Genomic DNA, 57,671 nt, shown 5'->3' with positions numbered 1-57,671 from the left:
AAACCGGAAGAAAAAATCACGTGAATTTTCTTTCTGCAGAAAACAGAACCGGAAAATCCGGTGCAATTTTTCACGTGATTTAAAAAAAAATGTGTAAGAAACTAAAACGATTCGGAGAAATTATACTTGAAATAGTCAAGGTTTTTCGGGAGGTTTATCCTTATCCATTCCTCAAACACAAAACCCTTTTGAATATTGGACATATTATAGGAAAGTACCGAAAAATCGAAGTTATTTAAGCCGTCAAGCTTTTTAATGATTGCGCCCGCATCTGGAACGGGTTGTTTGGTCATTTCAAAAAGTTCCTTTGAAAGCCTTTCACTTTCTTCCATCGTAATGGTATTATAATTGTTACCATACATAGGTTTTACAAAGCCCTTTGACTTTTTTCGGAAGAAAAAATACCAAATGACAGCAATAATAAGAATTATTTGCATATTTGTTAAAATTTTAAAAATTAAAAAAATGGGAGAATTAGGATTAACAGAAATACTAATATTTCTTATACCCGTATTATTAGTATTCTTTCTCGGCTATTTCGTAGGGAAAAGCAGAAGAAAATAAAAATTAACCTGCTTAAAATTAAGCAGGTTAATTTAAAAAATACTAGGAAACATTTTTCTCAATTGAGCGATAGAACTTTCTGAAAGTTCCTTAATAATCCACTCAGTTAAATCAATATTATAACCTAAAATTGAAGAACCAGTAGGAAAAACAGGATCATGTTTTTTTACACCAAATTGGTTATATATTGCCAAATAATCAGCTTCATTGTAACCTTTTAATAAGGATATAATTTTAGCATCAGAGGTTAAATACCTATCCAACTCTTCATATAAAGCAGAAGCAATACTTTTTGCTTTACCAACTGAAATAGTAGGCTTAATTTCTTCTTTAGTACCAGCCGGAATATAACCGGACGGGGCTTCCTGATAAGGATTCCCTTTATTACCACTAAAAAAAAACCATAAAGCCCCAAGAATTAAAAGAGGATTCATTTATCTATATTTTTTTTTAGATTTAGAAACAGAAGCCTTTACACTTCGTGCAACAGCCCTAGCAATTTTACTTTCAGAAGAAGTCATTTTCTTAGAACTTCTTTTTTTCTTACGCTTACGCTGTGGCTTGGATAAACCCAACATTTGAGCAGTCGGGTCATTTTTTAATAAATTTCCGAATAATGCCATAATAATAAAATTTAAAAGTTATTAATCTTCTTTTTGAGCATCACGCACATGCTTATCAATTAAGCTTTGCAAGTACTCGTTATTTGTGTATTTCATTGCCTGAAATTTCAACCAACTATAAAAGATTGGAGAAACAAGACCGAAACCGTTCGATTTGAATATCTTAGCATACCAAGATTCAAAAGGCTTTTCAGATTCAGGCAAACAGCTTGCATGCCATTTTTCCAAATCATTAAAAATCCTATCCATATCGTTCTCATTATCAAAAAACCCCGAAAACATTTCGGCGTAAAGCATTTTGAGCATTTTAATTAAATTCATAAAATTTCGTGTTTTAAAAGAAACGCACCTAATTAGGTGCGTTTCTTAAATTAATTATCAGACCAACCCCATTTTTTACCAACCTTGTCATGATAGAGACTAACAACTTGTGAAGCTTTTTTACCATACAAAGAATAAGTAATAGACTTCTTTGTATAACGGACAACTTTTGGTTTAATAAAAAAGGAATTACAAAGCCTAAGAAAAAGCTGTTTTTCTAAGGCTGAATAAACAGTCAATTGTTTTTTCATATAAAATAAAGCTACTTAAGGAAGCCAAGCAAAGGAAGAAGCCAAAGCGGGTTAAAACCGCCGCTATCTTGTGTGCTAGGCGGCTTATTACCGGTAGCAACAACATTACCTTCATCGTCCTTTACAACAATTGGAGAAGTGGCAGGCTGCTGCGTCTGCTTTGCAGTAAGCTTATAAACCATATACTCGCCAGAAATTTCCACTTTCCAAGTGTCGTTAGGCTTATAGCATGGCTGTTTACCTACTTCCTGAATGTTATAGTACTTGCCCAATTCGGTAAGAACATTTTTTAAGTTCTGTTCCGCATACGTTACGCAGTAACGCCAACCATCCTTAGTACATTTGGCGTACTTGCTCTGACCTATCCTATTGTTCCACATCGAAACAGCAAGACTTACACGGTTAGAGAAATAAGACAATGCCTCAGAACTCGGATTTGTAAGAACTCCCGACTCATTAAGCCAAATCTTTACAAACTGTGGCATTTCCGTTTTAGCTTCGCTAGGGCTATAAGACGAATTCCAACAAGAAAGGTCTAAGCCATTTGCAAAGACAGAACCAAAAGTGCTGTTAAAAGTCCCCGTAAGATTGCCTAAAATTGTTTCCTGCAAACCGCTAATAACGCTACCTGCTGTCTGCTGCAAACCTTGGTCAATCTGAGAATTACCCGTATTGAAACCAAGGGATGCACCGCCAGAGCCTACGCCGAGGATGTTTGCTACTGCCAATACACTCATAATAATAAATATTAAATTATGATTTAGCAGTTGCGCACAAACAACCCTCAGCTGTAAGGCCGGACTTTACAGCCATAAGATTTTCTTGTGCATGCGCAGCTTGTTTCGTGATATATTTATTAATCACTTCTGGAGTCTGAACTTTACGCACAATGATAAGCCTGCGATTTGAAAGAGCACTTAAAAAATCCAACTTTACATTTAACTTATGCAAAGGTTCAAGCGAATTAAGCAAATAGATTGGAGTTCCGGCATAATCTTGGTCAGGTTCTACAGTATTCGAAAGCTGAGCGTAAAGGTTATTTGCAGAAAGTTCCTCGTTAAGCTTATCGGACTTGTATTTAAGCCTAGCAACATCAAATTCGCCAGATTTTCCATCAGGTGCTAAATAAATAACCTGATGAACAGAAGAGCCAAGATTCAAATCATGCTTTTCAAGAGTTCCCTCTAAAGCCCTACTTTCAAAAAGAGGAATAAAAGACTTTAAACCAATAGACGGGATTGTCTCTACAACTAGAGTATTGTCAACGAACGTACCAGCCTTATCCTTTAACTTCTTATTGGTACATTCTACAAAAAGTTCGTTTCCGTCTTTAAGATTGTAGTTTGTCCCAAATGAAAAAGGAAGTTGAAAAGTTCTGTTTCCTCCAATTTCCCTAGCCTTAAAAAAAGTCTTATTTGCCATAGGGAAATTATTCGCATAACCAACAGCATAAATTTCCAACATAGTTCCGTCAAAAACAATATTGGTTTCTTTTCCGTCCAATCTTTCTGCAATCCTTACACGGAAATCGTCAAGATTAGGCATAATATCCTCAGAACTTTCAGCGATAGTACTGACGAAATTAAACATCACGCCGTTAGTGGTTTCATTATTAACCACCATATGACGGCGTGTTTCCGAAGGTGCTAAAATCATTTCCATTATAAAGGATTTCCATCAGATGTTATTGTCGATGGCTCAACTGCGTTAGCCAAACTTGGTGCTTTAGCTCGAAGCGTACTCATAATTTTAGGGTAAAACTTCAAAACAAGGAAAACGACAAGAATAATCGTTAACCACGGTAATCTTTTCAAAAAATTCATAAGCGAAAAATTTTAAATTATTATTGATTAAAACCGAAATATAATAGCGGATTTTTTTTTCATTGAAAATGCATGCATTTAATTTTGACTTTAATACTTTTCACGGAAAAAATGTTTTTCCAGGCGCAGCTGCCGGTTCTTTTTTCACGTTATAATTTTTCTTCAGGAAACCGGAACCGGAAGCGCCGGAAAATTTTTTCACGTAATTAAGCCAACATAGGCGCAAAAGTCGTATCAAAGGAGACCATAAAAGGATTAGGGAATAATTTCCTATGATATTGCCTATCTGTATAGAATTTAAGGTAATAGGCATGGAAATCGGTTTTTATCAGGGAATGGTTAAAACGACTTTTTACAGTACCTTTGAAAATATTAAACATCTTCAAATCTTTTTGAAGTTCATATTTTGAAGATTTAGCCAATCCGATTTCATCGCAAATCTGCTCAATGCTTTTGCCTTCATCCATTTTGTCAAGAACTATCTTAAGACGGGGCTTGTTAAGCTGCATAAGGTTCTTTTTCCTTTTTTCAGTACGCTTAATTTTCTTAAAGGAATTTTCGCCAAACAGTTTTTTATATTGGAGTATATTATTTTGAGCCTTTTCATTGTAATTGTCGATTGTCTCCAATATGTTTTTTACATCGTCAAATTTTTTGACCTGAAATGCTTCGATTTCGTCATAAAACTTGCCTATCAAAATCAAAAGTAAATCCTTTGAAAAAGTAGCTTCCTTGCGTTCGGGAATGCGTTTATAATTTAACGATAGAATTTTATAAGCATCCTGATGCGCACTTTTCTCATGGAGTTTCAAATCCCTATCTGTTTCCAAATAGAACTCATGCTTTTTATGCAGGGATTTATCATAAAGGTCATGAAATAAAAAATCAGGCTTTGTTATAAGGTTTTTCAATAAAAAGGATTTAGCCTGATTGATAGAACCCTGAGACAAAAGCGTATTATAACGCTGTACCTTATTATGCGCCCTTTCCAATTCTTTCCAGTTGGAATCTGTTTTCCTGAAAATATGCTTTTTATACAGCGTTGACATATATGTACGGGTAAAACTCATTTCATACCGGAGTATCTTCATTGCCTCATCACGCAGGAACGAAATCTTATATTTCAAATGACTCTCTATCTCATCAATAAATTTTCGGTTTTCCGCCGTCTTTACGTAAGTTTTATAATACTGAAAAATCATATCCTCTACCTTGCCTTTTTTGTCTAAATAGGTACTTTCAAAATGCTTTTTGAAAATGTCCTTAAACAACGGCAAAAGCCTATCCTGATTATTATTAAACTGGGCTTCGTTTTCCTTTACCAATCGTGGCAAATCAACGGCTTCAAACTCCTCACCTTTTGAATAAATTTTGAAGAAAAAACCATCCGTAGCATGACGGTAATAAAAAGAACTGCCGCAATCACGGTCAATAAGTGTATTTTTCCTTACTCTAGTTTTATAAAATTTTCGTTGAGCATCGAGATAATCCAATACCGAAGCATGACACGGGAAAACCTGATTGTAACAGAAATCCAGTCTTTTTATCTCAATATTTGAAAGGTTCAAAGATGTAATCGTAACGGGCATATCAAACATGATACACAACTCATTAAAAAAAGTAAGGATAAACTCCCCTATCCTATCGTGAAGTGCTTTTTTCTGTCCATACCAGTCACGAAAACCGAAAGGATTGCTTTTGAAACGTTTACTATCAATATTAGGCACAAACTGTGCAATATTGTTATTGTACAAAAATTTCGGTATCGACAACTCAAAGGTTATCGAATCCGAATTTTCTGAAACGGAAAATTTCGTGCGATATTCGCTCGATGCGCTTTGAAAGTCTCCACGAACCGGATAAAAATAAAATTCGCTCTTGCTCATACTTTCCTTTATTGCTCCATGACGAGTAACAAGACCGACCTTTTTAACGGTCTTGCTTAAAAAATACTTATCGTCAGGGTTAATAAGATGCTGCTCATTATAGTACTTTGTCGTACGCTCTATATACTGGCTCTCATATTCGCAAAGGCGTTCATAAAGCAGGCGATTAAAACCAGACTTATAAATAAGTCCGTCTTTTACTCCCGCATTTAATGAAATTTCCTTTTGATTGATATGGTGCAGTACGAATGTTATCGTATCAACCATAATTCACGACATTTAAGCCGTGAGGGTTCAAAGGCGACAAAATTCTATTTTCGGCATATTCGGCATCAATAAGGCTTATAAATTTTATATAGATTTCGTACGCATTGCAAACCTGAAAACTGCAATCGGCAAGGTTAGTTTTTCCTGATAAAACTCTTTTGTCTAGGTCTCGCATCAAATCCAATGCGTTAAGGCTTGAAACGTTCAAAATAGAAACAATACAGCTTCTAATGACCTGCTTATTAAATTCAATATCCATCATGGCTTATAATTTTGTAAAACAATAAAAAGGATTTGCGCTAGGGTCGTCTAAAAGTTGTTCCAGCGTTTTCTTTCGTTCAAATAATTCTAAAATTTCTGCGTGAGTATATAATTGAGGAAAAACAAAAAAATCAACGATAAGTTCCTTTACGCCCTGCAACTCAATTTGGAGCTGCTCACGCTGTAAAGCCTCTTCTTTTTTATTATCACCGCCCCTACTCATAACAATTCGTGTTTAAAAATTTTCATCATAAACTCCTTATTGTTTGCAACGTTGAGCGTAAAAGGTTTGTCAGGATACTTTGCAGAGTGAACCTCAATAGCCGTAATACCGTCTAATGTTTCGCCTATATAACAAAAAAAACCGCCTTGAGATTTTTTAATTTTCATACCAAGACGCTGACCGATTAACCATGTCTTGCAATGTTTTGAAACGGTTCGTCTCAAATTCAATACATCGAATTCGCCTCTAAAATGCATTTTTAAGATTCTGTGACGCAAGAAGATTCTGTGTGCGTCAGATAACGGGGGATGCTGTTTTGTCATACACTTGTTTGTTGAACAAGTATATATTTAAGACATTAACGATTATTATCTTAAAAAGTTGTCGATTCTATAAAACATTCTGTAGATTATAGTTCAAAAAATTTACATTTTTTAAACTATGAATGTACACAGCATTATGTTAAGATAGCTTTGGTATTTGATTTTTGAGTGCTATCATTAGAACAAGTAAAATCCTAATCTATTTAGAAACTTAGTTTTAAGTTAATTTATATTGATCAGATTATTTCATAAATTTTTAGTTTAGAAAAAATACTAATCAGTCTGGTCTGGTTTTCTTTTAAAATTTTCCAGGCTGAGGATTACAAAATTAGTTATGCATATAAATTTGCGTGATATTAAAAGAACCAAAAATTAAATCTGTGTATTCTTTAATTTTGCTGTTAGTGATTGATAAACAATTTGCTAAAATGAACTAGCGCTATGCTATTTATATCTTATGTGCTTTTATTAAGAAAGTTATGGATACTTTGTTTAGCACTCATTCATTATGCTAGAATGGGTTCTTTAAATGAATTTCTATTTGACATAATATAAAAGATTTTACTTTATATTTTAATTGTATTTATCATAAAATCAATAATTTATAAATAAAATTATAAGTGAAACAATTTACTTTTTCATTGTAATTTCTCCGTTTTTAAAGCTTAGTCGCTTGAATACATCCGGACTTACAAGCTGTTTGATTCTCTCTTTAAGAAATTTTTCGCTTGCTTTTTGTTCACGTGCCAATAGTTTGGTGTCTATCGTGCCGGGCTTTTCTTTTTCTATGACTATCCTACCCTTATATACGCTTATTGTCAGCCTGTCGTCGGGCTCGAATCCGCAGTTGCGAACCCATTTGCCCATTAGGAGGATTTTGGAACTGTAATCGTGTGGGTAGGTATTTGGCCCTACCAGGATTTCTTTATAGACTTTTATTCTGCGGGTGTCCAATAGTTTGGTTTCGTCGTCTCGGTCTGATAATTTTACGTTGCACATAATCAAGGTGTTTTATGGTTAATATCATAGAATACGGTTTCCCGTAATTTGGCGTATTTCGATTGACTTATATTTGTTTCCGTCAGTGTTTTTTATATCATTGTGCAATGATGTTGTGAAGTAAGACAAGGTTTATGGGATAATCAATTCCGTTTCAGGATGTTTTATTCCGAGAAAAGCATAATTTAGAAACTTCATTTGCCAATAGTTGTTAATTATTTTAACTAAAAACAGTATATTTGAGATTTATGATACATACCGATATGCCAAACAAGAAAATACACCAAGGTCGAAACATAAAGCGTTTCCGTGAAATGCTGGGCATCAAGCAAGACGCCCTAGCCTACGAATTGGGCGAAGACTGGAACCAAAAGAAAATCTCTCTCCTGGAACAAAAAGAATCCGTAGAAAAGGATATTTTAGAACAAGTGGCTAAAATCCTGAAAGTGCCTACCGAGGCTATTGAGAATTTTGATGAAGAACAGGCAGTAAATATTATCTCAAATACATTTACAAGTAACGACACATCGACTTTAAATGCTATAAATATTCAGCCGACTTTCAATCCTCTTGATAAGATGGTAGAGCTTTATGAGCGTATGCTTGAACAGCAAAAGGAAATGATTGAGAAGTTGGAGAAGTTGATTGAGAGGAAGTAAGTAGATAATATAACTATTTAACATGTATAGAGGTTTCAATCTTTCAATACCATTATCTGATATAAACATGAATGATAATGTAAATGAGCTGATTAAAATAGGTAAAGAAATCTTTCAAGATACCCAAAAAAAGGTAAAAAGTACCCTAGACGATTACTTATTAGATAATAAACGCCTAGATGGTAATAAAATTATCAATGAATGGTTTCCTGAAGTAAAAGCACATATATTTTTATCTCATTCTCATAAAGATGAGGAACTAGCTTTTCTACTTGCAGGTTTTTTTCATGAAGCATTCAATATATATACTTTTATTGATTCAGCTGTTTGGGGATATTCGGATGATTTATTAAGACAACTTGATGATAAATATTGTAAGAATAGTGATGGTAATTATAACTACTTAAAAAGAAATTATTCTACAACGCATGTACATATGATGCTTTCTAACTCTTTAAATAGAATGATTGACAATTGTGAGTGTATTATGTTTTTAAATACTCCAAATTCTATCGTAACTTCTAATGAAATTAATAATAAGACTAATTCACCTTGGATTTTTTCAGAAATCAGCACTTCAATGATTGTTCAAAAAAGAACTCCTATACGTGTACAACAAAAAATTATAGTATTCTCGTCAAAAAAAATGTCATCATTAAATGAAAATGAACAACAACAATTATTAATAGATTATAATGTAGAACTTTCGCATTTAATTAACCTAAATGAAGAAGACTTAGAGAATTGGCTTGAAACATCAAAAAACACCAATGCAGAAAAGGCTTTAGATGATTTATATGCACAACATCCATTAGATAAAAGGTTTATTATAAATTAGATTTAAAACAACTTAATAAAAAATTGCAAATATTATTAAGAATCAGAAAATTAAATATTCAAATAAATAAGATAATGGCAGAAGAGAAACGACAACACTTGGAGTTTATACAAAATATTATAAATAGATTAAGTACAAATTCTATACAATTAAAAGCGATTACAATTACTTTAACAGCTGGTCTTCTAGCTGTTTATTCTACATCGCCAAAAATATTCTTAATTTACTTAGCCTCAATTCAAGTAATATTTTTTTGGCTTTTGGATAGTTATTATTTACAGCAAGAAAGAAAATTTAGAGGTGTCTATAATGATGTTAGTGGGATAACTAGCAATTTTACAATAAAAGATTACGAAATGCCTATTGAAAAATATAAAAAGGGTAAATATAGTTTTTTCAGATGTGTATTTTCATTCTCTAAATTACTGTTTTTTGGTTCAATTTTCTCGATTTTAATACTGACTATTTTTGGATTGAAGTATAATTGTATCAATTAACAAAATGGAGAGTACCAAGCCTGAAATTATAATTAGTATTGAAGAGAGATATAATTTAAAACTTGAAAAATTATATGGTTTTCAAAATATTACAGATCACCCACAATCATATAAAATTGATGAAAACAATAATATAACAGAGATAAATCTTAATAATTGTAGATTGATATCTCTACATCGATTGAGATATCTTAAGTCATTAAAAAAAATATGCTTAGCTGGAAATAGTATCCGGAATATAGAAACTTTAGAGCAATTAACAGAGCTCGAATATCTAGATGTTAGTAATAATAAAATCGAAGATATTTCAATTCTTAAGCAGTTAATATCACTACGATATTTAAATATATCAAATAATAGGGTTTACGACATTAGTCCTATATATGACCATTTAAAAAATGATTTGTACTTAATCGCCGAAGACAACCCAACCTTGTACCCTTCAGAAAAGATTTCGATAAATAGAAATGGAGATGTTATTGAGTGGTTTAATTATCTATGGAGATATGTAAATAATAGAATTGAAGATAACCTACAAACAAAGGAAGAAATTTTAGATCTTGGTAATTGTGGAATTACTGATCTATCAAGATTTCCTTTATTATATAAATGTACCCATTTAAAGGTATTAATATTGAGTAATGAATGGGCTATTTATGATGGAACATGGTATAGAAGAACGAGCCTAAATGAAGGTTTACCAAATAATATATTTCATGTTCCATCTGAATTTTCTAATCTTCAAAATTTAGAGCATCTTATTGTTGGAGGTGATTGGAACAGCAAGAAAAATAATTTTTGGAATAGATGGAGAATAAAAAATTTTTCAATATTTAATAAACTAAGTAATTTAAAATATCTTAATCTGAGTAATAATTTAATTACTGGAAATATTAATCTGAATAAACTTAAACAAATAGAAATATTACATTTAAATAACAATAAAATTACTTCGATAACTACATCATCATATTTTGAAAAAACAAAAGAACTTTATCTTAGTAATAATTATATTTTCGACACCTCCTTTCTTAATAAATTTCCCAGAATTGAGACTATTGATCTTCACTCAAATAGAATAAAAACTTTATTGCCTATTCAGGAACTTATTGAAAGAATTTTTATTAATGATTCAAAATGGCAAAAACACTCAATCAATCTAAGCCAAAACCCTTTAGCAAACCCTCCCTTGGAAGTTGTTTCGCAAGGAAATGAATATGTGTTAGCATATTTTAAACAATATCAAGCAGAAAAAGACATCAAAATAAGGCCATATATAAATCGTGATATTAAATTAGTTTTAGTAGGCAATAGTGATGTAGGTAAATCTACTCTTACAGAATATTTCTTAACTGAAAATTGGAATACTACTATTTCTAGTACGCATTGGATGGCAGTAAAGCCCTGGTCAATAAAATATAAAAACCAAAAATATAACATCAGAATATTTGATTTTGGAGGTCAGGAATATTATCATGACACCCATTATTTATTCTTCACAGACCAAACTGCCTATCTATTGCTTTGGAATGAGCAATCCAATAAATATGGAGAAGTGTTAATAGAGCAAAGACAAGATAATGGTAGTTTGAAAATGAATAAAGTACAATGCTTTCCTTTGGAATATTGGCTTAATTCTATTGAATATCATACAAAGAATAAAAGGATTTCTACTGATGAAAAAAGAATTAGAGAAATCCTAAAAGAGCGTGACATTGATATTCAAAATAATATACGTTTTGCGGAAAATTGGACTGAAAAAGTGATTCAATCTACAGAAGATATTGATAGAGAATTAGAGGATGTTCCAAATATCCTTATAACACAAAATAAAATTGATAATGTACACGATTTAAAATTTCTCAATGAACGGAGTTTAAAAAAATCTTATCCAAAAATTTTTGAATATGCTTCTCTTTCTGTAAAAACAGAAAGGGGTATGGATAACTTTAAAGAGATATTGTTTGAATTACTAGATAAAATTCCTCTAACTAATAAACAGTTTTTGGGAACTTGGGGGATCGTAAAAAAAGAGATTGAAATTGGAAATTGCCCTTCTAAAAAAATTAGTATTACTGAATTCAAAAAATACTGTAATGATATAATCAAATCTATTCGTCAGTTTGAAATTGTTAGAAGTGAATTAGCAAGAGGAGTACTTTTTAGCACTACAGATGTTATTAGTTTTGCTCAATACTTAAATAATATAGGGCTAATTTTATACTTTCCTGAAAATGAGAAATTAAAAAACTATGTATTTCTGAATCAAAAAGACATTCTTCAGAAAATATATGATATTCTTCTTGACTTACATAAAATGAACGGCAAGTTTAATAAAGATTATGTTAAAAACACTTTAGGGAAAAGTAATTTTGATAGCGAATGTGAAATGATTATTAATATCATGAGTCATTTCAAAATGATTTTTGAACACCCATCAGATGTTGATTATTATATTGCTCCGTTATATTTGCCATCAGAACCTCCAAAGAGCGTAAAAATCTTTCTTAGTACCTTTCAAAAACCAATTTGTAAGTTTATTTTCAACAGTTTTATACATAAACACATTATTTTGGAGTTTTTCCAAAAACATGGAAAGGCTGTTTTGAAAGACACAAACAACGGTGAATCATATCTATATTGGAAAAATGGAGTTGTACTAAAAGATATTGAAACTCATGAAATTGTACTTGTAAAATTTTGTAATGTTGATAAGGCTAATAAAAAGGCTTATATAGATGTCTATAAATTAGAAAATTCAGGAAATTCTCTATTTTCTGATGATGTGATAAAAACACTAGAAGAAATATGTATTGATAAGGACGTAACTAAAACAGTTACAGTTGATGGTGAAAATTTCATCCCAATTTCAGTTATTCATAAAGCAGAAGATAATAAAAACTGGATTTTCCATCATGAGGAAAAATACTACGATTTGAAGCAATTCAAACAATATCTAAAACAAGATTTAAAAATGAAAAAAATATTTATCTCGTATTCAAAAGAAGATACACCCTATCTGGTTAAATTGGAAAATCATTTGAGTGTCTTAAAAAGAAACGGAACTATTGATACCTGGAACTGTAGACAATTATTACCCGGAGAAAAATGGGATGGTAAAATCAAACATGAATTAGAAGAAGCTGATATTATATTGTTTTTAGTAAGTGATGACTTTTTAGCTACTGATTATATTTGGGATATAGAGATAAAGAGAGCTATTGAGAGAGAGAATGAAAATCCTGAAAAAGTAAAAGTCGTTCCAATTATTGTAAGGGACTGTTATTGGGAAGGGTCTCCATTAGGAGCTTATAATTCAACACCTGGTAAAGCTCAAGTTTTAACAGCTTCATCCAATATTGATTTAGCATTTAAAGACGCCGTACTGGGAATCATGGATATAATATAAACAATTTCTTTGAGGCTATCCTCTATTTGTCATGATATTTCAATACTCATATTTGTTTATATACCCTACTCTATTTGATGCCGAAATTGCGTGAGGGATAGTCCGACCCTATGAGATCGATTACGATTGGAACCAGCAAAAAGTTTCTCTTTTAGAACAAAAAGAATCCATCGAAACTCCCCTGCTCCAATAGATTTCTACCTTTCTGAAAATTCTTGCAGAAAGGTAATGGCTTTGGTAGTGCTTCATTATCATGATATTTGTCGGCTGTGTAATTTTATGCCCTTTTTATGATGGCTACAATTTTAAGAGATGTTTAAAATTATAATCTTATCGGTTCAATTACAGATACTTTACGACATTTATGTTCGATAGCATAATTCGAATTTATTTTTTTCATTTCTTCTTTTAATCTTTATATTGCTTTATCAGTAAGGATTTCCTCTATTTATTTTTTGATTGTTCTAAATTTTGATTTTGATTACGGGAAACCGTAATCAAAAAGCATTTTGTTTTTAGTATATTTGGTTGAATAAACTTGTTAATTTATTTAAACTAATTAACCAACATAGAGTAATTTAACCATGCTTATATTGAAATTAACTAAATTTCATGAGCTATATCTATTAACCTAAAAAAGTTATATGTTATTTTCAGATTATCAAAACCTAGCAAAAAAAACTATCCAAGATTATGTCAAGGGTAAGGAAGTTAATAATATCGTTCCTTTTTTAGGATTAATTGGAGAGGCTGGTTCTGTTATTACGGAATTAAAGAAAAATTTAAGAGATGGAACCGCTTATGTAAATTATAAAAATAAATTAAAAGAAGAATTGGGTGATGTACTCTGGTATATTTCCACAATAGCAACTGAGAATGATTTAAGTTTAGAGGAGGTGGCTACAGAAAACCTAAAAAAAATAAAAGACCGTTTTGATTCAGAACAACCAGAGAATTTTATAGTTTATGATGAAGAATATCCAAAATCTGAGCAATTTCCTAGAGAGTTTGAAGTTGAATTTAAAATTATAAAAGAGGGCGGAAAAGAAAAAGTAAGAATCATCAATAAGACTTCTAATAAGCAATTAGGAAATGACATCACGGATAACTCCCATAAAGAGGACGGATATAGGTTTCATGACATATTTCATTTAGGTTATGTTGCTTATCTTGGATGGTCTCCTGTGATAAGAAAATTAATGGGAATAAAACGAAAAAGTGTTAACGCCACTGATGAAGTTGAAGACGGTGCGAGAGCAGCTATTACTGAAGAACTAGTAAGCTTATATATTTATAATTATGCTATTGACCATCAATTATTTAAATACAGTAATAATGTTGATACTGAGGTTTTAAAAACGATTAAAAAGTTAGTTAGTGGTATTGAAGTTGAAAATTGTACGCAGAAACAATGGGAAACAGCAATTATAAATTCATATAAGGTTTTTGATGAATTAAAGAATAATAATGGTGGGCGGGTTATGGTTAGTATTAAAAATAAAAAGCTAACCTACTTAGGCAAAAACTAATTTTGAGTAAAAATAATAATGGCAGAAACAATAAATAATCCTAAAAATATTTCAATCTTAGTAAAAAAGACGAAACCGAAGCCAAGCATTGTGTATAATACATATTGGGAATTTATCTCAAAAAGGCAAGATGTTTTTTTTAAAAGATTTAATAATATCAGTTATCCTTGGACAGACGATGAGATCCTGAACAATTATAAATTTACAAATGTATATCGTGCTACTGATAGAGTAAGTCAATTCTTGATAAAAAATATTATATATGATGGAAGTCAAGAACCCGAGGAATTATTTTTCCGAACAATTTTATTCAAAATCTTTAATAGAATTTCAACATGGGAATTCCTCCAAGAAGAGTTAGGAGAAATCTCTCTTAAAAATTATTCCTTTAAAGCTTATGATAAATTATTGCTAGAGGTTCTGAAGAACAATGAGCCCATCTATTCCCCTGCTTACATAATGGCATCTGGAAAATCTATTTTTGGAAAAGATAGGAAACATCAAAACCATTTATTACTAATTGAAAGAATGATAAAGGATAAGCTCCCATATATTCTTCAAAAAAGTACGTCCATGAAAGATGTATATGAGCTGTTATTATCCTATCCAACAATTGGAGAGTTTTTAGCCTATCAGTATACCACTGATCTCAATTATAGTAATCTTATTAATTTCAGTGAAATGGAATTTGTAAAAGCCGGTCCAGGAGCAAAAGATGGTATTGCCAAATGCTTTACAAGTTTAGGAGATTATAGTTATGAAGATGTTATAAAAATGATGGCAGATAATCAAGAAATGGAATTTGAAAAAAGAGGAATAATGTTTCAAAATCTATGGGGTAGAAACCTACAATTAATTGATTGCCAAAACGTATTTTGTGAAGTTGATAAATATTCAAGAATGTTTCATCCGGAGATTATGGGGGTTTCAAATAGAATACGTATAAAACAGAAATTTAAAGTACAAAATAAAGAACATATTGATTATTTCTTTCCTCCTAAATGGGGGATTAATAACCTCATTTAAAAACACATAAATTATGAGTACATCAAAAAATGTTTTTATAAGTCATCATCACAAAGATGATGAAGCTGTTACAAGTTTTACAAAATTATTAGCTGGTAAAGAATACGGGATTAGAAATAGTTCAATAAGAGCTAATCCCAAAAACCAAGAGAGGTTAGATAAAAAACTAATTCCTGAACAAACTTTGAAACGGCTCTTAAGAATGAAGATGCGTTGGGCAGGAACTGTCGTAGTGCTAATTGGTTCACAAACTCATTCAAGAAAATGGGTCAATTGGGAAATTGAAGAAGCTGCTAAACTAGGAAAAAGAATTGTTGGTGTGTTTATGCATGGCGGAAAAGACTCAGATATACCTGAAAATCTGGAAAAATTTGGTGATGGATTAGTTGGATGGAATTCTGAAAAAATAATTGATGCGCTTGACGGTAAAGATGTTGGATGGTGTAGTTCAAGTGGTTCTCCAAGAACCCCTGTAAATAATGTTAAGAGAATCAACTGTCAGTAATGAGTGTTTATGCATATAAAATAACTCGTGATTATGGTTTTGCTCCAAATCCATTTGGAGAGTATTGTACTTTAGCTTGCTGTAAGCCTCATATAAGAAAAAAAGCAGTAGTTGGAGATTGGATTATAGGCACTGGTGCAGTAGCGAATGGGTTATTAAATCATTTAATTTTTCTAATGAAAGTAACAGAAAAATTAACTTTTCAAGAATACTGGGAAGATGAGAGGTTTAGCTATAAAAAGCCAGTATTAAATGGAAGTTTAAAACAGATACATGGTGATAATATTTACCATAATGAAAGTAACGAATGGCTACAATCAGATTCTCACCATAGTTTATATGACGGGCAAATAAATACAGGAAATCTTAAACAGGATTTGAGTGGTGAATATGTCTTAGTATCTAATCATTTTTTGTATTTCGGAAAAAATGCATGGAAAGTTCCAGACGAATATCTAGAAATTTGCCCAGGAACTCGTCATAGAGATTATATAACAATTGAAAATGAACTCTTAGCTAAAGAACTGATAACGATGATAACAAATAAATATGAATTAGGACTAAATGGTATACCTATTCATTGGAAAGAGTATGAACAAAAAACACTATATTAATTAAATGGCTTTAAACCGATATCATAATGTAACAAAGTATGACTCCAGAAATAAGATTTTGTCTTCTGGGATAGAATGCATATTTATATCACACCAACAGAGAGATAAAGATGCGGCAAAGAAGATTGCAGATTATTTATTAGGGGCTGGTATAGATGTTTATTTTGATGCTTATGATGGGGATTTAAAGATTCATCATCAATCTAACAATGCAAAAGCTGTTACTGATTCAATTAGAAAAGGGATAAATAATAGTTCTCACATGCTCGTACTGGTTTCTCCTAATACATTATATTCAACTTGGGTACCTTTTGAAATAGGCTATGGTTATGATAAAACCGACTTATTTGTGTTATGTCTTAAAGGAATTCCTAAAGGAGGATTGCCTGAATATGTAAGATCTGCTACTATTATTAGAGATATTTATGATCTAAATAATCTGGTTAGTAGAATCTCAAAAATCGATAAAGAAATTTTACTTGAAACAAAAATGATGAGTGATTATGGAAGCCCTACAAATCCACTTTCGAGTGTAATGGACACCTTAATAAATGACAGATACTAACAGAATTTTTATATGGAATATTTTATTTCAAAACTATCTTTCCGATCAGGAGAAAAAATGATTGACAGTGTATTTGCATATCAGTATGATGGGAATAATTTAGTGTCTTTAGATACGAAAGATAGAAATTGGTTGTTAAATAGGCATAGCAATGGCTACCAAATATCTACATTAAGAAAAAGCCTAGATGGGCAATGGCAGAGAGGAGCTCCTGTAGACTATATAAACAACTTATTTAGCTGGGATAGACAACTACCCTTAAATATAACTAAGAGAAAGACATTTATAAGCTATTATCATTATGAAGACCAATATTACAAGGAGAGGTTCAAGAATTTATTGGGGGATTTAGTAACTCACAAATCTGTTGAAAATGGCGATATAGATTCGGATAATTCAGATGGATATATAAAACAGTTAATTCAAAAAGGTTATTTAGCAGACACAACTGTTTTGGTAGTTTTGATTGGGCCAAATACAAAACATCGGAAACATATTGATTGGGAAATATCCGGCGCATTGAATTATAAAGTTGGAGATAAATATTCTGGATTGCTTGGCTTATTATTGCCTAATCATCCTGATTTTGGAACAACTAAGGCTACTTATAACTTAATGCCAACTAGATTAGCAGATAATTTTAAATCAGAATATGCAGTCATAATAGACTGGACAGATGATAGAGCAAAAATGCAAGAATATATAGAATTGGCATTTGAAAGAAGAAATACTCATTTAGATAATATAGATAATACATTCAAACAAATGACAGAAAATACCAATGAATAATATTATATATCCACTAAACATTTATGTAGTTTGGCATCCAAATTTTGGATTTGGAAAAACAATTGCAGAAGAATTATATTCTACATTTTGCAGAGATTATCAAAATCCGTTATCTAGAGGTCTTAATATTCCTGTTTATTTCAGATTTATTAAACTAGAAAATGGTCAGCCCCTTACTATTGACTTAAATGAAGCCGAAAAAAATGCTATTATTCTATTAATAGATGAAGAATATTTCTTAGACGATAATTTTAAATCATATACTAAGCAAATTGTTCAAAAAGCAAATGATAATAATAGAATATTTCCAATAAAACTTTTTGAATATGCTTATTCTATCAATTGTGGTTTAAACAAACTACAATTTACGGATGCTATTAAATACTTTGGAGAAAATCTGAATATTAATAAATCTGCAGATCAAGAGAAATCTATCAATAAAATTAAGACCGAACTTCTTCATGATTTAAGTCGCTTAATTTGGAATTTTCATGATAAACAAGAAGATAAGAATAGTCATAGAATCGGTTCACCTGTAAAATTATTTTTGAGTCATGCTAAGAAAGATGGTGAAGATTTAACCATCAGATTTAAAAGATTTATTGAAAATAATTTAAAACTTGATGTTTTCTTTGATACTGTCGATATTGCTAATGGCTATGAATTTGATGCTCAATTTGAACAAGAAATACCGAAATCAGCTCTTGTAGTTTTCCAGACAGATGAATATTCAAATAGAGAATGGTGTAGACGAGAAGTCTTACTTGCAAAGAAATCTAAATCCCCAATTGTCGTAGTGCATAATATAAGTAATGGAGAAAAAAGAGCTTTTCCATACTTAGGAAATATGCCTACGACAGTTCTATTAGAAGATGAAATTATATCATTTTATAGAATCGTTAATTTGACATTATATCAAGTATTGAACAATAGGTATCAGTTATTACTGCTTGACCAATATTCTAAATTAATTGATAATAAATATTCGATATTAGGAATATCATCTCCTCCTGAATTGTTTAATTATGTACATATAAAACAACTTTCACTTGACAATAAAAGATTAATAGTACTATATCCAGATCCTCCTCTAGGGATTGAAGAATTAGAAATTTTAAATGAACTAGATGATAATATAGATTTCACAACACCTACAAATTTAAATTATTAATAAAAATGGAAGAAATTAATGTTTCAGGGGTACAAACAGATGTAATAGAAGAAATTAAAACAAAACCATATAAGAATAAGTTTTTATATGGAAAATCTATAGCAATTTCTGTATCTGAGAATGAAGATTTAGAAAAGTTAGGTTTTACTATCCAACATTTGAATGATATTACTGTTGAAATTGCCAGATATATCATTGCTAATGATGGAAAAGCATTATATGGTGGAGATTTAAGACAAAATGGATTCACCACTCTATTTTCAGAATTATCTAATCAATATAAAAGAATAAATGACGATACATCAGGGTTTGTTAATTATTTTGTTTTTCCTAATACAAAACAATTAACACGAGATACTAGGATACATTTTTTGTCAAAAAATATTGAAATAAATGAAATAGAAGATCCTAAAAGTTTAACCATAGATTATAATACTAAATACGATCCAAGGACTCATATTGAGCATAGACACATCTACTCTGAATGCTTTAAAGAAATGAGAAGTCAAATGGCTAAAGATTGTACAGCCAGGGTTTTAGTTGGTGGGAAAATTACAAATTATTTAGGCTATATTCCTGGAGTTATTGAAGAAGCTCTCTATACCTTGAGAGAAAATAAACCATTGTTTTTAGTTGGAGCATTTGGTGGAGCAACTGAAAAACTAATAAAGCTAATTAAAGGTGAAGCGGTTGAAGAATTGACAAATGACTTCCAATATAATACAGAATTTTTAATCGAATTTAAAGATTATGTCAATCCTAAATGTGATTATACTGATTACGATAAATTAAGAACTGAGTTATCGAAATTTGATGTAAAGAAAATATCAGATCTCAATGGACTATCAATTGAAGAAAATGAGATATTATTTTCAAGCAAAAATATTCATCAAATAGTCTACTTATTAATGAAAGGTCTGAAAAAATAAAATGACTGGTAATATTTTTTCGTTAAAGTTGACGAAATACGAAAAGGCTAAAGTTATGGCAATAGTAGTTTTCAATACTTGAATAATCATTCGGTTTCTAACCATATATTTTTTTCAATCCACTCATCCTGATTTGGTTATGTTCCCCACTCTATTTTATGACGAGTTTGCGTGAGGGATAGCAGCGAAAAGCCCACAGCGAGGTACGAGCGAGGACTTGTAGCGGATAGCCCGACCCGTAGGGTCACGCCCAAAGGAAAATGTCTTTAGGGGTTGTTATTTAAACTGATATTCGGTTAGTCTTAATGTTCCGAATTTGTGTAGCAGGTCTTGCTCAACAGCCCATTTTAGGTCTCGGCTTGCTGTTGGTGCGGATATGTTTTTAAAGCTTTGCATGTAGTGTTTTCGGGTGAATTTATTTTTGCCAATTTTCTCCTTGAATAAACTTATTCTATCTTCTGTGTGAAGTGTTACGGATTGGGTTTGCAGGTGTGCGTTTAATGATTCTGAAATAATGCCGAGCATGAATTCGACGAAGGGTGTTGAGTTTCCTTTTTTGTCGGACTCGGAGAGCTTGTTATAATATTCGGTTTGTTTTTGCTTAATGAGTGTTTCGATGGGCAGGTATTCAAAAACAGGATATTGTTGCATGAGGATTAGGGTTTGCCAGAGTCTGCCCATTCTTCCGTTTCCGTCTGTGAATGGGTGTATGAACTCGAATTCATAATGAAAAACACAGCTTTTGATGAGGATTAAGTCGTTGTCCTTTTTTAAATAGTCGAAAAGGTCTTTCATTAATCCGTTTATCATGGTTCCGCCTGGTGCGATGTGTTCTACTTTTGAGCCTTTTACGATTCCGACATTGGTAGTTCTAAGCTTGCCCGGATTGTCAATTAATCCGCTCATTAGAACTGCATGTGCTTTTACAAGGTCTTTTAGCTGATAGGGATTGAATTGGTTGAGTTGTTGGTATACTTTTATGGCATTCTGAACTTCTACAATATCTTTTTGTGGGGCAATGATTCTTTTGTTTTCTAATAGAGCGGTAATTTGTTCTTCGGTCAAGGTGTTACCCTCTATTTCTAAGGATGATTGGATGGTTTTGATTCGGTTTTTCTTTCTTAGTTCGGTTGCGGGTTTATATAGATGTGAAGCGTTGATTTCTCCTATTTTCTCTGAAATGGAAGCTACTAATGCTAAAATTTTGTCGGTTATTGTATAGGGTGGTTTCATCGATGATAGTATCATTTGATATTATCAAAGGTAGGGATTATTTGGTAATGTTAGTCTTTTAAAAGAAAAAGATGATGCGATGATTAGGCTGTGCTCCCTACTCTATTTTATGACGGGTTTGCGTGAGGGATAGCAGCGAAAAGCCCACAGCGAGGCACGAGCGAGGACTTGTAGCGGATAGCCCGACCCGTAGGGTCACGCCCAAAGGAAAATCTTTTTAAAAAGTCGGCATTTTCTAAGGCTATTGCCATTCATAATTGAAAATTTCAAAATTTGTATATTCCGAATTGACAACTTATATTTGACAAATGATGTCAAGTAAAATTATTCATATGGAAACGTTTGGGCAAATCATAAGAGCAAAAAGAGAAAGTTTAGGGCTGCTACTTAGACAAGTAGCATCTTATTTAGACATTGACCAGGCAATTCTAAGTAAGATTGAACGCAATGAACGCAAGCCTACAAAAAACAACATTTTAAAACTTGCAGAAATACTAAAATTAGACAAGGAAGACTTATTTATTCAATATATGAGCGAGAAGATTGCTTACGAAATTGCAGAAGAAGATTGTGCCGGCAAGGTTTTGAAAGCAGCTCAACAAAAAGTAAAATATATAAAGTCTAATCTTGTAAAAAGCTAAAGCTATGCAACTAGAAACAATGGAAACAGAATTAAGCGTAGTAAGAAAGCCACAGATGGACATTTTAAAAGGCAAAAAGACTAAGCCACAAAACATAATTGAAGAAGAAAAAAACACCTTAAATGTGCTTTCTCTTTTTTCAGGCTGTGGGGGAATGGATTTAGGATTTGAAGGAGGATTTTCTGTTTTGCAACAATCTGTAAACGAAATTCTGACACCTCATTTTATTGACAAGAAAATGAAAAACAATTTTGTTCAACTAAAAAAGACAAAATTCAAGACTGTTTTCGCAAATGATATTTTGAGTGATGCCAGAAATGCATGGGTTAATTATTTTTCAAAACGTGGACATAACTCTGAAGATTTTTACAACGAAAGCATTGTAGACTTAGTAAAAATGCACAGGAACGGACACAATGTTTTTCCTGAAAATATTGATATTGTTACGGGTGGTTTTCCTTGCCAGGACTTTAGTATATCAGGAAAACGTAAAGGTTTTAATTCTCATAAAAACCATAAGGGTGAATTAATTGATGACACAACAGCCTCTGTCGAAACTCGCGGACAGCTTTATATGTGGATGAAGGAGGTTATTGAGATTACTCAGCCTAAAATTTTTATTGCTGAAAATGTCAAAGGTTTAGTCAATCATGGTGATGTAAAGACTATTATTCAAAATGATTTTTCTTCAGCTAACGGAAACGGCTATATTGTGCTTTCTCCGCAAGTTTTACATTCTGCAGATTTTGGTGTTCCGCAATCAAGAGAGAGAGTAATTTTTATAGGTATAAAAAAATCGGAATTAAATGAATCTGCTTTGGCAGAGTTAGAAAAAGAAAAAATTTCTGACCAATATAATCCGTATCCAAGCCCTACACATTCGTATACAGTTCAGGGAGATCATTTAAAACACTTTGTACAGTTAAAAGATGTTTTTAAGCATTTGGATGAGCCTGAAAAAGCGGAAGATCTTTCGCAAAAGTCTTACTCCAAGGCAAAGTTTATGGGCAAGCATTGTCAGGGACAAACCGAAATAAAACTTGTGAATATCTCGCCTACTATTCGATCAGAACATCATGGGAATATTGAATTTAGACGACTTTCAAAAGAAAACGGAGGGAAAATAGAAAGTGAATTAAATAAAGGTTTGAGCGAACGCAGGTTAACTGTGAGAGAATGTGCCTTGATTCAAACTTTTCCTCCGGATTATGAGTTTGTAATTGAAAATAAAAATGGCAGAAAAGGATCATTTTTAGTTAGTCCGTCACAAGCATATAAAATTATTGGCAATGCCGTTCCTCCTCTTTTAGCGTATAATTTAGCGAAAAGAATTGAAGCAATTTGGGAAATCTATTTTAAAAAATAAAGGAATGGTAGTTTCGGTAAATTCAATCCCCGACAGAAACGAATTTGATTTACTACTACGCTCAACAATTGATGAGCTAAATGCTCATGCACAAAAATCATCAAAAAAAGTGGCAACACTTATGGGTAGAAATCTGGAGCCTTATGTGAGGGATGTAATGACTGAGCTGGCTATAGGAACACCATTTGAAAATTCAATTGAGCTCATTGGAGGCCAAAAATTCCCGGACATTATAGCCAATAAATTCTATGGAATTGAGGTAAAAACAACAACTCAAAACCATTGGAAAACAACGGGTAATAGTGTTTTAGAAAGTACCAGAGTGGATAATGTTGAACGCATTTTTATGTTGTTTGCAAAATTAGCAGATCCAATAGAGTTTCGTTGCCGCCCATATGAAGAAGTGCTGTCTGAGGTTGTAGTAACACATTCACCACGTTATTTGATTGATATGAATTTGGCTCCTGGAAAAACCATTTTCGATAAAATCAAAATGCCCTATGACACCCTACGCAAAAAAGAAAATCCAATAAAACCCATTGTTGATTATTATAAAAGCAAACTAAAACCTGGTGAAGAATTGTGGTGGATGGATGCTGAAAATAACAGCAAAGCAAGCAATATCGTTATCCGAATCTGGAATAATCTTTCATCAGAAGAAAAACAGGAATTGAAAAATCGGGCGATGGTTTATTTTCCTGAACTTTTTGGCAATAGTAACGATAAATTCGGGAGATTGGCCATTTGGTTGGTCACTCGTGAAGCCGTCGTTTGTCCTAATGTTAGGGATTTATTTACCGCAGGAGGAAGAAGTGATTATGCTCTTGATGGAAAAGTATATCAAAATGTGCCAAGAATATTTTTAAACTTGTTTTATAATATTCCAAGCATTGTTGAAACCATTATGCAGACACCGGCTTTTGAGCTTTCCGAATATTGGGAAACCCAAACAACAGATGAAACTAAACTGTTTGATTGGATAAATTTAGTTGCAGAGCATGCCAATAAAATACAAGACGCAAAACATTTGAATATCAGACAGATGTTGACTGAATTGTCATTAAAATAACATACTATCCCCTACTTAAAAAAATTAATAGTAATCCTCAGACTGTTAATAGTAAGGATACAAAGCAAGCGGCCTGATAACTATTGAAATATTACGTGGAAATTTAATTTGAATTTTTCAAGTAAATTAAACCAATCTGCTATTACGCATACAAATTGCGTTGATTTAATCTTTTTGTTCGACTATACTTGTTGTAAATCATATAAATAACCGGCCCAATAAAAGGTAATAGAATCTGAATAAAAGTTAGATTTGTTTTCTCTCTTTTACTTAGCCATCTATTTTTATTGATAATAACAATTGTAGATATAATAGATAAGACAATGAATCCATAATAAAATAAAGGCAATATAATTTCCATAGTTTGACCTTTTAATATTTAAAACAAGTATAGTTATTTTTTTTCATATTCTAAAATAAATAGTGCTTAAATGGCTATCCTAAAGGAACTTAATCTCATGTAGAATTTCACTATAGCTTTCTTTGCAAATAACTTTTTCGCTACCAAAACAGATTATAGCTTTCCCGTTTTCATCTTCGCATATATGTGTGATTTTCTCAATAAAAATCAGACAGCGCTTTCCGTTTGTAGTAGTGATGGTTATGTGATTATTCATAGTTTTTAATTAAGTTATCCACGTATTAAACAGTATTAAAGAGGCAATAAACAATATTCCAAAGCCAATACCTACTAATTTCAAATTATCATTCAAGGCATTCCTATTTTTTCTGAAAATTACGGAGTGAATGAGAATAAAAAGAATCCAGGCAATTATAGCTAAAAGAATAAAAAATCCGCAATACAAGTTCGTGAGATCATAACCGCCTCCGCCAATACTTTGATGGCTTTCTTTAGTTAAAGGAATACTCGCAATAATAAGTATTGGCAGAATTAAGAATGCTAGTTTTACAAAAAAGCTTTTTCGCATAGGGTTTGAAATAAGTTTAGCCACCGTTGACAAGTCTTTCTAACAATAAATCTAAATTCACGGAAGCAAATCCGGAACTATGGTCTGATAATCCATAAGGAATAATCAGGTCATTATTGTGGATAATAGAACCGCAAGAATAGACAACATTAGGTACATAACCTTCGCGTTCATCAGGATTTGGCATAATTAAAGGTTCTTTTAGGTGACCAATTTCTTTTTCAGGGTTGTCGATATCTAATAGTGAAGCTCCAATACAATAACGTCGCATTGGCCCTACGGCATGTGTTATAATAAGCCAGCCGTATTTGGTTTCAATTGGCGAGCCACAATTCCCTATTTGTACCAATTCCCAAGGATATTCAGGGCTTTGAATCTTTATTGGATTTTCCCAAATATTGATATGATCGGAATACATTAAATAATTATTCCAGCCATCAATACGTGAAAGCATCGCATATTTTCCATTGATTTTTCTTGGAAATAACGCCAGGTTCTTATTTTTTGCTCCGGAACCGTTTAGTGGACTCGTCTTAAAATCATAAAAATCATACGTCTGCAGGAGTTTTGGCATGATGTGGTTTCCGTCATATGCCGTGTAAGTACAATAGTAAATCACTTTTCCATTTTCTCTTACAAATTTGACAAAACGGGCATCTTCAATACCCTTGCTTTCAAAATCAGAGATTGGAAAAATGACTCTATCACTGATGTCTGTATCTTTAGAGAAGCTTATTTTACGGTAACTATCAGACAATTCTAAGATCATATTGTACTGCCTGATTGTTTTTTCATCCTTCGTTTTATCTTTCGCTTCAATGACAACCTTTTTGAGACTGTCATAATCAAAACGTTCGCCCAATTTTTCGTCTACATCTTTTAAAAAATCATCATTGATATCGGCCTCCTGTGCTTTCTTAAGGAAAAGCTTTTTGTTATAGACCATATTATGGATTTTTTCGGCTTCATCGATATAATTACCAGCGGGAATCACAGATATATTACTGTTTTTATCAATCATGGCACGTCGGAATACTACAGAAGAAACATGCCCCTCTCCCACTGCCCGGAAACTAATTAGTACGCGAAGTTGTCCCTCTTCCAAATTAGTCTGGTCTGGATCAGGAACAATTGATGGGTTAAAAAAAGCAGCCGACTCAATTGAATATTCATGTGTAAAATATGATCCTATCAGCAGTTTTGTGTAATCGTCAAGTTTTTCATAATTCCCACCCGCTTTTTCCACATAGATTTTTACCCTATCACAATGCTTCAGTAGCTTTTTAGTAATATTTCGATGGCGTTTTGAAAAGTCCTGTAACAACGGAGAAATTAGTCCAAAAACGGTTTCATTATCCAAAAGCAGTATTTTTTTTATCAATTCTATAGCGCGTTCTTCGCCATTAAAAAAATAGCGGGCAATGACACGTCCGGAGTCAGGATATACTTTAACAGGTTTTCGCTCAACAGATAATCTCATGGGCATTATTTTAAAAGATTTCGATGAATTTCAGGAGTAGCTATTTTGGGATAAAATAATCTTCTCTCTAAAATACGACTTTAAATCTATATGAAATGCACTCAAAATGCTAAAATTAACCCAAAACGGCAGATCAAGACCATATTTACAAGCAAATTTCATAAGTTGCAATCATTATTTTTCTTCAAGGAAGCCATAAAATTTAAAAGTTTTTTAATTTTAGCATGAATTTTGCAGAAACACTTTATCAAAAAGTATCCATGAAATCTGTTGCTTTACTCTTTATTGTTTTTTTTACTTCCCAGATGTATGCTCAGGTTGACTACAACAAGTCAATTTCGATACCTTCTGCGAATACCAAAAGCACGATGTCCATACCTTCTACAGACCCTAACCCTACTATAGATCCTAATTTTGGTGTAACAATTCCAAAATCGCTTCCAAAGTCTGACAAGTATAAAGTGGGCGAATCTGATACGGTTAATTTTGGCCAAGGCGGTGAAGAATTTGCCAATCCGGGTGATCAATACGTTAAGAAGCTAAATAAGAAACAAGGCGGAGAAGAGCAGGTTGCTGTGAAAGGAAATCAATATTTTGGAGATTTTAAGAACAATGGAGATTTTGTAAATATAGTATTCCGCGACCATGGTGCTCCGGATGGCGATATGATAAAAATTTCTGTAAATGGTGTTGTTGTAGTCTCTTCAGTTACATTAACCACTGATTTCAGAACCTTGAAACTGCCTTTAAAACCGGGCTTTAATAAGGTTGATTTTGAAGCATTGAATCAAGGAACATCCGGGCCTAATACAGCTGAGTTTCATGTTTTTGACGACAAAGGAAATCTTGTTGTAGCCAATCGTTGGAATCTGGCAACCGGTTTTAAAGCAACGGCTATTATTGTAAAAGAATAGCTAGTTGTTGTTAAGCCATTCTCTTTTTAGCATGGCATATTGAAATTCGCTTCCCCAATTTCCCTTAAAAAAGATATTCTCTATAAAGTGACCTTCTTTTCGGAACTTCAAGCTTTCCAAAAGGTTAATTGAAGCAATATTCTCTGCATCAACAGTTTCAACTATTCTATGTATGCTTTTAACGGCAAAAAGAAAATCCATTATTCCAGAAAAAGCCTCTTTTGCATAGCCTTTTTGCTGATGCAAATGTGAAATGGTCATTCCTACTTCTGCTATTCGCTCATCGTAAGCATCTAACTTTATAGCACAATCTCCTATTAGTTTTCCAGTTTCCTTACTTTCAATAGCATACTGTACCCATTCACCAGGTTTCCCGAATAATTTATTTTCTTGTTTGGCTATAAACTCCGAAGCTTCATCACGTGTCATTACATCGAACCCCTGATATTTAGTAACTTCTGGATTAGACCTGTATTTATGAAAATCGTCAAGATCCTGTTGCACAAGATTCCTGATATGCAGCCGTTCTGTATGTATTGATAAAGTTTCCATCCTTATAATTTTTCGTCCAAAGATAAAAAAGCTTTTCCCAAATTTTCAATACTATCTGAAGCTATAAAAGCATGATATCCCAACGATTTTGAACCGATATCTGCAGTCAGTCCGTGAATATATACGCCAAGAATGGCGGCTTCCTCCGGTTTATATCCTTGCGCCAATAAGCCAACAATGATTCCAGATAGCGTATCACCGCTTCCGGCTGTCGCTAAGGCCTGATTTCCGGTTGAGTTGGTATATATAGCTTTATTGGAAATTATTTGCGTAGGAGCTCCTTTTATGACGATAACCCATTTTTTTGATTCCGTCAGTTCTGCTGTTCTTTCAATCTTCTCTTCTTCAGAATTCCAATCACCAATTAATCTTTGCAATTCTTTCTTATGTGGAGTCAATATCGCTTGTTCCGGAACAAAATCGAACAGTTCCTTGTTTTTTGAAAGTATATTTATTCCGTCAGCATCAATCAGTAGAGGTTTGTCATTGTTTTTTAGGAATTCCCAAAATGCTTTTTGTGTCGCTTCATGCTGTCCCATGCCCATTCCTATTGCGATGGCATTGGGAGTGATATCAAATTCTATTTTTGAAATATATTCTTCCATTTTATCCGTAATAACCATTGCTTCCGGAAACGAAGTCTGAACACTAGTATAGCCGCATTTCGGTATAAAAGCCGTAACCAAACCACAACCTGATCTTAAACTTGCTTTTGAGGCCAGAATAATGGACCCTATTTTTCCATAACTTCCGCCAATTACTAAAGCGTGTCCTTGTGTTCCTTTGTGAGCTTGGGCTTTAATAGGTCTATAAAGCTTCAGAATTTCTTGTCTATTGATAAGTATGTGCTGCATCGTGAATACAATTTGAAAGTAATAAAGGTACTAATACCTCTCAATACAATTGGTATTTTATTTCTGAGAAAGTGAAAGTCATCGCCAATAAAGTGAAAAACGATAAAAAGAGGCGAAAAAAATATTTTTCTATTGTACTGAGTGTTAATACATTTTAATATTTATGTAAAAAAAAGATAAAAAAACTTACGAAATACTTGTAATTTATAGAATGATAAGCTACATTTGCAACCGCAAAAAAGGATAAGTTCTTTCGGATTTGTTAAGGAGAGGTGCCGGAGTGGTAACGGAGCAGATTGCTAATCTGTCGACGAGCAATCGTCGCCAGGGTTCGAGTCCCTGTCTCTCCGCTTTTTTCTCGGGGTGTAGCGTAGCCCGGTTATCGCGCCTGCTTTGGGAGCAGGAGGCCGCAGGTTCGAATCCTGCCACCCCGACAGTATTAAAATAATGGACGCATAGCTCAGCTGGATAGAGCACCTGCCTTCTAAGCAGGCGGTCGAAGGTTCGAATCCTTCTGCGTTCACAAAAAAGCAACTTCAAAAGAGTTGCTTTTTTTGTTTTTATCCCCTATGATGACTAGCTTTGAGTTCATTTGAACTTAAAGATATAAATTGAAATTTGGGATGAAAACATCTAAAGAGAATTACCTGCTGATTAGTTTTATTGTTGGCTTTTTGGTATGGCTATCAGCCACTGTATTGTTTAGGGTTGCAGGACAGTATTTTTTTATTGCTGACAATGTTTTAGTAATGGTCGTTTTATATATCATTCTTATACCAGCACTAGGTTTCATTTCAACCTCGGTCTTTAATAAATTCAAGCTTAGCAACCTTGAAAGTATAAAATCTGCAGCTATTATGGTTTTACCCGGTATGTTACTGGATACACTATGCATACAGTTTTTTGAAAAATTATTCCCCAATATGCCTGAAATCTATAGTAAAACGTTTGCTTCATGGCTAATGTTTGCCTACTCTATTGTTTTAATTTCTGGACTTTTGAGAAAAAAACAAGAGAATAAAAATTAAAGCAATTACCAATTGAGTATTGGATTCTGCTTAATTGTTTTGGATAGGGAAATCTTGATTCATTATACCGTATAAAACGTTACGCCAAAAAGAAGAAACGAAATTATGTTTGTTATACCATTGTTTTTATGTTAATAAGTGCCTTTGTTTAAGTAAAGTATAACTTTTTTTTAATATACCCTTAATTATCACTGAGTTACATTATTGGTAACTTTGGATATGGGACTCTTAAAAAACATAGACGTAATTAGAAGAAGCTTAATGCGTAGAATGGCTACCAACATTGGCAGTTCTCGTATTGGAAAAAAATCGTATTTAAAAGATCCTTACAAAGTAAAAAGGGTCTTGATTTCGAGGCCTAACGGCAGGCTTGGAAATCTTTTGCTGATAACTCCCATAGTCCAAGAGGTGGAGACAATTTTTCCGAATTGTAAAATCGATCTCTTTGTAAAAGGCAGTGTGGCACCTATAATATTCCAGAACTACGAGTCAGTTGACCGCATTATCCAACTCCCTAAAAAACCTTTCAAGAGCCTGTTGCGATATGCCTGGGTATGGTTATCTCTAAAAACAAAACGTTATGATATCGTAATTAATGTCGTAAGCTATTCATCATCGGGCAGGCTCTCGGTACAATTTGCAACTTCCAAGCATAAGTTTTTTGGTGAGATTGATGCAGCCAAGTTATCAAAATATAAAGAATATAAACATATAGCTAAACAGCCGGTGTATGGCCTTAGAGAATATCTGGCTCAGATAGACTATCCCATAATTAAAAAGCCCGTTCCTGATTTGAATCTAAAGCTGAGTACGGCAGAACTTATGAAGGGTAAAAGAACGTTAGAAGAGCTGGTAGGCAACAAGAAACAAACCATCTGCCTGTTTACCTATGCTACTGCCCATAAGTGTCATTCAAAATTGTGGTGGGCCAAGTTTTATAAAAAACTAAAAAAAGACTTTCCTAAATACAATATTATTGAAGTCTTACCGGTAGAGAATGTATCACAAATTGACTTTAAGGCACCAACTTTTTATAGTAAAAATATACGTGAAATAGGAGCATTAATAGCTCACTCAACTGTTTTTATTGGCGCTGATAGTGGGATTATGCATTTGGCGAGCGCCGTAAATACTCCAACCATCGGACTGTTTTCTGTACCTAATCTAGAAGTATACGAACCTTACAACAGTAAAAGCAAAGCCATAAACACCACAAAGTTAACAATCCGCAAGTGCATTAAGGAAGTAAAAGACATTCTTGTCGCCTTAATGCCTTTCATAGAGGCCGCTTAAGTGGATTTGTGGCAGAACAAAAAATAATCATTCTGCCACCAGAACTCCACAGTTTTATAAACGGTTCTTTAAGAAATCGTTGCTACCGCTTCTTTTATTAATTCCGATATTTCTTTTGGACGAACTGCTAAAGAGGCATGGCTTGCATCCAAATGAATAATTTTCTTAGGATTCATTCTTTCTGCCATTTCTTTTTGAGTTGCAGGTGGAATCATATGATCTTTATCCGAAACCTGATACCAGCTTGGTTTTGTTTTCCATGCCGGCTCCCCTACTTCAGTTCCAAAAATACTTCCATGAATAGGTTTTTGAGATAGAGACATTACAATTGAATCTTCTTTGTTCAGATCCTGTGCAAAGCTTTCATGAAATTTATCGTATTTGACCCACAGAAATCCTTTTTCATCCGGATAGATATTTGCAGCACCAGATGGCTGTTCTCTGCGGGCAAAGATTCCGCCTAGACTTTCTCCTTTATCTGGAGCAAAAGCGGCAATATACACCAGCCCTGCCACTTTATCATGATGGCCAGCACCTGAAATTACGGCACCACCATAAGAATGTCCTACTAAAAGTACTTTTCCTGGTTGCATATCAATCAGGTCTTTTGTTTTTTGAATGTCATCTGCTAAAGATGTCAATGGGTTTTGAACGCTTCTTACCGAATATCCCTCATTATGTAGGTTTTCAATAACGTGTCTCCAGTGCGAACCATCTCCCCAAGCACCGTGAACTAAAATAATTGTTACGTTTTTATTTTCCATGCTGCTCGATTTTAATTGTTTAACACTATAAATTTACAACCATTACTAATACAATAGGGTTTACTTAAGTTAACATTTTAGCATCTTATTTAGAATCTATTTAGCGACTATAATTTTCGCTGTCAGCTCTACTAATTTAAATTTTCTATACTTCTTTTATATCTATAATAAATCCCTGCCCTAAACTTTGTTAATTTTGAATTTAATTCAAAAACTGATTTCGGATTATCCAAAAAAGAATTAAATTCGCAAAAACAAACAAAGAATTAAACAATTATGAATAAAAAAGTTGTCATTGTATCTGCTGCCAGAACTCCAATTGGAAGTTTTATGGGAGCTCTTTCTACTGTTAGCGCTTCACAATTAGGAGCTGTTGCAATCAAAGGCGCATTAGATAAAATCAATTTAGATCCAAAACTTGTTGATGAAGTATTCATGGGGAATGTTGTTCAGGCTGGCGTTGGTCAGGCTCCAGCGCGTCAAGCGGCTTTATATGCAGGTTTGCCAAATAGCGTTATTGCAACAACAGTAAATAAAGTTTGTGCTTCTGGTATGAAAGCGGTTATGATGGGTGCTCAATCAATCATCAGCGGTGATGCAGAGATTATCGTTGCCGGTGGTATGGAAAACATGAGCTTGATTCCACACTATCTTCATTTAAGAAATGGTCATAAATTTGGCCCGGCTTCTATGATTGACGGTATGCAAAAAGACGGACTTACTGATGCTTATGATAATAATGCTATGGGAGTTTGTGCTGATCTTTGTGCTACAGAATATAAAATTTCCAGAGAAGAGCAAGACCAGTTTGCAATCCAGTCGTATGAGCGTTCAGCAAAAGCATGGGATGCAGGAAAGTTTGATAATGAAGTAGTTCCTGTGGCTGTTCCGCAAAGAAAAGGTGACCCAATTATGGTAACCAGAGATGAAGAATATACTAATGTAAAATTAGATAAAATTCCTAGCTTGAATCCTGCTTTTACAAAAGAAGGAACTGTAACTGCAGCTAATGCTTCTACTATCAATGATGGTGCAGGTGCTGTTGTTTTGATGAGCGAAGAAAAAGCAAAAGCTTTAGGATTGAAGCCTCTAGCTTATATCAAGAGTTATGCTGATGCAGCACAAGAGCCAAAATGGTTTACAACTTCTCCTGCAAAAGCATTACCAAAAGCATTAGACAAAGCAGGAATTGCTATCTCTGATGTAGATTTCTTCGAATTCAACGAAGCTTTTTCAGTAGTAGGTTTAGCAAATGCTAAAATCCTAGGACTAGATGGCAGCAAAATAAACGTTAACGGAGGTGCCGTTTCTTTAGGTCACCCTCTAGGATGTTCTGGCGTTAGAATTATCATTACTTTGCTAAATGTATTGGAGCAAAATAATGCTAAAGTTGGAGCTGCAGCTATTTGCAACGGCGGTGGTGGTGCTTCTGCTATCGTAATTGAAAGAGCATAAAAAAAGCATAAAATTATATTCTATAATGATGGATTTTGGATTTAAATGATTTTGTATCTTTAAAATCCGAAATTCATCATTTAATTTAAAGCAAACCCTCAATGTTTGGAATTTGTAATCTGGCCATAATACCTTTAAGATTTGAACCTAGCGACCGAAGCGAAATAGTATCCCAAGTACTTTTTGGTGAGCATTTTAAAATTTTAGAGCAAAACAAGCAATGGGCAAAAATCCAATTGCATTTTGATGATTATGAAGGCTGGATTGATGAAAAACAATTCCAGGTTATTTCTGAAACAGATTACAATCAGCTTAGCAATGAAGCTACAATTCTCAATGCAGATCTGATTGAGTATGTAAATTCGCCTAACAATTTGCTGATGCCTATTCCTCTAGGTGCGTCACTTTCTTTCCTAAGCAATCCTGCAATAAATAAAAATAATCTGGATTTTGAAGGAATGAAAATTAGCGGTTTAAAACCAAAAGCTAATTTGATAAATACTGCATTTATGTATTTGAATGCTCCCTATTTATGGGGAGGAAAAACACCTTTTGGTATTGATTGCTCCGGATTAACTCAGATGGTTTACAAATTAAACGGCTATAAACTAATGAGAGATGCTTCACAGCAGGCCACACAAGGCGAAGCATTAAGTTTTATTGAAGAAAGCGAGCCTGGAGATTTAGCTTTTTTTGATAATGAAGAAGGGAAAATAATACATGTTGGCCTTATTATGGACGACAATTACATTATACATGCCAGTGGAAAAGTTAGGATTGACAGATTGGACCACCTTGGAATTTATAATGCCGAAACCAATAGGCATACTCACAAACTAAGAGTCATCAAGAAAATAATATAAATAAAAAAACCGAAGATTTCTCTTCGGTTTTTTTATGTCTTTTTACGACGGTATACTAATTATTAAATGACGCTTTTAAAGCTTTTGCTTCAGATGTCATTTCAAGATAGTTGTATACGTTTAGCAAAGTTCTGTAGATATCCTCATTTTTAGAATCCAATTTGTTTGCTTTTTCAAGATATGGTAAAGTGCTTTTAAAAATAGTTTCTCTTTTTGCCTTTAACTCATCATATCTTTTATTGTCTTTCGCAGAAGTACCTAATTTGTTCATTTCATCAACAATTGCAGTATCTCCGTTTAATTTTACAACAGAAAGATTTAGGTAAGCATTGATATAATTAGGATCTAGCTCAATAGCTCTCTTGTAATATTTTTCAGCCTCAGCATTTTCATTAGCCTGTGCAGAAATCACACCCAAATTGTAGAATAGATTAGGATCGCTTGGGCTTTTTTCAATAATTTGAGAAATGATTTGCTTATAACCATTCATATCGCCACTCTTCATAAACAAATCTGCTTGAGTCATTGCTAAAGAAAGATCATCAGGATTGGCTGCTCTAGCTTCAGCTACAGCTTTTGTAGCGGCAGCAACATCACCTTTACTGTTATAAATCAAAGCTACATTTTTATAAATTTCTCCTCGTTTTGATTTAACATGTTCTGTTCTTGGCTTCTCATGAGTTCCAATTTTTACTGACTTATCTCTGTCAGCTAATGAAGCAAAAGTTACTTCTTGACCACTCAACTTACTTGTTGCCATATATTCTGATCTCTCACCAGAAAAATTCTGCTTGATAAGCTCATTATAATACGTTAATGCTTTGTCATAATCTTTATCATTAACAGCATAATTTCCAGCATAGTAAAGCTTTTCTAGATCCGTTTTATCTAAAAGATATAGGCTGTATAATACAGTAGTTGCATCTTTATAGTTTTTTTGCTTACCCAGGTTTACTGCATAATTCAACAATAAAGGTTTCATATCAACAAGATCTTCATTGATGCTTTTTGTCAAAACTTGTTTACCGGAAGTCTTTTCAAATTCAAGAACTTTATCTGTGTTTTCTGCTAATTGAGCAATATTATTCGGATTGAATATTTTAATTAAAGCCCCTTGTGGATTTGCTTTGTTCTCAGGTCTAGCCATTGCTTCTTGTGCTTCAACAAAAGGCAAAAGTGATTTATAGTAGTTCAAATAAATCTTATCAGACTCTGATGCACTTGCTAATAATGGTTCAGCTTTTTGAAGAGCCTCTTTATAATCTTCCAAATCTTTTGATTTGATCAGCTCCTTTTCATAAACCTTCTTTAATGTTTTAAGCTCATCTTTTTGGGCATAAGTCAAACCCGATACCAGAAAAGCTGATGCTAATAATAAATGTTTACTTTTCATATTCATTTAATTTTGGTTATATAGTAGTTGTGTTATTCTTCATTATTTTCAACTTCGGCTACATCATCATTGCTAGATGCTTCCAAGGCTGTATTTTCACCATCTTCTTCAGTTTCATCAATAACCTCTTCACGGATTACTTTTGTTACTGCAGCAATAGAGTCATTGCCTTTGATGTTGATTAATCGGACTCCTTGAGTTGCTCTACCCATGACACGAAGGTCAGAAACTTCCATACGGATAGTTAATCCAGACTTATTGATAATCATCAAGTCATCTGCATCCGTAACGTTATTGATGGAAATCAGCTCGCCTGTCTTATCTGTAATGTTCAATGTTTTCACACCTTTACCTCCTCTATTTGTGATTCGGTAATCTTCAAGTGAAGAACGTTTTCCATAACCGTTTTCAGAAACAACCAAGATTTCGCTCTCCATATCGTTTACAGAAACCATACCAATTACTTCATCTTTGTCGTGTCCTAAGGTGATACCTCTAACACCAGATGCGCTTCTTCCCATAGGACGCGTCTTACCTTCTTCAAAACGTACCAATTTACCTGATTTCACGGCAATAAGAATTTGGCTTTCCCCGTTCGTTAGTTTTGCTTCTAGTAGTTCGTCATCTTCCTTAATTGTAATAGCAGCAATACCATTAACTCTTGGACGAGAATATTGTTCCAGCAATGTCTTTTTAACCTGACCTTGCTTGGTTGCCATAATTACGTAATGAGAATTGATGTAGTCTTGGTTTTTCAAATCCTGCGTACAGATAAACGCCTTGACTTTATCATCATTCTCAATATTGATAAGGTTTTGGATAGCTCTTCCTTTTGATGTTTTTGTTCCTTCAGGAATTTCATATACTCTCATCCAGAAACATTTTCCTTTTTGAGTAAAGAACATCATATATTGGTGGTTTGTTGCTACGAAAAGATGCTCCAAGAAATCCTGATCTCTTGTTGCCACTCCTTTTTGGCCTACTCCACCTCTATTTTGTGTTTTATATTCTGAAAGGTTGGTTCTCTTGATATAACCGGCATGAGAAATTGTAATTACTACATTTTCATCGGCAATCAAATCTTCAATACTTACATCACCACCAGAGTACTCAATAATCGAACGACGTTCGTCACCATATTTATCTCTGATCTCAGTTAATTCTTCTTTGATTAAAGCCATTCTCATTTCTTTGCTTGCCAACAATTCTTTTAAGTGAGCAATCAATTTCATGATTTCGTCATATTCTGCACGCAATTTATCCTGCTCCAGACCTGTCAATTGTCTCAAACGCATTTCGACGATAGCTTTTGCCTGGATTTCAGAAAGATTGAATCGCGCAATCAATTTTTCTCTTGCCTGATCCGTATTGCTTGACGAACGAATCAATTGGATTACTTCGTCAATATTATCAGAAGCAATAATTAATCCTTCTAAGATATGAGCTCTTTCTTCTGCTTTACGCAACTCGTATTGTGCTCTACGGGTTACAACCTCATGACGGTGCTCCACGAAATGAAGAATCAAGTCTTTTAGGTTTAGTAATTGAGGTCTTCCGTTAACCAACGCAATGTTGTTTACGCTGAAAGACGATTGCAATTGTGTATACTTATATAAGGTATTCAAAACAACATTAGGAACAGCATCGCGTCGTAAGATATATACGATACGCATACCGTTTCTATCCGATTCGTCTCGGATGTTTGAAATACCGTCAATTTTTTTATCGTTTACCAAGTCGGCTGTTTTCTTGATCATATCAGCCTTATTCACCTGGTATGGGATTTCGGTAACTACAATGCATTCTCTTCCGTCAACTTCTTCAAAATTGACTTTAGCTCGCATTACAATTCTTCCTCTTCCCGTTTTGAAAGCTTCGCGAACGCCTTCATATCCATAGATAATACCTCCAGTTGGAAAATCCGGAGCTTTGATATGATGCATCAGTTCGTCAATCTCTATATCATTATTATCGATGTAAGCTAATGTTCCATCAATAACCTCGGTTAAATTGTGAGGAGCCATATTGGTAGCCATACCAACAGCAATACCAGAAGCACCATTTATTAATAAGGTAGGAACTTTTGTAGGCATTACCTTAGGTTCTTCCAAGGTGTCGTCAAAGTTCAGCTGGAAATCGACTGTCTCTTTGTCAATATCTGCCATTATTTCCTCTGCGATCTTGCGCATTCTGGCTTCAGTATAACGCATCGCTGCCGGACTGTCACCATCAACAGAACCAAAGTTACCCTGACCATCTACTAAAAGGTAGCGTAAACTCCATTCCTGAGCCATACGTACCATAGCATCATAAACAGATGTATCGCCGTGTGGGTGATATTTACCTAGAACTTCTCCAACAATTCTTGCTGATTTTTTGTGTGCTCTATTTGAAAAAACTCCTAATTCGTACATACCAAAAAGTACTCTTCTATGTACGGGTTTCAAACCATCTCTAACATCAGGAAGCGCTCTGGAAACAATTACAGACATCGAATAATCGATGTAAGAAGATTTCATTTCGTCTTCTATGTTAATAGGAATCAACTTTTCTCCTTCAGCCATAAGTATTTATATTAAAAAATTAAATTCGTTTCAAAACGTGCCAATATACGCAATTCGCAACATTTTCAGCATATTTTTCACTACTAATTTTTGAGATTTATCAACATAAAAAAGCCACTCAATAGTTGATAAATAGTTTTTATCATATTTTTATTTTCGGGGATTTTTTTGTCACTTAGCTGTCAGTACTTATGTCAGGGTATGATTTTTGTATTTACTCAACAAATTCATTAAATTTACAAGACCAATATTTTATATTATGGATGATAATTTTTCACCAAGAGTAAAAGATGTAATCACTTACAGTAAAGAAGAGGCACTACGTTTGGGTCATGACTTTATTGGAACTGAACATTTAATGTTGGGGATTTTACGAGATGGAAACGGTAAAGCAATAAATATACTTAATAATCTATCTATAGATTTAGAGCATTTGCGCAGAAAAGTCGAAATATTAAGCCCAGCAAATCCTAATGTTGAAGCAAGCAATGAAAAGAGAAACCTTCATTTGACGCGTCAGGCAGAAAGAGCATTGAAGACGACTTATCTGGAGGCCAAAGTTTTTCAGAGTCCTTCCATTAGCACCGCACACTTATTGTTGTGCATTTTGAGAAACGAAAATGATCCCACAACCAAGCTGTTGAATAAGATGAAAATCGATTACGATTCAGCTAAAGAACAATATTTGAATATGACACCAAACAGCGAAGAAGAATTTTTGAATGACTTGCCTAAAAACGAATCTTATAATGACGATTCCGGACAAGATGACAGCTTAAAAGAAGGTGCTTTTAATACGCCAGCGAGCAAATCCAATAAAAAATCAAAAACTCCGGTTTTAGACAACTTTGGACGTGATTTGACAGAAATGGCAGAAGAAGGCAAATTAGACCCTGTTGTTGGACGTGAAAAAGAAATTGAGCGCGTATCACAGATTTTAAGCCGAAGAAAAAAGAACAACCCACTTTTAATTGGAGAGCCTGGTGTAGGTAAATCAGCTATTGCTGAAGGACTTGCCTTAAGAATTATCCAAAAGAAAGTGTCACGTATCTTATTTAACAAGCGTGTCGTTACATTGGATTTGGCCAGCTTAGTTGCAGGAACCAAATACCGTGGACAGTTTGAAGAGCGTATGAAAGCCGTAATGAACGAGCTGGAAAAGAATGATGATATTATTCTATTTATAGATGAAATCCACACTATTGTTGGGGCTGGTGGAGCTACAGGTTCACTTGATGCTTCTAACATGTTCAAGCCTGCTTTGGCAAGAGGAGAAATCCAATGCATTGGAGCAACAACTCTTGATGAATACCGTCAATATATAGAAAAAGACGGTGCTTTAGAAAGACGTTTCCAGAAAGTAATTGTTGAACCTACTTCTGTAGCCGAAACTATTACGATTTTGAACAACATCAAAAACAAATATGAAGATCACCATAACGTAACCTATACACAAGAAGCTATTGAAGCCTGTGTGAAATTGACAGACCGATATATGTCGGAACGTTTCCTTCCCGACAAAGCTATAGATGCTTTGGATGAAGCGGGTTCACGTGTTCACATTACCAATATTGATGTTCCAAAACAGATTTTAGATTTGGAACGCCAATTAGAAGAAGTCAGAGAGCTTAAAAATACGGTTGTCAAAAAACAAAAGTATGAAGAGGCCGCTAAACTTCGTGATGACGAAAAGCGTATTGAAAAAGATTTGGCAATAGCTCAGGAACAATGGGAAGAAGATTCAAAAAACAATCGTATTCAGGTTACAGAAGATAACGTTGCCGATGTGGTTTCGATGATGTCTGGAATTCCTGTAAACAGAATTGCTCAAACTGAAAGTAATAAATTAGCTAGGCTACCTGAACTAATTGAAAATAAAGTAATTGGTCAAAAAGAAGCAGTATTAAAAATTGCTCGCTCTATCCAAAGAAATCGTGCCGGATTAAAAGATCCGAATCGCCCGATTGGTTCCTTTATTTTCTTAGGACAAACCGGTGTTGGAAAAACACAATTGGCTAAAGTTATCGCTAAAGAATTGTTCGATTCTGAAGATGCATTGGTTCGTATAGATATGAGCGAATACATGGAGAAATTTGCGATTTCAAGATTAGTTGGAGCGCCTCCGGGATATGTTGGATATGAAGAAGGTGGGCAATTAACTGAAAAAGTGAGAAGAAAACCTTACTGTGTAGTACTTCTAGATGAGATTGAAAAAGCGCATCCAGATGTTTTCAACATGATGTTACAGGTTTTGGATGATGGATACCTGACAGATAGTTTAGGACGCAAAATCGATTTCAAAAACACTATTATTATCATGACATCAAACGTTGGAGCCCGTCAATTAAAAGATTTTGGACAAGGCGTTGGTTTTGGAACTGCTGCAAAAGTATCCCAAGCTGATGAAAATGCGAAGAGTGTTATTGAGAATGCTTTGAAAAAAGCTTTTGCACCTGAGTTTTTAAATAGAATTGATGATGTAATCGTATTCAACGCTCTTGAAAAAGAACATATCGATCAGATTATCGAAATTGAATTGAAAAAACTATATGCTAGAGTTGCAGAATTAGGTTACAACCTGGATTTATCTGAAAAGGCAAAAGCGTTTATTGCCGACAAAGGTTTTGACAAGCAATTTGGAGCCAGACCTCTAAAAAGAGCCATTCAAAAATATGTGGAAGATGCTTTAGCAGAAGAAATTATTACTTCTAAAATCAGCAGCGGAGACCTTATATTTATGGATCTGGATGAAACGTCACAAGAATTGACGGTTCAAATCAAAAAAGCAGAAGAACCTGCTAATTAACAGGTTTTACTATATCTAATTTCAGGCCACTGATTTAGAGACAGATGAAGATTCTCACCAGAATTTCCAAAGTCCTAAATCAGTGGCTTGATTATTTTAATACAATAAGAAATGTTTTTTTCTAAGTCTAATTCTTTTGCCGCTGATTTAAGGATTTTAAAAGATTTTCATGGTCATTTCTAAATCAGCAGATTTCTATTTGGTAGACAATTGAGAATTAAAATCTAAAAATCCCCATAATCCCTAAATCTGTGGCTTAAGTATTTTAATGTTATAAGAGGTTACTTTTCTATCTCTTATTCTTTTGCCGCTGATTTAAAGATTTAAGGGATTATTTTTGCTCAGTTCTTATTATTAATAATTACAAAAAATTAATTTTTGATTCTAAAATAAATAGTACTTTAGTCTATTGTTACAATCAATACTTGCTATGTCTACAAACAAAGTTATCCTTGGAAGTGAAGAATGGTGTTCATTTCCGGAATTAGGAATCCCTCTTATCAAGGCTCGAGTTGACTCTGGCGCCAAAACATCTGCACTTCATGCAGTTAACATCGCTCCTTTTCTTAGGGATGGTGAAAGCTGGGTGAAATTTGACATCAATCCCATACAGAACAACCTTAAGACCATCATCCATTGTGAAGCACTTTTGGTTGATAAAAGAATTGTAAAAAGTTCAAGCGGATTCCGCGAACAGCGCTATGTCATCCGTACTACACTTGACTTTGGAGAACATAAGTGGTCAATAGAAATGACTTTGACCAACAGAGACTCAATGGGATTCAGAATGCTTTTGGGTCGTGAAGCCATGAGCGGACGCGTTTTAGTAGATCCTGAACAGAAATACCTTTTGGGACAACCTTCCAGCGAAAAGCTAAAAGAGCTTTACCATAATGCGGAAAGAGCAAAAACAGGTTTGAAAATAGGTCTCTTGGCCAGTAACCCGGAACTTTATTCCAATAAAAGAATTATCGAAGCCGGCGAACAGCGAGGCCATGAAATGCATTTCCTGAACATCAAGGAATGTTATATGAAATTAGATGCCACAAAACCAGAAATTCATTACCGTGGTGGTAAAATATTAAGCGATTTTGATGCTGTTATTCCGAGAATCCGACCAAGCATAACCTTTTATGGCTGTGCACTTACACGTCAGTTTGAGGCAATGAAAGTCTTTTGCCTTAATTCGGCTTCAGCTATTACACAATCGCGAGACAAGCTGTATTCACTGCAATTATTATTGAATCATGGTGTTGATATACCAACTACCGGATTTGCCAATTCTCCTTTAGACACAGACGATTTGATTAAAATGGTTGGTGGTTCTCCCCTAATTGTAAAATTATTAGAAGGAACTCAAGGAAAAGGTGTCGTTTTGGCAGAAACAAAAAAGGCTGCAGAAAGTGTTATCAATGCTTTTAAAAGTCTAAATGCCAATATTCTGGTTCAGGAGTTTATCAAAGAAGCCAACGGAAAAGACATACGATGTTTTGTAATTGATGGAAAAGTAGTAGCTGCTATCCAACGTGAGGCTTTACCCGGAGAATTCAGAGCTAATATCCATCTTGGAGGTACAGCCTCAATCATAAAAGTAACTTCTGAAGAGAAAAGAATCGCAATCAAAGCTGCCAAGGCAATGAATCTGAAAGTTGCCGGAGTAGATATTATCCGCTCTTCAAAAGGGCCGCTTCTTTTGGAAGTAAACTCCTCTCCTGGCCTTGAAGGTATCGAAGGAGCAACAAACAAGGATATTGCCGGAGAAATGATCAAGGCGATTGAGAAAAACTTTAAGTGGAAATAATGAATCCGTATCTTGATATTATCCTGCGAAGCATAGCCGTATATTTTTTTATGGTAATCGCCTTGCGGATTTTCGGGAAAAAAGAATTATCGCAGCTCAACACTGCAGATGTCATATTGATTCTTCTTATCAGTAACTCAGTCCAAAATGCGATGGTTGGAAGCGATACTTCGCTATGGGGCGGACTTGTTGCTGCTGGTGCTTTATTTCTAGTTAATTTTATCTTGAAAAAACTAATGTTCCGCTATAAAACGCTAAGTAGTTTTTTACAGCAGAAACCGGAAGTACTTGTCCATAATGGAAAAATTGATTTCAAAACCTTAGCAAGGCTTGGAATTACTTCAGACGAAATGCTCGAAGCCATGCACGAACACGGTGTTGAATATTATAAAGATGTCAAATATGCCTTTTTAGAAATAGACGGCAATATCAGTATTATTTCAGGCAATGAGAACCTGAAACAGACACATTACAAAAGAAGAAGAAATCACAAAACCTTAAATGGTATAGATTAAAACAAAAAAAGCAGGCTAATAGCCTGCTTTTTTTGTTTTAGTTTTGGATGCTTTCATCAATTTGAAAACTTTTCAAGAAAGCGATTGTTTTCTCAATATCGTAGTGTAAGATTCTATCTTCGCTAACTAACGGTACTTCTTCTCTATACGCTTTCACGAACATTTCAATAAAATCACTTGATTTTAATGGCTCTCTGAAATGGATAGCTTGTGAAGCATTCATCAGTTCTATGGCAAGAATTCGCTCTAAATTATCCATAATACGTAATGTTTTTGTAGCTCCATTTGCCCCCATACTCACATGATCTTCTTGTCCGTTTGAAGAAACAATACTGTCAATGCTGGCAGGAGTTGCCAATTGTTTGTTCTGGCTTACAATACTGGCAGCAGTATATTGCGGAATCATAAATCCTGAGTTTAATCCCGGATTGTCTACTAAAAATGCCGGAAGTCCTCTCAACCCTGAAATCAGCTGATAGGTTCTTCTTTCAGAAATGTTACCTAGTTCCGCCAAAGCAATTCCCAAGAAATCTAAAGCCAATGCCAAAGGCTGTCCGTGGAAATTACCTCCGGAAATGATCTGGTCACTTTCAATAAAAACATTAGGATTATCTGTTACTGAATTGATTTCTGTCTTAAATACTTTCTTTACATAATCAATTGCATCTTTCGAAGCACCATGCACTTGCGGAATACAACGGAAAGAATATGGATCTTGTACATGTTGTTTCTTTTGGGAAATAATTTGGCTTCCTTCTAAAAACTCAGCAACTCTATTTGCAGTAACAATTTGTCCTTTGTGTGGGCGTATTAAATGAATCAATTCATTAAAAGGTTCGATTCTTCCGTCAAAACCTTCTAAAGAAACCGTTCCGATTAAATCGGCTAAGTAAGAATATTTTGCAGCACGTATTAGAATATGCGCACCATAAGCATTCATAAATTGGGTTCCATTCAACAAAGCCAATCCTTCTTTAGATTTTAACTGAATTGGTTCCCAACCAAAGTGATTTAACACTTCAATAGAATCGTGTTTTTTATCATTGAAATAAACCTCTCCTTCTCCAATCAAAGGCAAAGACAAATGGGCTAAAGGTGCTAAATCACCTGACGCTCCTAAAGAACCTAACTCATATACAATTGGGAAAATATCATTATTATAGAAATCGATCAAACGTTCTACTGTTACCAACTGAACTCCTGAATAACCATAACTTAACGATTGGATTTTCAGCAAAAGCATCATCTTAACAATCTCTTTTGGCACTTCCGCTCCTGTTCCGCAAGCATGTGATTTTACGAGATTCTCTTGTAATTTGGTAAGATTTTCGTTTGATATTTTTATGTTATATAAAGAACCGAAACCAGTATTGATTCCATAAATAGGCTCTTCGTGAGATTCCATCTTTTTGTCAAGGTAATCGCGACATTTCTGGATATTGACTTTTGCCTCTTCAGACAAAGCTAATGTCTTATTATGGCTGATAATTTCTTCTAAATTTTCTAACGAAAGTAATTCCGCGCTTATATAATGTGTATTGTCCATTTTTTTTGATTATTGATGCCTCAAAATTCCGCAAATACTATCAAAAAAGCAACTATTGTGATTTTGTTTTTGAAAAATTTGGGAAATCTGCCTTGAAACAGTTCTTTTTTTGGCAATCTATTCTCTGCACCCTACAATTTTAGGGGCCTCAGATTAAAAAACAATACGTTTTATTAATCTTCGTTCATAATTTTTTCACGGTACTTTTTACCTATCAGAAGCGATAACTTGGTCTTATAATCCTCGACCAACCATTCACGGTAATTTTTACTGCTTTTGCTCAGACAGTTCGTATAATATCGCATTCTGCATTCTATATCTTCAGAAAGCAGTTTCGAAAGGTTTTTAGCTTCATTGATTGTTTCCGCATTATCAACACACATGGAAGCGTGTTGGTCCAGAGATTTATCCAAAACCACTTTAGAACGAAGATTTTGTGAAATGGCAATCCTGTGTTCATCTTCTACATCAAATTCAACAACAGCAGTGTTTGCAAATTTGGCCCGAATCTCCGGTGACATCATATATTTGAAATGCAATTCGATTTCTGTGTCATTGCGAAGGCTTTCCAGATAAAACTCTGGCGATTTGAAAATATGCTGCCAATCAATAGGATCACTCCATAAACCGAAACGTGCAGCATTGTTCCCCAAGTCGATTACAGTGAAGTTGTCTTTATGAGGCAATTTCCTGGAACCACGGCCAATCATCTGAAAATATAAAGTTAGCGATTTGGTCGCTCTGTTTAGGATAATCGTTTCCACTGTTGGTTCGTCAAATCCGGTTGTCAAAATCCCAACAGAAGTCAGGATGGCATCTGGCGTATGCTTGAACCATGATAAAATATCTTTCCTTTCTTCGTTTGAAGTCGTATTATCCAAATGTTTGATAGAATAACCGGCTTCTTTGAATGTTTCATAAACATACAGAGAAGTATGGATTCCGTTATTGAAAATCAAAGTTTTCTTTCCTAGTGATTTTTCAGTATAGGCATGCAATAGTTTTTCCTGCATGACCATATTTGTATAAAGGTCGTCAGAAGATTTAACCGTATAATCTCCGTTGATTCCAACTTTTAGTGAAGTCAGTCCAACATCATAGCTATACGTAACGGCCTTTGCCAAATATCCATTTTCTATTAGCTTGTTTATCGGATCACCAATTATGAGTTCATCATAATTCTCGTTCATCGGAAGTTTGATATTCGAACTCAATGGTGTAGCTGTAACGCCTAGTATAAAAGAATTCTTGAACGATGATAGCAGTTTTCTAAAAGAATTATAGTGGGCTTCATCTATAATTACCAATCCGATGTTTCCGATTTTTAATTTCTCATCATTCAGCCTGTTTTTCAGGGTCTCAACCATAGCCACAAAACAAGAATATTCGTCCTGGTCAGGCAATTCTTTGATTTTACTATTGATGATTTTGTTTTTGACATTGAAACCTTTAAGCATTTTTGAAGTCTGCTTGCAAAGTTCAATCCGGTGTGTCAGCACCAGTACTTTCTTGTCATTATACGAAAGATAGCGTCTTACGATTTCAGAAAATACGACGGTTTTTCCTCCTCCTGTTGGAAGCTGATAAAGCAAATGATGATTGCGCGGAGCATTGTTGATCCGTTCAAAAATCGCATCGATATCCCCCTGCTGATAAGCATAAAGTTCTTTTTTTTCTTCGATCTCTAATTCTAGGTTTTTTTGGGACATTTTGCGATTTAGGATAATTTGCAAAAGTACAGACTAAAAAGGGTTATAGATACATTTTTGGGCTTTATTTTAAAAAAAATTATAGAAATATTAGGAAATCATATAATGCTACTCGATTGTAAATAACCTAATTTTGGAAATCAAGCATTTTATACCTGATAATACCGTCCTATCCATGCTGAATTATGATGACTTTACGATAGAAATGGCAACCCGTCTTCAAAATGAGATGAAGGATCGTATTTCATTAAAAACCCGCAACAAAAATATCAGTACAATTGCCGGTGCAGATATTTCACACGAAGTAGGCAGCTCTAAATTATATGCCGGCATCGTGATTTTAAGCTATCCGGATTTGATTCCTATTTCCTATTCTCTGGCAGAAGGCGAATCCCAATTTGAATACAAAGCAGAGTATTTAGCCTTTCGAGAAGTTCCTACATTAATAAAAGCCTGGGAACAGATTCCTGTAAAGCCTGATTTACTGATTCTGGATGGACAAGGAATCACACATCCCAGAAGAATGGGAATCGCATCGCATTTTGGTTTGCTTACGAACCATCCCACTATAGGTTGTGCCAAAAACATGCTTCATGGAAAATACGATGTATTAGAAGATGAAAAATTTAGCTACCGCCCCATTTATAAAAATGAAGAAAAATTAGGATTTGCACTCCGCACAAAAACAAATGTCAAGCCCGTTTTTATTTCACCCGGACATCATGTTTCCGTTGATGACAGCTTAGAAATTATGAATCGGGCAGTCCAAAAATACAGAATTCCTGAGCCAACAAGACAAGCACATGTCATGGTCAATCTTTTCCGTACCGGTCAGCGCCAAGCCGGATATCACGAACTGGATGTGCAGCTTCCTTTATTCTAAAAAACTTACTCTACCAGGTCAAAAAACCTCTCAAACTCTTCTTTGTTTTCCCAGTTTTGCCTGAACGCAGTATTTTTTATTTCAAGTATCCTGTCTTTAAATTCCGATACCATTCCGTTTTCTATAGCGTATTTAACCACCTGTTCAAAGGAGTTCAGCATACTTTTGTAGAATGAGGCATAACGTATTTCTCTACGGGCCGTATACTTCTGTGCTACTTCGAGATTATGAAACATCAAATCAGCAACAACAAAAGAATCGACACCAAGGCTTAAAAAATGCTTGATGTATTTTTGTGCCACAGAACGGCGTAATTTGGCCCGTTTTCCTTTGAGAGGAAAATATTCGTTCGAAATTTTTAATCTTGCCTCCTGAAGTAGTTTATCTTCTTTAGGATTGAAGACAAAATCATAATAGGTTTTAACATCAGAGAATTTCTCATACAGTTCTAACAGTTGTTCTTCCAACTGTTCTTTATCTAATTCTTTAAGATATTTTTTTAAATCTCTTTTGCTCATTTCAGAATTCTCTTTTTACAAATATAGTATTATCCAACGATTGCTGCTACTCTTTCAAATTTGGCAGATAGCCTTATTCTTCCTTTTAATCCTCATTAAGAATGCTTAAATTTGACAAATCTCTAAAAAAAATCGATGAAAGATCAGGTAAAAGTAACTCCGGCAGAAAAATGGATTATCAACCCTCTAAATAATTTTATCAGTAAGTCTACTACGGGTGGTATTCTTCTTTTTATTGCTGCTGTAGTAGCTATTTTCCTTGCTAATTCTGATTGGAAAGACTGGTATCATCACATTTGGGAACATAAAATTGGCTTTACTATTAATGATGAACTGTATCTTAATTACAGCATCCATCATTGGGTAAATGACGGATTAATGGCTGTTTTCTTTTTTGTGGTCGGATTGGAGCTTAAAAGAGAAATGATTGGAGGCGAACTGTCACAGCCTAAAAAAGCGGCATTGCCTATTGTAGCAGCCGTTGGAGGAATGGTTTTCCCCGCTTTGATTTATACCATGTTTAATTTTGGAGCTGATTCTTCTCATGGATGGGGAATCCCGATGGCTACTGATATTGCTTTTGCTTTGGGTGTTTTATATCTTTTGGGAGATAAAATACCTGCAACGTTAAAAATATTCTTGACAGCTCTGGCGATTGTAGACGATTTGGGTGCTGTTTTGGTAATTGCATTTTTCTACACGGCTTCTATTAATAGTATTGCTTTAGGCATAGGGCTTGGCGTTTTTGTTTTTCTGCTGATCTGTAACAGACTCGGAGTCCGAAATATTTTGTTTTATGCCTTGGTCGGAATTGCAGGAGTTTGGCTTCCATTTCTTCTTTCTGGTGTTCATGCCACTATTGCGGCCGTTTTGGTAGCCTTCACGATTCCGGCAGGTTCAAGAATAGATGAAGCACTATTTATTTCAAAAATCAAGACCCGATTAAATCAGTTCAAAGAGCTTGATCCTACTGATGCTCCTACTCTTTCTGAAGACCAGCTTCATGTTTTGCAAGACATCCGTAAATTATCAAAAGACGCTATGTCACCGCTCCACAGACTCGAACATGGACTACATTCTTTTGTCAGTTTTATTATCATGCCGGTTTTTGCATTGGCTAACGCCGGAGTTACATTCTCTAGCGGTATCATTGAAAATGCGGCAAGTTCCGTAACCTTAGGTGTTATTTTTGGTCTATTGGCTGGAAAAGTAATTGGCGTATATGGAGTGTCTTCATTAATGATACGATTCAAATGGGCAAATCTTCCAGATGGGATGACCAACAAAAGCCTTTTTGGTGTAGGATTTCTGGCCTCTATCGGGTTTACGATGTCGCTCTTTGTTACCAATCTTGCCTTTGAAAATCCCGAATACGAACTGCAGGCAAAATTGGGTATTTTTGCAGCATCATTAGTTGGAGGAATAGCCGGTTATTTGTTACTGTCTAAAAATAATAAACCCGAAAATTCAATTACTAATTCATAAATTCATACTTCTTACAATGCTTAAACTTTTTAAAATTGTCGCTCTACTAGAAGGTATCTCTTACCTTGTATTATTTGGAAATATGCTAATCCTGAAAGGAAGCAACCCTGAGTTATACAAAACATTTCTATTCCCTATTGGAATGACACACGGACTCTTATTTATAGCGTATATCATCTTAGCTATCATGTTAAAAATAGAACTTAACTGGAGCGCTAAAAAATTCGCAATTATTGTTCTTGGTTCTGTAATCCCTTTAGGTGCTTTCTACGTTGAGAAGAAATATCTGAATACTCAAACAAACTAAAACACATGATCGAGAAAATATTTAATTGGACATATAAACTCTTTAAAGACTGGGGTTATAGTGACACGGTATCTTCGTATGCTAATGTTGCCGTAAACTTTATCCTGCTTGCGATAGCTGTCTTTATAATCCATTATATATTCAAGAAAATATTAATCGAAGTCTTTAGTACCATTGCGCAAAGAACAAAAACTCAGTTTGACGATTTACTGGTGGCTAACAAAACGACCAAGTATATTGCCTATCTGATTCCGCTTCTTTTTGTTAACATAACTGTTCCAATCATTCTGAAGGATTTTGCCTATTGGGAAGGATTCTTCAGAAAAGGATTGGAAATATATATCGTATTTCTGGTTCTTTGGATTATACGAAGTATTTTAAATGCCGTAAAAGACTACCTTAAACGACTACCTGATTTTAATGACAAGCCAATAGATAGTTACATTCAGGTATTTATGATTGTACTCTGGATTTTTGGAGTTACGACTATTGTACTGATTCTATTTGAAACTTCCATCACTACCCTATTTGCTACTTTTGGAGCGATTTCAGCTATCGTAATCTTAATTTTTAGGGATACCATTTTAGGATTTGTAGCCAGCATCCAGGTTTCAGTAAATGATTTGGTACGTATTGGTGACTGGGTCACTTTTGAAAAATATGGTGCCGATGGTGATGTAATCGAAATTAACCTGGCTACAGTAAAAGTGCGAAATTTTGATAATACCACTACAACAATTCCTACCTATAGCTTAATTTCTGATTCTTTCAAAAACTGGCGCGGTATGCAGAATTCAGGAGGAAGAAGAATTAAAAGGTTTATTCTTATCAAAGCAAATAGCGTACGTTTTTTGCATACTGATGAATTGGAAGGCTTGAAAAAAATACAGCTTGTTACTTCTTATATTGAGCATCGCCAGCAAGATATTGACAAATACAATACCAATAATAATATTGACAAAAGCCTGACTATTAACGGTAGGAATATGACTAACTTGGGATTGTTCCGAAAATACATCAATCAATATCTGGCAAACCATCCCGGAATAAATAAGGATATGACGATGATGTGTCGTCATTTACAGCCAACAGAAAAAGGTATTCCAATTGAAGTTTATGCCTTTTCAAATGACAAGCGTTGGATCAATTACGAATATATTATGGCCGATATTTTCGACCATATTATTGCTGCCGTACCTTATTTCGACCTGGAACTCTACGAACTGCCTTCTGAAAAAGGAATATATACAGAATAAGTTATTTCTTAAGCCTGTCTTTGACAAATTCAATTGCGGTCTTGCCATGAATTGAAGGACGCCCAAAACTGTCCAAATTTACCATTGTTATGGAATTGACCGTAATAATGGTTTCTTTAGTCATTATATTTCTCACTTCACATTTTAGTGTCAGCGATGTTTTTCCAAACTTCACCACGTCAATCCCAATTTCAACAATATCACCTTGTTTGGCAGAACTGATAAAATTGATTTCCGACATGTGTTTGGTTACGACACGTTCGTTTTCTAGCTGGATTATAGAGTATAAAGCCGCTTCTTCATCAATCCATGATAAAAGCTTACCTCCGAATAATGTTTGGTTTGGGTTTAAATCTTCCGGTTTTACCCATTTTCTGGTATGAAATCTCATAATCTTATTTTGACATTACAAAATTAACAAATCTCACCTATTAAAATCAGATTCAGTCGGGATTAAAGCCAGTAAAATTTCTTAAAATCATGCCAAAATTCCCTCTTAAACCTTCCTAACATTCAATTTGTACCTTTTTGAAAAGCTGTAGGATTTAAGCTTCTTTCCTTCTGCTTATAATCAACATTTAATCAACAAGATACCTAAAAACAAGGGGCTAAAACCCTTCATTTATTGGTCATAAAAAAAAGTTATAGAATTATTAAAAAAAACATAAACATGGGAATTATATAACAAAAAGTAAGAAATGTTAAAATTCTATGATATATCTTTGCCTCAGAATTGTTGCTTAAAAAGAGAAAAATTAAATTAAAATCCATTAAGAATTATGAAAAAGAATTTACCATTATTATCGTTTTTATTGCTGGCTTTCGCCTCTGCAAACGCACAGGATTCTGCTGTAACAGTTGAAAAAGCCCCAGCGGACGGCTACAACAAATGGTCGATTGAAGTAAACGGAGGGGTAAATAAGCCAACGAGGTCAATGACTGATGGTTATTATACTTCAACATTAAATCTATTCCATGCTGATTTAGGTGTTAGGTACATGTTCAATCCTAAATTTGGTTTGAAATTAGATTTCGGTTATGATAAATTCAAAGAACACGATGACAGCAACCCATTTGAAAGCACGTATTTAAGAACAAGCCTTCAAGGAGTTGTGAACTTAGGAAGAGTGTTGAACTTTGAAGACTGGACCGATACATTCGGTTTATTAGTTCATGGTGGATTTGGTGTATCTCAATTGTCTTCTAAAGATGGTTTTGACGGAGAAGATTATATGGGTAACGGAATCTTAGGGATTACAGGTCAGGTAAAATTAAGCAACAGTGTTGTATTAACCGGAGACCTTACAGGAATTGTTCACGGTAAACAAAACTATAATTTTGACGGTCAAGGACCAACAACTACCGGAACTTTTGATGGTACATTATTGAATGCTTCTGTTGGTTTGACGTTCTACCTTGGTAAAAACGAAAAACATGCTGACTGGTATTCTGAGACTAAAATCGACGAGCTGAAAGCTCTTGAAGAAAGAGTTGGAATGATTGAAACCGGATTGGCTGATTCTGATAAAGATGGTGTTCCGGATATGTATGATCTTGAGCCAAACTCTATCGCAGGAGTTGCTGTAAATACAAAAGGACAATCTATTGACAGAAACCAAAATGGTGTGCCTGATGAACTGGAAAGCTACTTAGATAAAAAATACGGACAGAATGGTAAAGCTACAGCTTCAAACAGTACTATTGAAGAGCTAATCAATGGTGGTTATGTCAATGTATATTTTGACTTTAATTCAGCTAAGCCAACAACTACTTCTCTATCTGGTGTTGATTTCTTAGTGAAATACCTAAAAGCAAATCCATCAGCTAATGCAGAAATCATTGGTTATGCAGACGAAATAGGAAACTCAGACTATAACAAAGATTTGTCACAAAGAAGAGCTAATTCTGTAAGAGATATTGTAGTCAATTCAGGAATCAACGCTTCAAGACTGACAGTTGTTGGAAACGGTGAAGATACTTCTGTGAATAAAAATTCTAAAGAAGCCCGTCAAATCGTAAGAAGAGTTACTTTCAGAGTTAAATAATTTCTTCATAAATATTTCAAAACTGCTGTAGCAATACGGCGGTTTTTTTTTATCTTTAAAAGAAAAACCATGGAAAACAGAGACGCTTTCATTTCTGAATTCAGAGGTGAAACTTTAGGAACAGTCACAAACGAGTCTTCAACTGATGAAATTTTTCAAAACCAGGTCCTCCGCCCAATACTAAAACTCCAGAATGATCTTTTTATTGATGTATTTAGAAATTATATATCAAAGTATAAAAATGATTTCTATAGCTATTCTGTTGAAAAGAAACTGGCTTACATCGAAAATTCAATCCAAAAGGACATCAAGTTCCGTAATTCGCTTAAAGGAATTGTCATTGGATTATTTACAATACACGAGTATAATGAATACATCAAAAATTCATCTTCCCTGAATAAGAGAATGATGAATATCTTGATTGAAAGATTAAAAAATCAAGTACAGCTTTTTGAGCTACAAGAGGAATAAATAAAAAAAGAGGCGATTTGCCTCTTTTTTGTTTTTAATTCGCCTTCTGGAGAATTGCTTTGGTTCCGTCAGGATTAAGAAGATAAAGCTTGTCTTTCTTAATCTGATAGGTTGTTGTGCTTTGCAGTGCTTTTACAAACAATTTTTCTGTATTATAATTAGGACACATCATTTCAGTGGTAACGATATCTGAAAATCGCAATACTTCTTTTTCATAAAATAACTTGCCTCCCATTCCATTACAGCCCGCAAAACCAGTAAATTTAGATTCTTCGGCATTAATTTCGATACCCGGTAATTTCTTTTCAAAATCTTTCGGATTCACTTTTTTGCCTTCCAGTTCTTCTAAAACCCAGTTGCCCTGCAATTGCTTGTCCACAATATAATTCCCGCAGCCTTTCAGCTCCTTAAAATCCTTGTCTTTGCCTCTTTTTAAAGATGCTCTTACGTTATAATTATATTCATTATCAGACATTCCATCTGAGCATTTGCCTTGCTGTATCGTAAACTTTAAATGGATACTGTCCGATTTTGCTTCATACGAAATAACGTTGGCATCCATTGCCCTATTCGGTTTGTCATAAGGTATCGTAAAATTCTTTTCTGTTTCCGGTGAAGTAAAGCGGACAGAATCCTTCATGATTTCAATTCCCCAAAAAGGTTCTGTTCCAGACGCTTTAAAAAAAGCATCATTTACCTTCTCAACCGCAGCAACAGTATCTTTTGTTACCGAAAGAGAATCCACTCCATTCTCTTCTTTGTCAGCAGATTTCGGTTTGCAGTTTACAAACAGCAAGCACAAGGCTGCCAACGTAATTATAGACTTTTTTTTCATGGTCTTATTTTTTTATAAATGATAGCACCTTTGTGTTGTTTCCATCGTATAATTTAAGCTTGTCACCCTGAAGCTTGAATTTTTGTACTGAATTGAATAAGGTCATAAATTTGCCTTCTCCGGTTCCTTGACAAGCCATTTTTGTTTGGGCAATAGGTCCGAAACTAATTTTATCTTCGTTAATAGTATAGCTTCCCGACATTGAATTACATCCTGAATTACCAGAGAGACGGTTTTCTGCTTTGTCAAAATTCAATACCGGAATTTTAGCAAACTCTCCTTTGTCAATAGGTTCTCCAAATGTCTGTTCTAATTCCCAGCTACCAGTGGAAAGTTCAGCAATAGCCTCTGCTCCTTTTTTACAGCTACATGATTGTAATCCGATCAAAACAATGGCACAGACTACTGATAAAAATTTAGTTTTCATATTTTTTGATGTTTGATTGAAATATAAATATACGCATTCCCTAGCAGAGTATAAAATCAGAAAGGATTTAAAACCTTAGCGTCTTAATACTTATTACAAAGAATAACTCTGTTGATTTGAACACAGATTGACACGGATTAAAAACAATTTACGCAGATTTAAGAAATTTGTATAAAAAACTCCTCCTTCATATATAAGAACCATAACCTTAGTTCCTCAGAACCTTAGCACCTTTAAAACACTGATTAAAACGATTTACGCAGATTTAAAAAATCTATATTAAAAGAGTTTCCCTTTTATATGTAGAATAAACAAACCTTAGTCCCTCAGAACCTTAGCAACTTAGCAACTCCTATAAAAGCCCATTATACTTCCTAATAAACCATTCCGCAGCAAGCGAAATTGCAATTAGCACCAATAACCATATCCAGTCTACTAAAGGAGTCTTTTTGACAATTTCTTTCTGCGTAGCTTTATATTCATCATTTTGCAATAGTGACTTTATAAGCTCTTCTACCTGATTAGGATGGAAAACCTTTCCTTGGGTCTGAGAAGCCAATTGTGTAAGCTTGTTCAGGTCAGGGTTTACAAACTGCCTTTCGATATCAAAATCCAATACTTCAAAAAAGCCATTGTAGGTATTTTTGGATTGTGCCTCGACTACTTTAAAACTATATTCACCAGCTGAAAGACCGTCCAGATTGACCTTATAGGACTTATTACCTTTTAAAAGATCGTAGTTTTTTGTTTGTTTTGTCTTTTTATTTGTGATTGAAATCGTAAGTCTTGCATTTTCATCAAACTCGTAATTCTTATTGAAATACTGAGCCGTAATTTCAATAGCTTCTCCTGAATTATAGAAGTTTTCGTGATTCACCACAAGTGATTTCCTTGCGTTATTGGATGCCAAAAACTGGATGGTCTTATCTACAAAAACATCAAATTTATCATAGGATTGGTTACCTATATGGCTTTGCAACCTCCATTTCCAGATGTTTTCACCTAAAAGAAAAGCATTTCTTTTTGCCTGGTTTTCAGAATAAGCCAATAAAGGTGAACCCGTATTGACATTTCGGATACGTGATGAGATCAACACTTCAACATTTTCTTTTGCTGTAACCGTTCCGAAAGCATTTTGCAATGGCGGCAGGTTTTCAAAACCAATATTATCAATAGCAAACAGATTAAACTGAGCGTTAAAATCAGACAAATAATCTTCCTTTTGTCCGCTCATTTTGAATTGCAATGTACTTTGTTGTTGGTTCAGGAAATTAAAATCGGTATTGGTTCCTGTGATAATCCATGTATTCAATCCGGCAAGCTTATTCGCTTCAAAAACAGATTTAAATTCTGCCGTTGGTTGATATAAGATCAAGATATTATAATCTTGTAATGAACTGATTTTATTTGGATTGACTATCGTCACTTTACGTTGTAGATTAGTTTCAATTGAACGCTTTAAAGCACCAATATCAGGATGATTGATTGCTGTAACGATAGCTACTTCAGACTTTTGGTCAATGACTTCAACAGCAAAATTCTTATTGTTATTGTAGGTATTTTTTTCTGCTTCCTTAGAAGTTATTGATGCTTTAAAAACCTGAACCCCTATTTTGTCAGCAGGTAATAAAACATTCAATACCGCAGTTTTTTTCGATGGCGTGAAAGAAACACTTTGCTTTGTCAAAACAGCACCACCTTGTGAAATGCTAAAATCGGCTGCAACACTTTTGTTTCCAGAATATTGAAGAAATACTTCTACAGGAAATTTATTTTTGTGGAAAGCGTATTTATTGACATTGAGCTGGCTTATTTTTAAATCCAGAAAAGTAGTCGTATCTCCTAAAATTACAGGAAATACTTTATTATTAGGATTAAAGCTGTAAACATAGTCATTTCCAGAAGTTTGATTTCCATCTGTTAAGATAACCGTTGGAAATGCCGTATTCTTATTGATACTTTTTAGATTCTTTGCTACTTCATCCAGATTGGTTTGCGTTCCTTTAAAATTAAAACTGTCCGACAGTTCAAATTCATTTGAAAATTGATACGACTGTATATCAAATTTCTCCTGAAGCCTTGAATCAGAAACCAATTTTTTATAGATATCCAAAGCTGTTTCGTTTGCTTTTAATTCTGTTATAGAACTTGAATTATCAACAACAATAGGCAATGGTGTCTTTACTATATCCAGTGTACTGGTCGTGATTTTTGGATTAATCAATAGTAGTAAGATTCCAAAAATAGAGAAGAAACGTAAAAAGGCTAAAAGCAGCTGAGTTCTGGATTTATTTTTAGCCCTGAAAAAATATTGAAAAAAAGACAAACCTCCTGCTATTAATATTGAAAGTAAGAGTAATAATATGGTGTTTGTCGTCATTTAATCAAGGTATTTTAAAACAAGAATCTTGTAATTGGAAATTACGAATTATGAATTACGAATTACGAATGTAAAATCCGTAATTCGTAATTTGAAATTTATAATTGATTAAGTCAGCATTCCGCCATCAACATTCATAACTTGTCCTGTGATATAAGCACTCATATCAGAAGCTAAGAAAAGACATGCATTTGCTACATCTTCAGTTGTTCCACCA

At 34.0% G+C, this 57,671-nt stretch carries 57 protein-coding genes and 3 tRNA genes (1 of these 60 only partly in view); 32 read left to right on the top strand and 28 right to left on the bottom strand.

Annotated features, from left to right (window positions below; genetic code table 11):
* Nucleotides 1-101 precede the first annotated feature (101 nt).
* The 11 genes from FJA49_RS06085 to FJA49_RS06035 all read right to left on the bottom strand — a co-directional run bounded on the left by FJA49_RS06085 (nucleotide 102) and on the right by FJA49_RS06035 (nucleotide 7,541).
* Complete coding sequence (locus FJA49_RS06085; RefSeq protein ID WP_139999904.1) at nucleotides 102-437, bottom strand: hypothetical protein; 336 nt, start codon at nucleotides 435-437, stop codon at nucleotides 102-104.
* 159 nt (nucleotides 438-596) lie between these two features.
* Nucleotides 597-998 carry a hypothetical protein gene (locus FJA49_RS06080; RefSeq protein ID WP_139999902.1) on the bottom strand — a complete coding sequence of 134 codons (402 nt, stop codon included), beginning with the start codon at nucleotides 996-998 and terminating at the stop codon, nucleotides 597-599.
* Complete coding sequence (locus FJA49_RS06075) at nucleotides 999-1,187, bottom strand: hypothetical protein (RefSeq protein ID WP_139999900.1); 189 nt, start codon at nucleotides 1,185-1,187, stop codon at nucleotides 999-1,001.
* A gap of 21 nt (nucleotides 1,188-1,208) precedes the next feature.
* On the bottom strand, nucleotides 1,209-1,508 hold the full coding sequence (locus tag FJA49_RS06070) for a hypothetical protein (RefSeq protein ID WP_139999898.1): 300 nt from the start codon (nucleotides 1,506-1,508) through the stop codon (nucleotides 1,209-1,211).
* 262 nt (nucleotides 1,509-1,770) lie between these two features.
* Nucleotides 1,771-2,496, bottom strand: a complete 726-nt coding sequence (locus tag FJA49_RS06065) for a hypothetical protein (RefSeq protein WP_139999896.1) — start codon at nucleotides 2,494-2,496, stop codon at nucleotides 1,771-1,773.
* Nucleotides 2,497-2,512: 16 nt separating this feature from the next.
* Nucleotides 2,513-3,421: a hypothetical protein gene (locus FJA49_RS06060; RefSeq protein WP_139999894.1), complete on the bottom strand. Its 909-nt coding sequence runs from the start codon at nucleotides 3,419-3,421 to the stop codon at nucleotides 2,513-2,515.
* 367 nt (nucleotides 3,422-3,788) lie between these two features.
* Complete coding sequence (locus FJA49_RS06055; protein WP_139999892.1) at nucleotides 3,789-5,735, bottom strand: phage/plasmid replication domain-containing protein; 1,947 nt, start codon at nucleotides 5,733-5,735, stop codon at nucleotides 3,789-3,791.
* Nucleotides 5,728-5,997, bottom strand: coding sequence for a hypothetical protein (locus FJA49_RS06050; protein WP_139999890.1), 270 nt, complete (start codon nucleotides 5,995-5,997; stop codon nucleotides 5,728-5,730). The genes FJA49_RS06055 and FJA49_RS06050 overlap by 8 nt, the downstream gene beginning before the upstream one ends.
* Before the next feature lie 3 nt (nucleotides 5,998-6,000).
* A complete protein-coding gene (locus FJA49_RS06045; protein WP_139999888.1) occupies nucleotides 6,001-6,219 on the bottom strand; it encodes a hypothetical protein in 219 nt (72 codons plus the stop codon).
* On the bottom strand, nucleotides 6,216-6,542 hold the full coding sequence (locus FJA49_RS06040) for a hypothetical protein (protein ID WP_139999886.1): 327 nt from the start codon (nucleotides 6,540-6,542) through the stop codon (nucleotides 6,216-6,218). Before FJA49_RS06040 ends, FJA49_RS06045 begins: the two co-directional genes overlap by 4 nt.
* A 630-nt stretch (nucleotides 6,543-7,172) precedes the next feature.
* Complete coding sequence (locus FJA49_RS06035) at nucleotides 7,173-7,541, bottom strand: SymE family type I addiction module toxin (RefSeq protein WP_139999884.1); 369 nt, start codon at nucleotides 7,539-7,541, stop codon at nucleotides 7,173-7,175.
* A gap of 248 nt (nucleotides 7,542-7,789) precedes the next feature.
* On the opposite strand from FJA49_RS06035, the gene FJA49_RS06030 reads away from it, so the two are divergent.
* The 12 genes from FJA49_RS06030 to FJA49_RS05970 all read left to right on the top strand — a co-directional run bounded on the left by FJA49_RS06030 (nucleotide 7,790) and on the right by FJA49_RS05970 (nucleotide 20,072).
* Complete coding sequence (locus tag FJA49_RS06030; RefSeq protein WP_139999882.1) at nucleotides 7,790-8,200, top strand: helix-turn-helix domain-containing protein; 411 nt, start codon at nucleotides 7,790-7,792, stop codon at nucleotides 8,198-8,200.
* Between the two features lie 67 nt (nucleotides 8,201-8,267).
* Nucleotides 8,268-9,038, top strand: coding sequence for a hypothetical protein (locus FJA49_RS06025; RefSeq protein ID WP_139999880.1), 771 nt, complete (start codon nucleotides 8,268-8,270; stop codon nucleotides 9,036-9,038).
* A gap of 74 nt (nucleotides 9,039-9,112) precedes the next feature.
* A complete protein-coding gene (locus FJA49_RS06020) occupies nucleotides 9,113-9,535 on the top strand; it encodes a hypothetical protein (protein WP_139999878.1) in 423 nt (140 codons plus the stop codon).
* 4 nt (nucleotides 9,536-9,539) lie between these two features.
* Nucleotides 9,540-12,944: a leucine-rich repeat domain-containing protein gene (locus FJA49_RS06015; protein ID WP_139999876.1), complete on the top strand. Its 3,405-nt coding sequence runs from the start codon at nucleotides 9,540-9,542 to the stop codon at nucleotides 12,942-12,944.
* Nucleotides 12,945-13,588: 644 nt separating this feature from the next.
* Entirely contained in the window at nucleotides 13,589-14,473 is an 885-nt protein-coding gene (locus FJA49_RS06005) for a nucleoside triphosphate pyrophosphohydrolase family protein (RefSeq protein ID WP_139999874.1), read from the top strand.
* 18 nt (nucleotides 14,474-14,491) lie between these two features.
* A complete protein-coding gene (locus FJA49_RS06000; RefSeq protein ID WP_233590078.1) occupies nucleotides 14,492-15,499 on the top strand; it encodes a nucleotide kinase domain-containing protein in 1,008 nt (335 codons plus the stop codon).
* A 13-nt stretch (nucleotides 15,500-15,512) separates the two neighbouring features.
* Nucleotides 15,513-16,004, top strand: coding sequence for a TIR domain-containing protein (locus FJA49_RS05995; RefSeq protein WP_139999872.1), 492 nt, complete (start codon nucleotides 15,513-15,515; stop codon nucleotides 16,002-16,004).
* Complete coding sequence (locus FJA49_RS05990) at nucleotides 16,004-16,618, top strand: Nmad2 family putative nucleotide modification protein (protein WP_139999870.1); 615 nt, start codon at nucleotides 16,004-16,006, stop codon at nucleotides 16,616-16,618. The genes FJA49_RS05995 and FJA49_RS05990 overlap by 1 nt, the downstream gene beginning before the upstream one ends.
* Before the next feature lie 4 nt (nucleotides 16,619-16,622).
* Nucleotides 16,623-17,183, top strand: coding sequence for a toll/interleukin-1 receptor domain-containing protein (locus tag FJA49_RS05985; RefSeq protein WP_139999868.1), 561 nt, complete (start codon nucleotides 16,623-16,625; stop codon nucleotides 17,181-17,183).
* 12 nt (nucleotides 17,184-17,195) lie between these two features.
* On the top strand, nucleotides 17,196-17,972 hold the full coding sequence (locus FJA49_RS05980; protein ID WP_139999866.1) for a TIR domain-containing protein: 777 nt from the start codon (nucleotides 17,196-17,198) through the stop codon (nucleotides 17,970-17,972).
* On the top strand, nucleotides 17,965-19,143 hold the full coding sequence (locus FJA49_RS05975; protein ID WP_139999864.1) for a TIR domain-containing protein: 1,179 nt from the start codon (nucleotides 17,965-17,967) through the stop codon (nucleotides 19,141-19,143). The genes FJA49_RS05980 and FJA49_RS05975 overlap by 8 nt, the downstream gene beginning before the upstream one ends.
* 5 nt (nucleotides 19,144-19,148) lie before the next feature.
* Nucleotides 19,149-20,072: a hypothetical protein gene (locus FJA49_RS05970; RefSeq protein WP_139999862.1), complete on the top strand. Its 924-nt coding sequence runs from the start codon at nucleotides 19,149-19,151 to the stop codon at nucleotides 20,070-20,072.
* A 276-nt stretch (nucleotides 20,073-20,348) separates the two neighbouring features.
* On the opposite strand, the gene FJA49_RS05965 is transcribed toward FJA49_RS05970, so the two are convergent.
* Complete coding sequence (locus FJA49_RS05965; RefSeq protein WP_199758361.1) at nucleotides 20,349-21,305, bottom strand: Fic family protein; 957 nt, start codon at nucleotides 21,303-21,305, stop codon at nucleotides 20,349-20,351.
* Nucleotides 21,306-21,613: 308 nt separating this feature from the next.
* On the opposite strand from FJA49_RS05965, the gene FJA49_RS05960 reads away from it, so the two are divergent.
* Genes FJA49_RS05960 through FJA49_RS05950 form a run of 3 tightly spaced genes read left to right on the top strand, consistent with a single transcriptional unit; the run spans nucleotide 21,614 to nucleotide 24,381 of the window.
* Nucleotides 21,614-21,946: a helix-turn-helix domain-containing protein gene (locus FJA49_RS05960; protein WP_233590077.1), complete on the top strand. Its 333-nt coding sequence runs from the start codon at nucleotides 21,614-21,616 to the stop codon at nucleotides 21,944-21,946.
* Between the two features lie 4 nt (nucleotides 21,947-21,950).
* Nucleotides 21,951-23,312, top strand: a complete 1,362-nt coding sequence (locus FJA49_RS05955) for a DNA cytosine methyltransferase (protein WP_139999858.1) — start codon at nucleotides 21,951-21,953, stop codon at nucleotides 23,310-23,312.
* Nucleotides 23,313-23,316: 4 nt separating this feature from the next.
* Entirely contained in the window at nucleotides 23,317-24,381 is a 1,065-nt protein-coding gene (locus FJA49_RS05950; RefSeq protein ID WP_139999856.1) for a hypothetical protein, read from the top strand.
* 440 nt (nucleotides 24,382-24,821) lie between these two features.
* Here FJA49_RS05950 and FJA49_RS18400 read toward each other — a convergent pair whose 3' ends face one another.
* Genes FJA49_RS18400 through FJA49_RS05940 form a run of 3 tightly spaced genes read right to left on the bottom strand, consistent with a single transcriptional unit; the run spans nucleotide 24,822 to nucleotide 26,790 of the window.
* Nucleotides 24,822-24,998 carry a hypothetical protein gene (locus FJA49_RS18400; RefSeq protein ID WP_158629450.1) on the bottom strand — a complete coding sequence of 59 codons (177 nt, stop codon included), beginning with the start codon at nucleotides 24,996-24,998 and terminating at the stop codon, nucleotides 24,822-24,824.
* A 9-nt stretch (nucleotides 24,999-25,007) separates the two neighbouring features.
* A complete protein-coding gene (locus FJA49_RS05945) occupies nucleotides 25,008-25,310 on the bottom strand; it encodes a hypothetical protein (protein WP_139999854.1) in 303 nt (100 codons plus the stop codon).
* 16 nt (nucleotides 25,311-25,326) lie between these two features.
* On the bottom strand, nucleotides 25,327-26,790 hold the full coding sequence (locus FJA49_RS05940) for a glycoside hydrolase family 130 protein (protein WP_139999852.1): 1,464 nt from the start codon (nucleotides 26,788-26,790) through the stop codon (nucleotides 25,327-25,329).
* 224 nt (nucleotides 26,791-27,014) lie between these two features.
* On the opposite strand from FJA49_RS05940, the gene FJA49_RS05935 reads away from it, so the two are divergent.
* Complete coding sequence (locus FJA49_RS05935) at nucleotides 27,015-27,704, top strand: hypothetical protein (protein WP_139999850.1); 690 nt, start codon at nucleotides 27,015-27,017, stop codon at nucleotides 27,702-27,704.
* Here the strand turns inward: FJA49_RS05935 and FJA49_RS05930 are convergent, their stop codons facing one another.
* Together FJA49_RS05930 and FJA49_RS05925 are read right to left on the bottom strand one after the other, a co-directional pair.
* Complete coding sequence (locus FJA49_RS05930) at nucleotides 27,705-28,256, bottom strand: GNAT family N-acetyltransferase (protein WP_139999848.1); 552 nt, start codon at nucleotides 28,254-28,256, stop codon at nucleotides 27,705-27,707.
* 2 nt (nucleotides 28,257-28,258) lie between these two features.
* Nucleotides 28,259-29,110, bottom strand: coding sequence for an NAD(P)H-hydrate dehydratase (locus FJA49_RS05925; protein ID WP_139999846.1), 852 nt, complete (start codon nucleotides 29,108-29,110; stop codon nucleotides 28,259-28,261).
* A 266-nt stretch (nucleotides 29,111-29,376) separates the two neighbouring features.
* On the opposite strand from FJA49_RS05925, the gene FJA49_RS05920 reads away from it, so the two are divergent.
* The 5 genes from FJA49_RS05920 to FJA49_RS05900 all read left to right on the top strand — a co-directional run bounded on the left by FJA49_RS05920 (nucleotide 29,377) and on the right by FJA49_RS05900 (nucleotide 31,431).
* Nucleotides 29,377-29,460: transfer RNA gene (locus FJA49_RS05920), tRNA-Ser, on the top strand.
* 9 nt (nucleotides 29,461-29,469) lie between these two features.
* A tRNA-Pro gene (locus tag FJA49_RS05915) sits at nucleotides 29,470-29,544 on the top strand.
* Nucleotides 29,545-29,559: 15 nt separating this feature from the next.
* Nucleotides 29,560-29,633, top strand: a tRNA-Arg gene (locus FJA49_RS05910).
* A 100-nt stretch (nucleotides 29,634-29,733) separates the two neighbouring features.
* Nucleotides 29,734-30,138, top strand: coding sequence for a DUF5367 domain-containing protein (locus FJA49_RS05905; protein WP_139999844.1), 405 nt, complete (start codon nucleotides 29,734-29,736; stop codon nucleotides 30,136-30,138).
* 270 nt (nucleotides 30,139-30,408) lie between these two features.
* Nucleotides 30,409-31,431 carry a glycosyltransferase family 9 protein gene (locus FJA49_RS05900; RefSeq protein ID WP_233590076.1) on the top strand — a complete coding sequence of 341 codons (1,023 nt, stop codon included), beginning with the start codon at nucleotides 30,409-30,411 and terminating at the stop codon, nucleotides 31,429-31,431.
* A gap of 68 nt (nucleotides 31,432-31,499) precedes the next feature.
* On the opposite strand, the gene FJA49_RS05895 is transcribed toward FJA49_RS05900, so the two are convergent.
* Complete coding sequence (locus FJA49_RS05895) at nucleotides 31,500-32,195, bottom strand: alpha/beta hydrolase (RefSeq protein WP_139999840.1); 696 nt, start codon at nucleotides 32,193-32,195, stop codon at nucleotides 31,500-31,502.
* A 276-nt stretch (nucleotides 32,196-32,471) separates the two neighbouring features.
* Here FJA49_RS05895 and FJA49_RS05890 point away from each other — a divergent pair, with 276 nt between their 5' ends.
* Both FJA49_RS05890 and FJA49_RS05885 read left to right on the top strand, forming a co-directional pair.
* A complete protein-coding gene (locus FJA49_RS05890) occupies nucleotides 32,472-33,650 on the top strand; it encodes an acetyl-CoA C-acyltransferase (protein ID WP_139999838.1) in 1,179 nt (392 codons plus the stop codon).
* A 101-nt stretch (nucleotides 33,651-33,751) separates the two neighbouring features.
* Entirely contained in the window at nucleotides 33,752-34,513 is a 762-nt protein-coding gene (locus FJA49_RS05885; protein WP_139999836.1) for a C40 family peptidase, read from the top strand.
* A gap of 55 nt (nucleotides 34,514-34,568) precedes the next feature.
* On the opposite strand, the gene FJA49_RS05880 is transcribed toward FJA49_RS05885, so the two are convergent.
* Together FJA49_RS05880 and gyrA are read right to left on the bottom strand one after the other, a co-directional pair.
* Nucleotides 34,569-35,906, bottom strand: coding sequence for a tetratricopeptide repeat protein (locus FJA49_RS05880; protein ID WP_158629449.1), 1,338 nt, complete (start codon nucleotides 35,904-35,906; stop codon nucleotides 34,569-34,571).
* Between the two features lie 32 nt (nucleotides 35,907-35,938).
* Nucleotides 35,939-38,470: a DNA gyrase subunit A gene (gyrA, locus tag FJA49_RS05875; protein ID WP_139999832.1), complete on the bottom strand. Its 2,532-nt coding sequence runs from the start codon at nucleotides 38,468-38,470 to the stop codon at nucleotides 35,939-35,941.
* A 259-nt stretch (nucleotides 38,471-38,729) separates the two neighbouring features.
* Between gyrA and FJA49_RS05870 the strand changes: the two genes are divergently transcribed.
* The 3 genes from FJA49_RS05870 (at nucleotide 38,730) to FJA49_RS05860 (ending at nucleotide 43,592) form a co-directional block, all read left to right on the top strand.
* Nucleotides 38,730-41,276: an ATP-dependent Clp protease ATP-binding subunit gene (locus FJA49_RS05870; protein ID WP_139999830.1), complete on the top strand. Its 2,547-nt coding sequence runs from the start codon at nucleotides 38,730-38,732 to the stop codon at nucleotides 41,274-41,276.
* 430 nt (nucleotides 41,277-41,706) lie between these two features.
* Nucleotides 41,707-43,077 carry a 30S ribosomal protein S6--L-glutamate ligase gene (gene rimK / locus FJA49_RS05865; protein ID WP_139999828.1) on the top strand — a complete coding sequence of 457 codons (1,371 nt, stop codon included), beginning with the start codon at nucleotides 41,707-41,709 and terminating at the stop codon, nucleotides 43,075-43,077.
* The gene (locus FJA49_RS05860) at nucleotides 43,077-43,592 is read left to right on the top strand and encodes a DUF421 domain-containing protein (protein ID WP_139999826.1); all 516 of its coding nucleotides are present in this window, start codon (nucleotides 43,077-43,079) and stop codon (nucleotides 43,590-43,592) included. Before rimK ends, FJA49_RS05860 begins: the two co-directional genes overlap by 1 nt.
* Before the next feature lie 37 nt (nucleotides 43,593-43,629).
* On the opposite strand, the gene hutH is transcribed toward FJA49_RS05860, so the two are convergent.
* Complete coding sequence (hutH, locus tag FJA49_RS05855; protein WP_139999824.1) at nucleotides 43,630-45,138, bottom strand: histidine ammonia-lyase; 1,509 nt, start codon at nucleotides 45,136-45,138, stop codon at nucleotides 43,630-43,632.
* Nucleotides 45,139-45,311: 173 nt separating this feature from the next.
* A complete protein-coding gene (locus tag FJA49_RS05850) occupies nucleotides 45,312-46,847 on the bottom strand; it encodes a DEAD/DEAH box helicase (RefSeq protein WP_199758360.1) in 1,536 nt (511 codons plus the stop codon).
* A 133-nt stretch (nucleotides 46,848-46,980) separates the two neighbouring features.
* Between FJA49_RS05850 and nfi the strand changes: the two genes are divergently transcribed.
* On the top strand, nucleotides 46,981-47,730 hold the full coding sequence (gene nfi / locus FJA49_RS05845) for a deoxyribonuclease V (protein ID WP_233590075.1): 750 nt from the start codon (nucleotides 46,981-46,983) through the stop codon (nucleotides 47,728-47,730).
* Nucleotides 47,731-47,735: 5 nt separating this feature from the next.
* On the opposite strand, the gene FJA49_RS05840 is transcribed toward nfi, so the two are convergent.
* On the bottom strand, nucleotides 47,736-48,248 hold the full coding sequence (locus FJA49_RS05840; protein WP_139999822.1) for a DUF6155 family protein: 513 nt from the start codon (nucleotides 48,246-48,248) through the stop codon (nucleotides 47,736-47,738).
* Between the two features lie 135 nt (nucleotides 48,249-48,383).
* Between FJA49_RS05840 and nhaA the strand changes: the two genes are divergently transcribed.
* From nhaA to FJA49_RS05825, 3 genes are read left to right on the top strand one after another with little or no spacing between them, the layout of a single operon-like run.
* On the top strand, nucleotides 48,384-49,733 hold the full coding sequence (nhaA, locus tag FJA49_RS05835) for a Na+/H+ antiporter NhaA (protein ID WP_139999820.1): 1,350 nt from the start codon (nucleotides 48,384-48,386) through the stop codon (nucleotides 49,731-49,733).
* Between the two features lie 16 nt (nucleotides 49,734-49,749).
* Nucleotides 49,750-50,040 (top strand): DUF3817 domain-containing protein, encoded by a 291-nt coding sequence (locus FJA49_RS05830; protein WP_139999818.1) that lies wholly within the window; start codon nucleotides 49,750-49,752, stop codon nucleotides 50,038-50,040.
* Between the two features lie 5 nt (nucleotides 50,041-50,045).
* Nucleotides 50,046-51,296 carry a mechanosensitive ion channel family protein gene (locus FJA49_RS05825; protein ID WP_139999816.1) on the top strand — a complete coding sequence of 417 codons (1,251 nt, stop codon included), beginning with the start codon at nucleotides 50,046-50,048 and terminating at the stop codon, nucleotides 51,294-51,296.
* Nucleotide 51,297: 1 nt separating this feature from the next.
* Here the strand turns inward: FJA49_RS05825 and FJA49_RS05820 are convergent, their stop codons facing one another.
* Nucleotides 51,298-51,687 carry an acyl-CoA thioesterase gene (locus FJA49_RS05820; protein WP_139999814.1) on the bottom strand — a complete coding sequence of 130 codons (390 nt, stop codon included), beginning with the start codon at nucleotides 51,685-51,687 and terminating at the stop codon, nucleotides 51,298-51,300.
* A gap of 388 nt (nucleotides 51,688-52,075) precedes the next feature.
* Here FJA49_RS05820 and FJA49_RS05815 point away from each other — a divergent pair, with 388 nt between their 5' ends.
* Both FJA49_RS05815 and FJA49_RS05810 read left to right on the top strand, forming a co-directional pair.
* Entirely contained in the window at nucleotides 52,076-53,341 is a 1,266-nt protein-coding gene (locus FJA49_RS05815; protein WP_139999812.1) for an OmpA family protein, read from the top strand.
* 69 nt (nucleotides 53,342-53,410) lie between these two features.
* Nucleotides 53,411-53,812 (top strand): glyoxalase, encoded by a 402-nt coding sequence (locus FJA49_RS05810; protein ID WP_139999810.1) that lies wholly within the window; start codon nucleotides 53,411-53,413, stop codon nucleotides 53,810-53,812.
* 34 nt (nucleotides 53,813-53,846) lie between these two features.
* Here the strand turns inward: FJA49_RS05810 and FJA49_RS05805 are convergent, their stop codons facing one another.
* The 4 genes from FJA49_RS05805 to fabG all read right to left on the bottom strand — a co-directional run.
* Nucleotides 53,847-54,647, bottom strand: a complete 801-nt coding sequence (locus FJA49_RS05805; RefSeq protein ID WP_139999807.1) for an META domain-containing protein — start codon at nucleotides 54,645-54,647, stop codon at nucleotides 53,847-53,849.
* A 4-nt stretch (nucleotides 54,648-54,651) separates the two neighbouring features.
* Complete coding sequence (locus FJA49_RS05800; RefSeq protein WP_139999805.1) at nucleotides 54,652-55,074, bottom strand: META domain-containing protein; 423 nt, start codon at nucleotides 55,072-55,074, stop codon at nucleotides 54,652-54,654.
* 352 nt (nucleotides 55,075-55,426) lie between these two features.
* Nucleotides 55,427-57,454 (bottom strand): hypothetical protein, encoded by a 2,028-nt coding sequence (locus tag FJA49_RS05795; RefSeq protein WP_139999803.1) that lies wholly within the window; start codon nucleotides 57,452-57,454, stop codon nucleotides 55,427-55,429.
* 108 nt (nucleotides 57,455-57,562) lie between these two features.
* A protein-coding gene (fabG, locus tag FJA49_RS05790; RefSeq protein ID WP_139999801.1) for a 3-oxoacyl-[acyl-carrier-protein] reductase crosses the window boundary here: on the bottom strand, nucleotides 57,563-57,671 show its final stretch. 638 nt of this gene lie beyond the right edge of the window; 109 of the gene's 747 nt are visible here — the last part of the coding sequence; its start codon lies beyond the right edge, outside the window; its stop codon occupies nucleotides 57,563-57,565.

Origin of the sequence: Flavobacterium microcysteis, from assembly GCF_006385255.1 — a bacterium.
GTDB lineage: Bacteria > Bacteroidota > Bacteroidia > Flavobacteriales > Flavobacteriaceae > Flavobacterium > Flavobacterium microcysteis.
This window is presented reverse-complemented; position numbering and strand designations above follow the sequence as displayed.

Excerpts from the sequence above, each read along its gene's own strand:
- FJA49_RS05795 (WP_139999803.1), bottom strand. The coding sequence starts at position 57,454 with ATGACGACAAACACCATATTATTACTCTTACTTTCAATATTAATAGCA.
- FJA49_RS05850 (WP_199758360.1), bottom strand. The coding sequence starts at position 46,847 with ATGTCCCAAAAAAACCTAGAATTAGAGATCGAAGAAAAAAAAGAACTT.
- FJA49_RS05885 (WP_139999836.1), top strand. The coding sequence starts at position 33,752 with ATGTTTGGAATTTGTAATCTGGCCATAATACCTTTAAGATTTGAACCT.
- FJA49_RS06000 (WP_233590078.1), top strand. The coding sequence starts at position 14,492 with ATGGCAGAAACAATAAATAATCCTAAAAATATTTCAATCTTAGTAAAA.
- FJA49_RS05950 (WP_139999856.1), top strand. The coding sequence starts at position 23,317 with ATGGTAGTTTCGGTAAATTCAATCCCCGACAGAAACGAATTTGATTTA.
- rimK (WP_139999828.1), top strand. The coding sequence starts at position 41,707 with ATGTCTACAAACAAAGTTATCCTTGGAAGTGAAGAATGGTGTTCATTT.
- FJA49_RS06060 (WP_139999894.1), bottom strand. The coding sequence starts at position 3,421 with ATGGAAATGATTTTAGCACCTTCGGAAACACGCCGTCATATGGTGGTT.
- FJA49_RS05820 (WP_139999814.1), bottom strand. The coding sequence starts at position 51,687 with ATGAGATTTCATACCAGAAAATGGGTAAAACCGGAAGATTTAAACCCA.
- gyrA (WP_139999832.1), bottom strand. The coding sequence starts at position 38,470 with ATGGCTGAAGGAGAAAAGTTGATTCCTATTAACATAGAAGACGAAATG.
- FJA49_RS05840 (WP_139999822.1), bottom strand. The coding sequence starts at position 48,248 with ATGAGCAAAAGAGATTTAAAAAAATATCTTAAAGAATTAGATAAAGAA.
- FJA49_RS05825 (WP_139999816.1), top strand. The coding sequence starts at position 50,046 with ATGATCGAGAAAATATTTAATTGGACATATAAACTCTTTAAAGACTGG.
- FJA49_RS05970 (WP_139999862.1), top strand. The coding sequence starts at position 19,149 with ATGGAAGAAATTAATGTTTCAGGGGTACAAACAGATGTAATAGAAGAA.
- FJA49_RS06005 (WP_139999874.1), top strand. The coding sequence starts at position 13,589 with ATGTTATTTTCAGATTATCAAAACCTAGCAAAAAAAACTATCCAAGAT.
- hutH (WP_139999824.1), bottom strand. The coding sequence starts at position 45,138 with ATGGACAATACACATTATATAAGCGCGGAATTACTTTCGTTAGAAAAT.
- FJA49_RS05945 (WP_139999854.1), bottom strand. The coding sequence starts at position 25,310 with ATGCGAAAAAGCTTTTTTGTAAAACTAGCATTCTTAATTCTGCCAATA.
- FJA49_RS06065 (WP_139999896.1), bottom strand. The coding sequence starts at position 2,496 with ATGAGTGTATTGGCAGTAGCAAACATCCTCGGCGTAGGCTCTGGCGGT.
- FJA49_RS05990 (WP_139999870.1), top strand. The coding sequence starts at position 16,004 with ATGAGTGTTTATGCATATAAAATAACTCGTGATTATGGTTTTGCTCCA.
- FJA49_RS05810 (WP_139999810.1), top strand. The coding sequence starts at position 53,411 with ATGGAAAACAGAGACGCTTTCATTTCTGAATTCAGAGGTGAAACTTTA.
- FJA49_RS05925 (WP_139999846.1), bottom strand. The coding sequence starts at position 29,110 with ATGCAGCACATACTTATCAATAGACAAGAAATTCTGAAGCTTTATAGA.
- FJA49_RS05980 (WP_139999866.1), top strand. The coding sequence starts at position 17,196 with ATGGAATATTTTATTTCAAAACTATCTTTCCGATCAGGAGAAAAAATG.
- FJA49_RS05995 (WP_139999872.1), top strand. The coding sequence starts at position 15,513 with ATGAGTACATCAAAAAATGTTTTTATAAGTCATCATCACAAAGATGAT.
- FJA49_RS06045 (WP_139999888.1), bottom strand. The coding sequence starts at position 6,219 with ATGAGTAGGGGCGGTGATAATAAAAAAGAAGAGGCTTTACAGCGTGAG.
- FJA49_RS05965 (WP_199758361.1), bottom strand. The coding sequence starts at position 21,305 with ATGAAACCACCCTATACAATAACCGACAAAATTTTAGCATTAGTAGCT.
- FJA49_RS06025 (WP_139999880.1), top strand. The coding sequence starts at position 8,268 with ATGAATGATAATGTAAATGAGCTGATTAAAATAGGTAAAGAAATCTTT.
- FJA49_RS05880 (WP_158629449.1), bottom strand. The coding sequence starts at position 35,906 with ATGAAAAGTAAACATTTATTATTAGCATCAGCTTTTCTGGTATCGGGT.
- FJA49_RS05900 (WP_233590076.1), top strand. The coding sequence starts at position 30,409 with ATGGCTACCAACATTGGCAGTTCTCGTATTGGAAAAAAATCGTATTTA.
- FJA49_RS05905 (WP_139999844.1), top strand. The coding sequence starts at position 29,734 with ATGAAAACATCTAAAGAGAATTACCTGCTGATTAGTTTTATTGTTGGC.
- FJA49_RS05815 (WP_139999812.1), top strand. The coding sequence starts at position 52,076 with ATGAAAAAGAATTTACCATTATTATCGTTTTTATTGCTGGCTTTCGCC.
- FJA49_RS06020 (WP_139999878.1), top strand. The coding sequence starts at position 9,113 with ATGGCAGAAGAGAAACGACAACACTTGGAGTTTATACAAAATATTATA.
- FJA49_RS05805 (WP_139999807.1), bottom strand. The coding sequence starts at position 54,647 with ATGAAAAAAAAGTCTATAATTACGTTGGCAGCCTTGTGCTTGCTGTTT.
- FJA49_RS05800 (WP_139999805.1), bottom strand. The coding sequence starts at position 55,074 with ATGAAAACTAAATTTTTATCAGTAGTCTGTGCCATTGTTTTGATCGGA.
- FJA49_RS05975 (WP_139999864.1), top strand. The coding sequence starts at position 17,965 with ATGAATAATATTATATATCCACTAAACATTTATGTAGTTTGGCATCCA.
- FJA49_RS05935 (WP_139999850.1), top strand. The coding sequence starts at position 27,015 with ATGAATTTTGCAGAAACACTTTATCAAAAAGTATCCATGAAATCTGTT.
- FJA49_RS18400 (WP_158629450.1), bottom strand. The coding sequence starts at position 24,998 with ATGAATAATCACATAACCATCACTACTACAAACGGAAAGCGCTGTCTG.
- FJA49_RS05830 (WP_139999818.1), top strand. The coding sequence starts at position 49,750 with ATGCTTAAACTTTTTAAAATTGTCGCTCTACTAGAAGGTATCTCTTAC.
- FJA49_RS05985 (WP_139999868.1), top strand. The coding sequence starts at position 16,623 with ATGGCTTTAAACCGATATCATAATGTAACAAAGTATGACTCCAGAAAT.
- FJA49_RS05870 (WP_139999830.1), top strand. The coding sequence starts at position 38,730 with ATGGATGATAATTTTTCACCAAGAGTAAAAGATGTAATCACTTACAGT.
- FJA49_RS05960 (WP_233590077.1), top strand. The coding sequence starts at position 21,614 with ATGATGTCAAGTAAAATTATTCATATGGAAACGTTTGGGCAAATCATA.
- FJA49_RS05895 (WP_139999840.1), bottom strand. The coding sequence starts at position 32,195 with ATGGAAAATAAAAACGTAACAATTATTTTAGTTCACGGTGCTTGGGGA.
- FJA49_RS06040 (WP_139999886.1), bottom strand. The coding sequence starts at position 6,542 with ATGACAAAACAGCATCCCCCGTTATCTGACGCACACAGAATCTTCTTG.
- FJA49_RS06050 (WP_139999890.1), bottom strand. The coding sequence starts at position 5,997 with ATGATGGATATTGAATTTAATAAGCAGGTCATTAGAAGCTGTATTGTT.
- FJA49_RS05930 (WP_139999848.1), bottom strand. The coding sequence starts at position 28,256 with ATGGAAACTTTATCAATACATACAGAACGGCTGCATATCAGGAATCTT.
- FJA49_RS06085 (WP_139999904.1), bottom strand. The coding sequence starts at position 437 with ATGCAAATAATTCTTATTATTGCTGTCATTTGGTATTTTTTCTTCCGA.
- FJA49_RS05940 (WP_139999852.1), bottom strand. The coding sequence starts at position 26,790 with ATGAGATTATCTGTTGAGCGAAAACCTGTTAAAGTATATCCTGACTCC.
- FJA49_RS05860 (WP_139999826.1), top strand. The coding sequence starts at position 43,077 with ATGAATCCGTATCTTGATATTATCCTGCGAAGCATAGCCGTATATTTT.
- FJA49_RS06075 (WP_139999900.1), bottom strand. The coding sequence starts at position 1,187 with ATGGCATTATTCGGAAATTTATTAAAAAATGACCCGACTGCTCAAATG.
- FJA49_RS06035 (WP_139999884.1), bottom strand. The coding sequence starts at position 7,541 with ATGTGCAACGTAAAATTATCAGACCGAGACGACGAAACCAAACTATTG.
- FJA49_RS05955 (WP_139999858.1), top strand. The coding sequence starts at position 21,951 with ATGCAACTAGAAACAATGGAAACAGAATTAAGCGTAGTAAGAAAGCCA.
- nhaA (WP_139999820.1), top strand. The coding sequence starts at position 48,384 with ATGAAAGATCAGGTAAAAGTAACTCCGGCAGAAAAATGGATTATCAAC.
- FJA49_RS05890 (WP_139999838.1), top strand. The coding sequence starts at position 32,472 with ATGAATAAAAAAGTTGTCATTGTATCTGCTGCCAGAACTCCAATTGGA.
- FJA49_RS06015 (WP_139999876.1), top strand. The coding sequence starts at position 9,540 with ATGGAGAGTACCAAGCCTGAAATTATAATTAGTATTGAAGAGAGATAT.
- FJA49_RS06055 (WP_139999892.1), bottom strand. The coding sequence starts at position 5,735 with ATGGTTGATACGATAACATTCGTACTGCACCATATCAATCAAAAGGAA.
- FJA49_RS06070 (WP_139999898.1), bottom strand. The coding sequence starts at position 1,508 with ATGAATTTAATTAAAATGCTCAAAATGCTTTACGCCGAAATGTTTTCG.
- FJA49_RS06080 (WP_139999902.1), bottom strand. The coding sequence starts at position 998 with ATGAATCCTCTTTTAATTCTTGGGGCTTTATGGTTTTTTTTTAGTGGT.
- FJA49_RS06030 (WP_139999882.1), top strand. The coding sequence starts at position 7,790 with ATGATACATACCGATATGCCAAACAAGAAAATACACCAAGGTCGAAAC.